The sequence below is a fragment of the Streptomyces actuosus genome (assembly GCF_016921115.1).
Classification (GTDB): domain Bacteria; phylum Actinomycetota; class Actinomycetes; order Streptomycetales; family Streptomycetaceae; genus Streptomyces; species Streptomyces actuosus_A.
This window is the reverse complement of record NZ_JAFFZS010000019.1, coordinates 57,672-114,449: the sequence shown is the minus strand read 5'-3', so window position 1 is coordinate 114,449 and position 56,778 is coordinate 57,672. Positions and strand designations below refer to the sequence as shown.

General features: G+C 73.9%; 51 protein-coding genes (1 of these 51 cut by a window edge). 26 read left to right on the top strand and 25 right to left on the bottom strand.

Annotation, left to right across the window (positions count from 1 at the left end; translation table 11 throughout):
- From glgX to JS756_RS22830, 3 genes are all read left to right on the top strand, one after another.
- Positions 1-955 carry the 3' end of a glycogen debranching protein GlgX gene (gene glgX, locus JS756_RS22840; protein ID WP_205385042.1) on the top strand. Its footprint begins 1,154 nt before the window's first position, so 955 of the gene's 2,109 nt are visible here — the last part of the coding sequence; its start codon lies off the left edge, out of view; the stop codon is at positions 953-955.
- A gap of 287 nt (positions 956-1,242) precedes the next feature.
- Positions 1,243-3,606, top strand: a complete 2,364-nt coding sequence (gene treY / locus JS756_RS22835; RefSeq protein ID WP_205385041.1) for a malto-oligosyltrehalose synthase — start codon at positions 1,243-1,245, stop codon at positions 3,604-3,606.
- A gap of 276 nt (positions 3,607-3,882) precedes the next feature.
- Complete coding sequence (locus JS756_RS22830; protein WP_205385040.1) at positions 3,883-5,133, top strand: M14 family zinc carboxypeptidase; 1,251 nt, start codon at positions 3,883-3,885, stop codon at positions 5,131-5,133.
- Between the two features lie 80 nt (positions 5,134-5,213).
- On the opposite strand, the gene JS756_RS22825 is transcribed toward JS756_RS22830, so the two are convergent.
- Together JS756_RS22825 and JS756_RS22820 are read right to left on the bottom strand one after the other, a co-directional pair.
- The gene (locus tag JS756_RS22825) at positions 5,214-6,536 is read right to left on the bottom strand and encodes a M14 family zinc carboxypeptidase (RefSeq protein ID WP_205385039.1); all 1,323 of its coding nucleotides are present in this window, start codon (positions 6,534-6,536) and stop codon (positions 5,214-5,216) included.
- A 147-nt stretch (positions 6,537-6,683) separates the two neighbouring features.
- Positions 6,684-7,235, bottom strand: a complete 552-nt coding sequence (locus JS756_RS22820) for an FHA domain-containing protein (RefSeq protein ID WP_205385038.1) — start codon at positions 7,233-7,235, stop codon at positions 6,684-6,686.
- A gap of 174 nt (positions 7,236-7,409) precedes the next feature.
- Here JS756_RS22820 and treZ point away from each other — a divergent pair, with 174 nt between their 5' ends.
- On the top strand, positions 7,410-9,155 hold the full coding sequence (treZ, locus tag JS756_RS22815) for a malto-oligosyltrehalose trehalohydrolase (RefSeq protein ID WP_205385037.1): 1,746 nt from the start codon (positions 7,410-7,412) through the stop codon (positions 9,153-9,155).
- Positions 9,156-9,349: 194 nt separating this feature from the next.
- On the opposite strand, the gene JS756_RS22810 is transcribed toward treZ, so the two are convergent.
- Entirely contained in the window at positions 9,350-10,306 is a 957-nt protein-coding gene (locus JS756_RS22810) for a phosphotransferase family protein (RefSeq protein ID WP_205385036.1), read from the bottom strand.
- Between the two features lie 49 nt (positions 10,307-10,355).
- On the bottom strand, positions 10,356-11,483 hold the full coding sequence (locus JS756_RS22805; RefSeq protein ID WP_205385035.1) for an aminopeptidase P family protein: 1,128 nt from the start codon (positions 11,481-11,483) through the stop codon (positions 10,356-10,358).
- A gap of 297 nt (positions 11,484-11,780) precedes the next feature.
- On the opposite strand from JS756_RS22805, the gene JS756_RS22800 reads away from it, so the two are divergent.
- Positions 11,781-12,536, top strand: a complete 756-nt coding sequence (locus JS756_RS22800; RefSeq protein WP_205385034.1) for a metallophosphoesterase — start codon at positions 11,781-11,783, stop codon at positions 12,534-12,536.
- Here the strand turns inward: JS756_RS22800 and JS756_RS22795 are convergent.
- Both JS756_RS22795 and JS756_RS22790 read right to left on the bottom strand, forming a co-directional pair.
- The gene (locus JS756_RS22795; protein ID WP_205385033.1) at positions 12,529-13,104 is read right to left on the bottom strand and encodes a PDZ domain-containing protein; all 576 of its coding nucleotides are present in this window, start codon (positions 13,102-13,104) and stop codon (positions 12,529-12,531) included. The two genes, JS756_RS22800 and JS756_RS22795, sit on opposite strands and share 8 nt — an antisense overlap.
- A 107-nt stretch (positions 13,105-13,211) precedes the next feature.
- Positions 13,212-14,078, bottom strand: coding sequence for a LysR family transcriptional regulator (locus tag JS756_RS22790; RefSeq protein WP_205385032.1), 867 nt, complete (start codon positions 14,076-14,078; stop codon positions 13,212-13,214).
- A gap of 92 nt (positions 14,079-14,170) precedes the next feature.
- On the opposite strand from JS756_RS22790, the gene JS756_RS22785 reads away from it, so the two are divergent.
- Positions 14,171-14,905 (top strand): CTP synthase C-terminal region-related (seleno)protein, encoded by a 735-nt coding sequence (locus JS756_RS22785; protein ID WP_205385031.1) that lies wholly within the window; start codon positions 14,171-14,173, stop codon positions 14,903-14,905.
- 43 nt (positions 14,906-14,948) lie between these two features.
- On the opposite strand, the gene cyc2 is transcribed toward JS756_RS22785, so the two are convergent.
- Complete coding sequence (gene cyc2, locus JS756_RS22780; RefSeq protein WP_205385030.1) at positions 14,949-17,111, bottom strand: germacradienol/geosmin synthase Cyc2; 2,163 nt, start codon at positions 17,109-17,111, stop codon at positions 14,949-14,951.
- 161 nt (positions 17,112-17,272) lie between these two features.
- On the opposite strand from cyc2, the gene JS756_RS22775 reads away from it, so the two are divergent.
- Positions 17,273-18,586 (top strand): cytochrome P450, encoded by a 1,314-nt coding sequence (locus JS756_RS22775; protein ID WP_205385029.1) that lies wholly within the window; start codon positions 17,273-17,275, stop codon positions 18,584-18,586.
- A gap of 11 nt (positions 18,587-18,597) precedes the next feature.
- Here JS756_RS22775 and JS756_RS22770 read toward each other — a convergent pair whose 3' ends face one another.
- The 3 genes from JS756_RS22770 to JS756_RS22760 form a co-directional block, all read right to left on the bottom strand.
- The gene (locus tag JS756_RS22770) at positions 18,598-19,788 is read right to left on the bottom strand and encodes a damage-control phosphatase ARMT1 family protein (RefSeq protein ID WP_205385028.1); all 1,191 of its coding nucleotides are present in this window, start codon (positions 19,786-19,788) and stop codon (positions 18,598-18,600) included.
- A gap of 41 nt (positions 19,789-19,829) precedes the next feature.
- Positions 19,830-20,480 (bottom strand): ScbR family autoregulator-binding transcription factor, encoded by a 651-nt coding sequence (locus JS756_RS22765; RefSeq protein ID WP_205385027.1) that lies wholly within the window; start codon positions 20,478-20,480, stop codon positions 19,830-19,832.
- Between the two features lie 75 nt (positions 20,481-20,555).
- On the bottom strand, positions 20,556-21,422 hold the full coding sequence (locus tag JS756_RS22760) for a ScbA/BarX family gamma-butyrolactone biosynthesis protein (RefSeq protein WP_240204191.1): 867 nt from the start codon (positions 21,420-21,422) through the stop codon (positions 20,556-20,558).
- Positions 21,423-21,635: 213 nt separating this feature from the next.
- Between JS756_RS22760 and JS756_RS22755 the strand changes: the two genes are divergently transcribed.
- Positions 21,636-22,322 carry a ScbR family autoregulator-binding transcription factor gene (locus JS756_RS22755; RefSeq protein WP_205385025.1) on the top strand — a complete coding sequence of 229 codons (687 nt, stop codon included), beginning with the start codon at positions 21,636-21,638 and terminating at the stop codon, positions 22,320-22,322.
- Between the two features lie 575 nt (positions 22,323-22,897).
- Here JS756_RS22755 and JS756_RS22750 read toward each other — a convergent pair.
- A complete protein-coding gene (locus JS756_RS22750; RefSeq protein ID WP_205385024.1) occupies positions 22,898-23,551 on the bottom strand; it encodes a Tat pathway signal sequence domain protein in 654 nt (217 codons plus the stop codon).
- A 446-nt stretch (positions 23,552-23,997) separates the two neighbouring features.
- Between JS756_RS22750 and JS756_RS22745 the strand changes: the two genes are divergently transcribed.
- Together JS756_RS22745 and JS756_RS22740 are read left to right on the top strand one after the other, a co-directional pair.
- Positions 23,998-24,639, top strand: a complete 642-nt coding sequence (locus JS756_RS22745) for a DUF6230 family protein (protein ID WP_205385023.1) — start codon at positions 23,998-24,000, stop codon at positions 24,637-24,639.
- 5 nt (positions 24,640-24,644) lie between these two features.
- Positions 24,645-25,088 carry a DUF6114 domain-containing protein gene (locus JS756_RS22740; RefSeq protein ID WP_205385022.1) on the top strand — a complete coding sequence of 148 codons (444 nt, stop codon included), beginning with the start codon at positions 24,645-24,647 and terminating at the stop codon, positions 25,086-25,088.
- Between the two features lie 382 nt (positions 25,089-25,470).
- Here JS756_RS22740 and JS756_RS22735 read toward each other — a convergent pair whose 3' ends face one another.
- The 5 genes from JS756_RS22735 to JS756_RS22715 form a co-directional block, all read right to left on the bottom strand.
- Positions 25,471-26,427 (bottom strand): ABC transporter substrate-binding protein, encoded by a 957-nt coding sequence (locus JS756_RS22735; RefSeq protein ID WP_205385021.1) that lies wholly within the window; start codon positions 26,425-26,427, stop codon positions 25,471-25,473.
- 303 nt (positions 26,428-26,730) lie between these two features.
- On the bottom strand, positions 26,731-27,399 hold the full coding sequence (locus JS756_RS22730) for an ABC transporter permease (RefSeq protein ID WP_205385020.1): 669 nt from the start codon (positions 27,397-27,399) through the stop codon (positions 26,731-26,733).
- Positions 27,396-28,103, bottom strand: coding sequence for an ABC transporter permease (locus tag JS756_RS22725; protein ID WP_205385019.1), 708 nt, complete (start codon positions 28,101-28,103; stop codon positions 27,396-27,398). Before JS756_RS22725 ends, JS756_RS22730 begins: the two co-directional genes overlap by 4 nt.
- On the bottom strand, positions 28,100-29,245 hold the full coding sequence (locus JS756_RS22720; protein ID WP_205385018.1) for an ABC transporter ATP-binding protein: 1,146 nt from the start codon (positions 29,243-29,245) through the stop codon (positions 28,100-28,102). Before JS756_RS22720 ends, JS756_RS22725 begins: the two co-directional genes overlap by 4 nt.
- A 505-nt stretch (positions 29,246-29,750) precedes the next feature.
- Positions 29,751-31,103: a PP2C family protein-serine/threonine phosphatase gene (locus JS756_RS22715; RefSeq protein WP_307790900.1), complete on the bottom strand. Its 1,353-nt coding sequence runs from the start codon at positions 31,101-31,103 to the stop codon at positions 29,751-29,753.
- A 176-nt stretch (positions 31,104-31,279) separates the two neighbouring features.
- Here JS756_RS22715 and JS756_RS22710 point away from each other — a divergent pair, with 176 nt between their 5' ends.
- Positions 31,280-32,284, top strand: a complete 1,005-nt coding sequence (locus tag JS756_RS22710) for a lysylphosphatidylglycerol synthase transmembrane domain-containing protein (RefSeq protein ID WP_205385017.1) — start codon at positions 31,280-31,282, stop codon at positions 32,282-32,284.
- Positions 32,285-32,792: 508 nt separating this feature from the next.
- On the opposite strand, the gene msrB is transcribed toward JS756_RS22710, so the two are convergent.
- The 4 genes from msrB to JS756_RS22690 form a co-directional block, all read right to left on the bottom strand.
- On the bottom strand, positions 32,793-33,200 hold the full coding sequence (msrB, locus tag JS756_RS22705; protein WP_205385016.1) for a peptide-methionine (R)-S-oxide reductase MsrB: 408 nt from the start codon (positions 33,198-33,200) through the stop codon (positions 32,793-32,795).
- Between the two features lie 13 nt (positions 33,201-33,213).
- Positions 33,214-34,599, bottom strand: coding sequence for a UDP-N-acetylmuramate--L-alanine ligase (gene murC, locus JS756_RS22700; protein WP_205385015.1), 1,386 nt, complete (start codon positions 34,597-34,599; stop codon positions 33,214-33,216).
- A gap of 201 nt (positions 34,600-34,800) precedes the next feature.
- Entirely contained in the window at positions 34,801-35,274 is a 474-nt protein-coding gene (locus JS756_RS22695; protein WP_205385014.1) for an indole-3-glycerol phosphate synthase, read from the bottom strand.
- A gap of 223 nt (positions 35,275-35,497) precedes the next feature.
- Positions 35,498-36,304 carry a pyrimidine reductase family protein gene (locus JS756_RS22690; RefSeq protein ID WP_205385013.1) on the bottom strand — a complete coding sequence of 269 codons (807 nt, stop codon included), beginning with the start codon at positions 36,302-36,304 and terminating at the stop codon, positions 35,498-35,500.
- Positions 36,305-36,475: 171 nt separating this feature from the next.
- Between JS756_RS22690 and zapE the strand changes: the two genes are divergently transcribed.
- From zapE to JS756_RS22645, 9 genes are all read left to right on the top strand, one after another.
- Positions 36,476-37,585 carry a cell division protein ZapE gene (zapE, locus tag JS756_RS22685; protein WP_205385012.1) on the top strand — a complete coding sequence of 370 codons (1,110 nt, stop codon included), beginning with the start codon at positions 36,476-36,478 and terminating at the stop codon, positions 37,583-37,585.
- 195 nt (positions 37,586-37,780) lie between these two features.
- Complete coding sequence (locus JS756_RS22680; protein WP_205385011.1) at positions 37,781-38,185, top strand: hypothetical protein; 405 nt, start codon at positions 37,781-37,783, stop codon at positions 38,183-38,185.
- Positions 38,186-38,314: 129 nt separating this feature from the next.
- Entirely contained in the window at positions 38,315-38,896 is a 582-nt protein-coding gene (locus JS756_RS22675; RefSeq protein ID WP_205385010.1) for a carbonic anhydrase, read from the top strand.
- An 8-nt stretch (positions 38,897-38,904) separates the two neighbouring features.
- Positions 38,905-40,359 carry a SulP family inorganic anion transporter gene (locus tag JS756_RS22670; RefSeq protein ID WP_205385009.1) on the top strand — a complete coding sequence of 485 codons (1,455 nt, stop codon included), beginning with the start codon at positions 38,905-38,907 and terminating at the stop codon, positions 40,357-40,359.
- Between the two features lie 306 nt (positions 40,360-40,665).
- Complete coding sequence (locus JS756_RS22665; RefSeq protein WP_205385008.1) at positions 40,666-41,727, top strand: slipin family protein; 1,062 nt, start codon at positions 40,666-40,668, stop codon at positions 41,725-41,727.
- A 206-nt stretch (positions 41,728-41,933) separates the two neighbouring features.
- Entirely contained in the window at positions 41,934-42,314 is a 381-nt protein-coding gene (locus JS756_RS22660; protein WP_205385007.1) for a VOC family protein, read from the top strand.
- Between the two features lie 241 nt (positions 42,315-42,555).
- Positions 42,556-43,416 carry a polysaccharide deacetylase family protein gene (locus tag JS756_RS22655; protein ID WP_205385006.1) on the top strand — a complete coding sequence of 287 codons (861 nt, stop codon included), beginning with the start codon at positions 42,556-42,558 and terminating at the stop codon, positions 43,414-43,416.
- Positions 43,417-43,618: 202 nt separating this feature from the next.
- Positions 43,619-43,798, top strand: coding sequence for a hypothetical protein (locus JS756_RS22650; RefSeq protein WP_205385005.1), 180 nt, complete (start codon positions 43,619-43,621; stop codon positions 43,796-43,798).
- A 104-nt stretch (positions 43,799-43,902) separates the two neighbouring features.
- The gene (locus tag JS756_RS22645; protein ID WP_205385004.1) at positions 43,903-44,625 is read left to right on the top strand and encodes an aminoacyl-tRNA hydrolase; all 723 of its coding nucleotides are present in this window, start codon (positions 43,903-43,905) and stop codon (positions 44,623-44,625) included.
- Between the two features lie 269 nt (positions 44,626-44,894).
- Here the strand turns inward: JS756_RS22645 and JS756_RS22640 are convergent, their stop codons facing one another.
- From JS756_RS22640 to JS756_RS22630, 3 genes are all read right to left on the bottom strand, one after another.
- Positions 44,895-45,245: a hypothetical protein gene (locus tag JS756_RS22640; protein ID WP_205385003.1), complete on the bottom strand. Its 351-nt coding sequence runs from the start codon at positions 45,243-45,245 to the stop codon at positions 44,895-44,897.
- Between the two features lie 12 nt (positions 45,246-45,257).
- Positions 45,258-46,778: a hypothetical protein gene (locus tag JS756_RS22635; RefSeq protein ID WP_205385002.1), complete on the bottom strand. Its 1,521-nt coding sequence runs from the start codon at positions 46,776-46,778 to the stop codon at positions 45,258-45,260.
- A gap of 311 nt (positions 46,779-47,089) precedes the next feature.
- Positions 47,090-47,227, bottom strand: coding sequence for a hypothetical protein (locus JS756_RS22630; protein WP_205385001.1), 138 nt, complete (start codon positions 47,225-47,227; stop codon positions 47,090-47,092).
- A gap of 64 nt (positions 47,228-47,291) precedes the next feature.
- Between JS756_RS22630 and JS756_RS22625 the strand changes: the two genes are divergently transcribed.
- The 5 genes from JS756_RS22625 to JS756_RS22605 all read left to right on the top strand — a co-directional run bounded on the left by JS756_RS22625 (position 47,292) and on the right by JS756_RS22605 (position 53,176).
- Entirely contained in the window at positions 47,292-48,083 is a 792-nt protein-coding gene (locus tag JS756_RS22625) for an SAM-dependent methyltransferase (RefSeq protein WP_205385000.1), read from the top strand.
- Between the two features lie 117 nt (positions 48,084-48,200).
- Positions 48,201-49,559, top strand: coding sequence for an MbnB/TglH/ChrH family RiPP precursor modification enzyme (locus JS756_RS22620; RefSeq protein WP_205384999.1), 1,359 nt, complete (start codon positions 48,201-48,203; stop codon positions 49,557-49,559).
- A 101-nt stretch (positions 49,560-49,660) separates the two neighbouring features.
- Entirely contained in the window at positions 49,661-50,533 is an 873-nt protein-coding gene (locus JS756_RS22615; RefSeq protein ID WP_205384998.1) for a DUF4142 domain-containing protein, read from the top strand.
- 95 nt (positions 50,534-50,628) lie between these two features.
- Positions 50,629-51,426, top strand: coding sequence for a TIGR04222 domain-containing membrane protein (locus tag JS756_RS22610; protein WP_205384997.1), 798 nt, complete (start codon positions 50,629-50,631; stop codon positions 51,424-51,426).
- A 118-nt stretch (positions 51,427-51,544) separates the two neighbouring features.
- Positions 51,545-53,176, top strand: a complete 1,632-nt coding sequence (locus JS756_RS22605; protein WP_205384996.1) for an alpha/beta hydrolase — start codon at positions 51,545-51,547, stop codon at positions 53,174-53,176.
- Here the strand turns inward: JS756_RS22605 and hemQ are convergent, their stop codons facing one another.
- Positions 53,177-53,908, bottom strand: coding sequence for a hydrogen peroxide-dependent heme synthase (gene hemQ, locus JS756_RS22600; RefSeq protein WP_205384995.1), 732 nt, complete (start codon positions 53,906-53,908; stop codon positions 53,177-53,179).
- A 5-nt stretch (positions 53,909-53,913) separates the two neighbouring features.
- Positions 53,914-55,371 (bottom strand): protoporphyrinogen oxidase, encoded by a 1,458-nt coding sequence (gene hemG, locus JS756_RS22595; RefSeq protein WP_205384994.1) that lies wholly within the window; start codon positions 55,369-55,371, stop codon positions 53,914-53,916.
- 224 nt (positions 55,372-55,595) lie between these two features.
- On the opposite strand from hemG, the gene JS756_RS22590 reads away from it, so the two are divergent.
- Positions 55,596-56,621: a DUF4349 domain-containing protein gene (locus JS756_RS22590; protein ID WP_205385062.1), complete on the top strand. Its 1,026-nt coding sequence runs from the start codon at positions 55,596-55,598 to the stop codon at positions 56,619-56,621.
- Positions 56,622-56,778 lie beyond the last annotated feature (157 nt).

Sequence of the window (56,778 nt, the reverse complement as noted above, 5' to 3'; positions counted from 1 at the left end):
CGGCTACCAGGTGGGCAACTTCCCGCCGCTGTGGACCGAGTGGAACGGCAAGTACCGCGACACCGTGCGCGACCTGTGGCGGGGCGAGCCGCGCACCCTGGCGGAGTTCGCCTCGCGGCTGACCGGATCGTCCGACCTGTACCAGGACGACGGGCGCCGGCCGCTGGCCTCCATCAACTTCGTCACCTGCCACGACGGCTTCACGCTGCACGACATGGTCTCCTACAACCACAAGCACAACGAGGCCAACGGCGAGGACAACCGGGACGGCGAGAGCCACAACCGGTCCTGGAACTGCGGCACCGAGGGCGAGACCGACGATCCGCAGGTGCTCGCGCTGCGGGCCCGGCAGATGCGGAACTTCGTCGCCACGCTGATGCTGTCCCAGGGCGTCCCCATGATCAGCCACGGCGACGAGTTCGCCCGGACGCAGCGGGGCAACAACAACGCCTACTGCCAGGACAGCGAGCTGGCGTGGGTGAGGTGGCCCGAGGAGGGGCACCCGCTGCTGGACTTCACGCGCGCGATGGTGTGGCTGCGCAAGGATCATCCGGTCTTCCGGCGGCGCCGCTTCTTCCACGGGCGACCGGTGGAAGGCACCCACGACGACCTGTCCGACATCGCCTGGTTCACACCGGAGGGCCGGGAGATGAAGCAGCGGGACTGGGAGTCGGCTCCCGCCTCGGCTCTGACGGTGTTCCTCAACGGAAACGCCATCTCCGAGCCCGGGGCGCGCGGGGAGCGCATCACCGACGACTCCTTCCTGCTGATGTTCAACGCCTCGCCCGAGCCCCTGGAATTCGTGGTGCCGGTGGACCACGGCCGGCAGTGGCAGGTCGTCGTGGACACCTCCCTCGACGAGGGCGTGCCGCCCGGTACGGGCGTGAAGGTGGAGGCCGGGGACCGGCTGACGCTGGTGGACCGGAGCATGACGGTGCTGATGCGCCCGGCCTGACCGCTCCCCTCGGCGCGACGGCGCCGCACCCACACGCAGCGGACCGCTGCCGTGGTGGCGGCGCCCCGCGCGGGCGCCACCGGAGGCGGGTGCCGAGGGTCGCGTGCCCGGGTCTCGATGCCGCGCGCGGCACCTCCGTACCGCCCGCCCGCCGCGTGCCGCTCGCGGCCGGCCTCCGATGCCGGGGCCCGCTCCGTGGTGCCCCGCATGTGAAGCAGGCCGCGCCCACGCGCACAGGTGGATGAGCCGATGACACGAAAGTCGGCCGGACGGGTACGTACGTTTCCATGACACCTGAGCGACTCGTTCCCGCGGTGCCCACGGCCACCTACCGGCTGCAGCTGCAGCCCGACTTCCCGTTCGCCGCCGCCTCGGCCGCCGTGCCGTACCTGGCCTCGCTCGGTGTGTCGCACCTGCATCTGTCCCCGGTCCTGGAGGCCGTCCCCGGCTCGCAGCACGGCTACGACGTCGTCGACCACGCGCGCGTGCGCGGCGAGCTGGGCGGCGAGGAGGGACTGGGGGCGCTGTCGAGGACCGCGCGGGAGCACGGTCTCGGGCTGGTCGTGGACATCGTGCCGAACCACATGGCGATGGCCCCGCGCCACAACCACGCGCTGTGGGAGGTACTGCGGGAGGGCCCGGACTCGCCGTACGCGCGGTGGTTCGACATCGACTGGGAGGCGCAGGGCGGTCAGGTGCTGCTGCCGGTGCTGGGCGGCCCGGTCGGCGAGGAGATCGACCGCCTGCGCGTCGAGGACGGCGTACTGCGCTACCACGACCACGTCTTCCCACTGCGCGAGGGCACCGGGGACCTGCCGCTGCCGGAGCTGCTGGACGCCCAGTGGTACCGCCCGGTGTGGTGGCGGCTCGCCCGCACGGAACTCAACTACCGGCGGTTCTTCAGCATCTCGGAACTGATCGGGGTGCGGGTGGAGGACCCGGAGGTCTTCGAGGCCACGCACGCCACCGTGCTGCGGCTGCTGCACGAGGGCCTGGTCGACGGGCTGCGCGTGGACCATCCGGACGGGCTCGCCGATCCCGGCGCCTATCTGCAGCGGCTGCACGAGGCGACCGGTGGCCGCTGGACCGTGGTGGAGAAGATCCTCGCGGACCACGAGCCCCTGCCGGCGTCCTGGCCGGTGGCGGGCACCACCGGCTACGACGCCCTGCGGCACATCGACGGCCTGTTCGCGGACCCGGCCGGGGCCGGGGAGCTGCTCGGGCAGTACCGCCGGTTCGCCGCCCCCCAGACGGACCGGGGCGGGGAGTGGGCGGCCACCGCGCGTCGGGCGGCGTACAAGGTGGTCACACACGAGCTGGTCACCGAGGTGGAGCGTCTGACCAGGGCGGCGCACCGGCTGTGCGACGGCTCGCCCGACCCCGCCCTGCGCGACCGCGCGCCGTGGGCGCTGCGCACCGCGCTCCAGGAGCTGCTGGTGCGGCTGGAGGTCTACCGGCCGTACACCGTCGGCGACGCGGCGTCGGTCGTGACGGAGAAGGCGGCGGCCGAGGCCCGGCTCGCGTTCGCGGTGCCGGACGAGGCCGGCGCGGTCGACGTCGTGCGCGGGCTCGTGCTCGGCCGGTACGGGGACGGCCCCGACCACGCGGAGTTCCGGATCCGGTTCGCGCAGACGGCGTCCGCGCTGCGGGCCAAGTCCGTGGAGGACACCGCGTTCTACCGCTACGTACCGCTGCTGTCGGCGAACGAGGTCGGAGGCGACCCCGGCAGCCCGGCGGTGTCCCCCGAGTACTTCCACGCCTACTGCGCGCGCCTGCAGCGGGACTGGCCCACCACCGGGGTCGTGGTGACGACCCACGACACCAAGCGCAGCGCCGACGTGCGGGCCGCGCTGGCGGTGCTCACCGAGTGCCCTCGGCAGTGGGCACGGGTCCTGGCCGAGACGACCCGCAGCGGTACCGGCGGTCCCGACGCGCAGCTGGCCTGGGCGGCCTGGCAGACGGTGTTCGGGCTGGGCCCGGCCGATCCCGCGCGCGTACAGGGCGCGCTGCTGAAGCATGTGCGCGAGGCAGGGCTGTTCACCAGTTGGACCGAGCAGGAGCCGCCGTACGAGGAGGCGGTGGCGGCGTTCGTCGCGGCGGGGCCGTGCGGTCCCCCTGGCGAGCAGGTCATGGCGTTCCGTGCCGCCCTGGAGCCGCATATCCGGGCGAACGTGCTGGGCACGGCCCTGCTGCACCTGACCGTGCCCGGGGTTCCGGACGTCTATCAGGGCACGGAGGCGGAGTTCCGGGCGCTGGTGGACCCCGACAACCGGCGGCCCGCGCGGTTCCCCGCGCCGGATCCCGGCGACAAGGGCGCCCTGACCGCGGCCGCACTGCGGCTGCGCGGGCGGCGGCCGGACGTCTTCGGCGACACCGCGACGTACGTCCCGCTGGCCGCGGAGGGCCCCGCGGCGGCCCACTGCCTGGCCTTCTCCCGTTCCGGGGAGGTCGTCACGGCCGTCACGCGGCTGTCGCTGCGGCTGGCGGACGCGGGCGGGTGGCGGGACACGGGGCTGGCGCTGCCGCCGGGACGGTGGGCCGACGTGCTGTCCCCGAAGCGGGTGTTCAGCGGGACCGCGCGCGTGGCGGAGCTCTTCACCCGGCTGCCGGTGGCACTGCTGGAGCGCGTCGGGGACGCGGCCGACGGCTGACCGGGCGGCTCACCGGCCCGGCCGTGGCGACGGCCGTCGCGCCCCGTGCGGCACAGCACGAAGGCTTCTCCAGGACCTTGACCCGGTGGGAGGGGGCGACCGGGTGACGTGCGGGAGCGCATTCCGGACACCGGCCGGCCGGGGCTCGCACCAGCGGTGATCGCCCCTCTCCACGGCGGCGCATCCGGGCGCCCCCGGGGCGCTCGTGCCGCCCGCTTGACAGCTCCCCCGCGCCGTGGGGTACTGCGGGTGCGAAGCCGGGCGGACAGGTCGGGGGTGAGTCTCCTGCCGGAGCTGCGCTACCCCAGTGTTCCCGAACTGGTCCATGCTGCGAGGGGGTTGGCCGCCCGGTGGCCGGGCCTGTGCTCACTGAGACAGGTGGGTGCCTCCCGGGCGGGCAGGCCTCTGCATCTGCTGTCCGTCGGCCGGGCAGCGCGGGCGGTGCTGGTCGTGGCGGGCGCGCACGCCAACGAGCCGGCCGGCGGCTCCACGCTGCTGGCGCTGGCCGAACGAGCCACGCTCGAACGGACGTTGCGGGACGGCGTCTCCTGGCACTTCCTGCTGTGCGCCGACCCCGACGGGGCGAGCCTGCACGTCACCCCGGCGCCGCGCGACCTTCTCGACTACCACCTCGGCTTCTACCGCCCGGCCGGCCCCGAGCAGCCGGAGTGGTCGCCGTCCGTCCTGCCCCCGGACCGCCTGCCGCCCGAGACCCGCGTCCTGACCGGGGTCATCGACGAGCTCCGCCCCTACCTCCAGGTCAGTCTGCACGGCACCGATCTGGGCGGCACCTGGGTGCAGCTGACCCGGGACGTCCCCGGGCTGGCCGAGCCGTTCGCGAAGTCCGCGGCCCGGCTGCACATCCCGGTGGAGGCGGGGGCCTCGGACGCGGCGGGCTGGACGGCGGCCGGGCCGGGCGTGCACGTGATGCCCGCTCCCGGCGCGGGCGCGGCCTACCCGAGCATGCCGGACGACGCCCGGCACAGCACCTGGTACCACGCGCACCGCTACGGCGGCCTGACCGCGATCGTGGAGGTGCCGATGTGGGCGAGCGACCTGGTCGGCGACCCGGCGCCGCACCCGGCGCCGGAGGCGGCGCTGTGCGGGCTGGCGGAACGGCTGCGGCGCGACGCCCTCCAGGTGGAGCGGGTGTTCGCCGAGGCCGCGCCCCGGCTGGACGGGGTGCAGGGGCCGTTGCTGCGGGCCGCGCGGTGGGCCCTGGACCTGATGCCGGGGCTCGCCGAGGACTGGGCCGGCACGCCGCCGGCCGACACCACGCGCGCGTACGTCGGCAGTGTGGAGGCGTTCGCCCGACGGCTGCCGCTGCGCGCGGCGGCCATGCTGCTGAGAGTGCTGCGCGAGACCGACGACCGGGCCGCCCCGCTGGTGCAGCACCTGGTGGCGGACTGGAGCAGCGCCTTCGCCGATCGCTTCCAGGCCCGCTGGGTGCCTCTGGCCCACCAGGTGGAGCACCAGTCCGACACGGTCGTCGCCGCGGCCCGGTACGCGCGTGAGGCCGGGATGTGACACGCGGCACGGGCCCCGGGGCCCGTGCGGGACGGGGGGTGGGAGGGCCCGCGCCCGCGGGCCGGACGCCGGCGCCCGCGTCACTCCTGGTGCATCGGCACGGCGGTGCCGCAGGACCAGCCCGGCCCTCCTGGGCGGGACGTCCCGCGCGCGCGCCTGCCCGCCAGTTCGAACGCGGCGAGCACCACCCTCGACTGGTACTCCACCTGCCGTGCGACCGGGATCCAGCGCGCCCCGCAGCCGTCGCGGTAGTCGGTGCACCAGGCGTCGATGAGCCGGTCCAGCTCGGGCAGCGCACCGACCGCCGCCGGACCGGCGCCCGAGACGAGCTGGTGCAGCAGACCGGCGGTGCGCAGAGCGAGGCGCCGCCCGGCGATCCGCAGGGCGGCCAGGTGGGCGGTGCGCAGGGGTGGCAGGGGACGGCTCGGGGCGGCGACGTCGGGGTCCCAGGCGTCGGCCAGGCCGGGGCAGACGAGTAAATAGTCGCCGATCGGGGCCAGCAGCCGACCGGCGTCCGGCGCCGCCGCGACCAGGGGCCGGATGCGCGCCAGGACCCGCTCCAGAGTGGCGGCGTCGTGGCGCAGGGTGTGGCTGATGGTGCGCAGTGCGGCGTCCCGGTCGGCGGGCGGTGCGCCGTCCTCCACGGCGGCCACGCCCCACATGGGCGCCTCGACGATCGCGGTCACCGTGCCGTGGCGGTGCGGGTGGTACCAGGTCGACTCGACGGCGGCCTCGGTGATGGCCGCGGCCAGGTCGCCGCGCTGCGGCGGGGGGATCAGGTGGACGGCGGGGCCGAGGCTCGGCCAGTACAGGGTGTCGTAGGGGCCCAGTTCGCGCGGGACGCCGAGGCGGGCGGCGATCCGGGCCATGCGGCCGGCGAGGCCGGGCAGGTCATGGGTGAGTTCGAGGAACCCGCCGCCGACGTCGACACCGTGCAGGGACGCCTGGAAGAAAGGTTTCAGTTCGTCCTGGAGGGCGAGCAGCGCACGCGTCTCGGGCAGCACGGCGGCGTCGGCCCCGTCGGGCAGCCACTCCGGCTGCTCCAGGAAACCGGGCCGGAAGAAGTGCCGGAAATAGTGGCCGAGGGTGTACGGGCCGGACAGCCAGCCCTCGTTGCGCCGCAGCCCGTCCGGGTCGAGGCACAGCAGCAGGTTCCAGGTGGCGTCGGCGCCCTCGGTGAGCCCGGGGTCGGCGAGGGCCCGTTCGGCGAGCCGGAGCACGGTGGCGCCGCCCACGGGCTCGTTGGCGTGGGGGCCGGCGACGACGAGGGCCTGACGGGTTCCGTGGCCGACGGACAGCAGCCACAGGGGGGCACCCCCGCGGGAGGTGCCGACGCGCCGCAGCCGGGCGTCCCGGGGGCGGCGGGCGACGAGCGCGGCGGCCTCGTCGGCCAGCTCGTCCACGGTCGGGTAGCGGAGGAGTGGCGGCAGGGCACACCTCCACGTGCGGGGCCGTCGGTTCACCTGGTGTCCGTGGTGTACGCACAGTCAGTCACGGCTCGGCAGGAACGTCAACACCGCCGCCGGGAGGGAAAATTGCCGCCGTGCGGTTCAGGTCGCGGAGAGCCGGAACGCCACGCTGCCGAACCCCACCTGGTCGCCCTCGCGGACGACGACGGCGCCGAGGACGCGCCGCCCGTTGACGGTGGTGCCGTTGGTGGAGCCGAGGTCCCGCAGCACCCACATGCCGCCCTGGCGGCTGAGTTCCGCATGCACGCGCGAGACCGTCTCGTGGCTCAGCCGCAGCCCGTTCAGCGGGTCGCGGCCGATCCGCAGCGGCCGGCCGGTGGCGGGGTGCGGCAGCAGCAGCTTGGGCAGCCGCTCGGCCCGCCAGGCGCTGCGCAGCCGTACGGTGAAGCCGGAGACGGCCTCGACGGCACCGAACACGGCGCGAGAGAGACGGTTCTCCCGGGGCAGGTCGGCGGTGAGGGCGGCGAGCTCGTCCGAGCGGCGGGCCGCCAGCGCCAGTTCCATCCGGCGGATGAAGGTGTCGTGCGAGAGCCGGCCCAGGGCGACACCCTCGCGCAGCACCTTCAGCGCTCGGTCGCGCTCCGCGTCGGACAACCGCGCGGGGCAGGCGGGGAACTCGAAGGACGACGTCACGCTGGTGATTGTCGGCCAGCGAACCCCGGGTGTCCAGAAAACGGGGAAACGGGGCCCCACGCGCGTACCCGGGACGACACCCGCCGCAAAGGGAATGATTCAAAAGCGGATTGATCTCGTTTGACGCACCATGGACGGGCTACATCACGGTGAGCAGACGAAGGGGAACCGTCCGTGCAGTTCGAGGTGTGGGCACCGCAGGCCGAACGCGTGTCGCTGGAGTGCGACGGCGCCACGCACGCGCTGGAGCGCGATCAGGAACGGGTGGGGTGGTGGACCGGGTGGGCCGAGGCGCGGGACGGCTCCCGGTACGGCTTCGCGGTGGACGACGGCCCGGTGCTGCCCGACCCCCGCTCGCGGCGCCAGCCGGACGGGCCGGACGGGCTGAGCGCCGTCGTCGACCACGGACGGTACGGGTGGCGCGCCGGGTGGGAGGGCCGTCCGCTGCCTGGGGCGGTGCTGTACGAGCTGCACGTGGGCACGTACACCCGCGAGGGCACGCTGGACGCCGCGGCGGAGCGGCTCGGGCATCTCGCGGAACTGGGCGTGACCCACGTCGAGTTGATGCCGCTGTGCCCCTTCCCGGGCCGGCACGGCTGGGGGTACGAGGGGGTGTCCCTGTGGGCGGTGCACGAACCGTACGGCGGGCCCGAGGCGCTGAAGCGGTTCGTCGACCGCGCGCACGGACTCGGTCTCGGCGTGGTCCTCGACGTGGTGCACAACCACCTGGGCCCTTCGGGCAACTACCTGCCCGTGTTCGGCCCGTACTTCACGGACACCCACCAGACACCCTGGGGGTCGGCGGTGAACCTGGACGCGTCGGGCTCGGACGAGGTGCGCGCGTTCCTCGTGGGCAGCGCTCTGGCGTGGCTGCGGGACTACCGGATCGACGGGCTCCGGCTGGACGCGGTGCACGCGCTGGCCGACACGCGCGCGTGTCACTTCCTGGAGGAGCTGTCCACGGCCGTGGACGGGCTGGCCGCCGAGACGGGCCGGCCCCTGTTCCTGATCGCCGAGTCCGATCTGAACGACCCGCGCCTGATCACCGTGCGCGAGGAGAACGGCCTCGGGTTGCAGGCCCAGTGGAACGACGACTTCCACCATGCGCTGCACACGGCGCTGACCGGCGAGGCGCAGGGGTACTACGCCGACTTCGCCCGCGCTCCCCTCGCGGCAGTGGCGAAGACCCTCACGGGCGGCTACTTCCACGACGGCACCTACTCCAGTTTCCGGGGCCGCCACCACGGGCGCCCGCTGGACCGCGCCCGCGTCGCCGGACACCGGCTGCTCGGCTACAGCCAGACCCACGACCAGGTCGGCAACCGGGCGCAGGGGGACCGGCTGTCGGCGACGCTCTCCCCCGGGCTGCTGGCCTGCGCGGCGGCGCTGACCCTGACGGCACCGTTCACGCCGATGCTGTTCATGGGCGAGGAGTGGGCGGCGAGCACGCCCTGGCAGTTCTTCACCGACCACACCGACCCGGAGCTGGCCGATGCCGTACGGCGGGGCCGGCGGCGGGAGTTCGCGGCGCACGGGTGGGCGGAGGACGAGGTTCCGGACCCGCAGGACCCGGCCACGCGGGACCGCTCCTGCCTGGACTGGCCGGAGCGGGAGCGGGAGCCGCACGCCCGCGTGCTGGACTGGTACCGCCGGCTGATCGCCCTGCGCCGCACCCAGCCCGACCTGACCGACCCGGATCTCGCCGACACCAAGGTGGCGTACGACGAGCAGGCCCGCTGGCTCGCCTTCCGGCGCGGGGACGTGCGGGTGGCCGTGAACCTGGGCGAGGAGCCGGCGTCGATCCCCCTGGGCACGCGCCCGGCACGGGTGCTGGCCGCGTGGGAGCCGGTGCGCGAGCCGGGGCCGGACGGGCTCCTGCACCTGCCCGGGGAGTCCTGCGTGGTGCTGGAACAGGAGTGAGGCGGGACCGGGGACACCCGGCCGGCGGCGGCTCCCGGGGCCGGCCGGCGGCGGCTCCCGGTTCCGCCGGGTGGGGACAGCCGGCTGCGGACTTCCCGGAACGCCTGCTGCGCGGAGGCCTCCCGGGGAACACGGGCCGGCGAAGCACGCAGGTGGACGCCTGTCCTGCGGGGCGCGTTCCGTGCGTCAGGCCCTCAGTGGTCGTCCTCCCGACCGCTCTCCCTGAGTTCCGTCACGCGTTCCAGCAGGATGGCCTCCCAGGCCCGCCGCAGCCGGATGCGCAGGAGCGGCAGGGGGGTCGCGGCGCGGCCGTCGAGATGTTCGGCCAGCCGCAGGACGGTGTCGCAGCGGGCGAGCCACAGGCCGCGCAGGCAGGGGCGGGCGCCGTAGCCGGCGAGGGTGGCGGCGCGGACGGCGGCGCCGGAGCCGACGGCGAGGGCGAGGCCGGCGATGTCCTCGGCGGGGTCGCCCAGGACCGCCTCGGTCCAGTCCAGGACGCCGCGGACGCGTCCGTCGGCGCTGACGACGAGGTGCTCGCCCCGCAGGGCGTGGTGGACGAGGACCGCGGTGCCGGGCTGGGCGGCCAGCTGTGCCGCGGCGGCAGGGGTGAGCTGGCTCAGCCGGGTGGCGTCGAACTCGTCGGCGTCGTCCAGGCGCCCCGCGACGGACACGGCCATCCGCCGCAGCGCCTCCAGAGAGCGAGCCGGGGCACGCGGGACGCCGAGCGTCTCGGCCTGGCGGGCGGGCACCTCCCGCAGGCCGGTGAGGAGCCCGGCCAGGTCTGCCTCGCCCACGGCGGAGACGTCGTGCTCCTCGGCCGTGACGCCGGGCACCTTGGTGTCGAGGGTGTAGGTCAGTCCGGGCGTCCATTCGCCGTGGGCGACGCTCGTCGGCACGGCGACCGGGACGTGCGCGCGGACGAGGTCGCGCAGGCGCAGCTCGCGGCGCCTGCGGAGGGCCGCCTCGCGGTCGGGGGCGAGGCGCAGCACGAGGCGGGCGCCGACCCACCAGGTGTGCTCGCCGCCCTCGGCGACAGGCCGCAGGGCAGGGCCGGCGGTGTCCGCGTCCTGCGCGCCGGCCGCGCTCTCCTTCAGCAGGGTACGGACCAGTCGGCGGACGGTGTCCGCGGTGGGTGTCGGTGCCTGGGTCATGGTCGCGCCGTTGTCAGTCGGTGTGGGTGCGGGGGGCCGGCCGGGGTGCTCAGTCCACGGTGACCAGCTCGCGGGTGGTGTTGTTCAGGCGGCGTCCGCCGTCCTCGGTCACCGTGACGATGTCCTCGATGCGGACGCCGAAACGGCCGGGCAGGTAGATGCCGGGTTCCACGGAGAAGCACATGCCGGGCACGAGGGGCTGTTCCTCGCCCTCGATCATGTAGGGCGGTTCGTGGGTGGTGACGCCGATGCCGTGGCCGGTGCGGTGGATGAAGTACTCGCCGTAGCCGGCGTCGGCGATGACGGTGCGGGCGGCACGGTCGACGTCCTGGCAGGCGGCGCCGGGCCGGACGGCGGCGCAGCCCGCTTCCTGGGCCGCGCGGACGATGTCGTGGACGCGGCGTTCCTCCTCGGTGGGTTCGCCGACGTGCACGGTGCGGGTGGTGTCGGATCCGTAGCCGTCCTTGAGGCCGCCGAAGTCGAGGACGACCATGTCGCCGCGCTCGATGACGCGGTCGCCGACCTCGTGGTGCGGGTCGGCGCCGTTGGGGCCGGAACCGACGATCGTGAAGTCGACCTGGGCGTGGCCGAAGCGGAGCAGCAGCTCGGCGAGGTCGGCGCCGACGTCGGATTCTCGGCGGCCCGCGAAGGGGAGCGTGCGGATCTCCTCGAAGACCCGGTCCGCCGCCGCGCCGGCCGCGGCCAGCAGGCGCAGTTCGGCGTCGTCCTTCACGGCGCGCAGCATCGGCAGGACGTCGGTGAGGGAGGCGTAGGTGCTGTCGGGCAGGGCGCGTTGCAGCGCCAGCAGGTGCAGGGCCCAGGTGTTGTCGCTGACGCCGAATCGGCCGCCGGCGTCGAGGAGGGCGGCGGTGGCCGCGTAGGGGTCCTTTCCGTCGGTCCAGTCGCGCAGGGTCAGCGCGGGTGCCCCGGGGGCCCGCGCGGCGTCCGGGGCCTCCAGGGCGGGGACGACCAGGACGGGGTCCCGGTCGGCGGTCAGGACCAGCAGAGTGAGGCGTTCCGTGACGGCGGTCGGCGCGTAGCCGGTGAGCCACACCAGATCGGGGCCAGGGGCGACCAGGAGCCCGGCGAGTCCTGCGTCGGCGGCGGCCCGTGCGGCGCGCTCCATGCGGGCGCGGTGGTCGGCGGCGGTGAACGGCGCGGGGGCCCTGCCGGTCATGCGGTCCTCCCTGGGCGGATGCGGGGACCGGCGGGTGTCCCTCCGCGTCGGTCCGTGGCCTGCCAGCATCCTGCCCGGCCCGCGCGGGCCACGCGAGCCGATCGGCGGGTTCTCGCGGGTCGTGGCGGATTCACGGGGCGGGCGCGCCCGGAAGGCCGCACACCCCACCTCAATGGTTGCACCTTGCTCAACCATTAGCGCTAATGCTTGGATGAGAAACAGCCATTACACCCGGCGATCGCCGCCGTGGCCCATCGGCGGACCCCCGTGGCACACCGACAAGGGGGGCGCATCACCGTGCTCGTACTCGCCCACATCAGCGACCTGCACCTGGACGGCGGCACGCGGGCCGCGGAGCGCGCCGGCCGTGTGCGCGACCATCTGTGGCGGCTGCCGGGCCCGGTGGACGCGCTGCTGGTCACCGGGGACATCGCGGACCACGCCGCCGAGGCGGAGTACGAGAAGGCCGCCCGCCTGTTCGGGCTGCACGACCGCAGCGCCCCGTTCCCGGTGCTCACCTGCCCGGGCAACCACGACGACCACGCCGCCTACCGCAAGGCCCTGCTCGGGCAGCCGGCGTCGCGGAGTCCGGTGAACAGCGTCCGGGTCTTCGACGAGGGCGCCGTGCTGATGTGCGACTCCAGCGTCCCGGGGCGGGACGAGGGGGCGCTGGACGAGGAGACGTACGCGTGGATCGAGGCGACGCTCGACGAACTGGACGGCTCCCGCCCCGTCGTCCTCGCGTTCCACCATCCGCCGGTGGCACTGCACCACCCCCTGCCCGACCGCTACGGGCTGGGCCGTCCGGAGGCCCTGGCCGAGCTGATGGCACGCCGACCGGAGATCGCCGGACTGATCACCGGGCACGCCCACACGCCCGCCACCGCCTCCTTCGCCGGGCGGCCCCTGGTCGTGGGGCCCGGGGTGACGTGGACGCTGCGGCTGCCCTGGGAGGGCGAGCAGGTCGCCGACCGGGACGCGCCGGTCGGCCTGGCCTTCCACGTGCTGACCGGTGACCGGCGGCTCACCAGCCACTTCCGCGTGGTCACGTGACGACGCCGGGAACGGCCGGCAACTGCTGGTAGCCGCCGCCGCGGTGCCGGACCGTCAACGTGACCTCGCGGCCGGGGCGGGCCCGGGCCACGGCCAGGGCGAGGTCCGCGGACGAGCCGATGCGGGTGCGGCCGACGGCGAGGACGACGTCGCCGCGGACGAGGCCGGCCGAGTGGCCGGGGCCGGGCACATGGACACCGACGACGAGCGCGCCCGTCTTCCGCGCGTCCATCACCTCCACACCGAGGCTCGCGCGGGTCGGCGACTGCGCGGGCGCCCCGCTCGCGGACGACGGGGCGGACGCGGCGCGGGCCGGGGTCCGCCCTGTGTGCTGGACGTGCCACTGGAAAGCGGCCAGGCGGTCCGCCCCGATCACCGTGGCCCCCGTCGCGCCGACACCGACACCGGCCAGCACCAGGACCGTCCCGACGAACAGGCCGAAGATCAGGGTCGACAGCCTCCGGCCGCGGCGCCGCACGGCGCGCGGACGGCGGACCGGGCCTGCCCCGGGGTCGCCGCCGGGTTCCCGGCCGGGCATCGGTTTGGGCCGCAACGCAGTCTGTTCCATCGATCGCCTCCGACTGGTGCTCTACCCGGCGCACCGGAGCGCGACGTGCCTCGAACGAGTGAGACTGACCCGGCATCAACCGTGGGAGGCGGACCGGCGACCGGCCGTCAGGCGACCGCGGTGAGCGCTGCGGCCAGCACGGCCGCCGCCCCGGCCGGCACGCCCGCGTGCACGAGCTCGACGCGGTGCACGACCCGGGGCTCGCTGACCGGCACGGCCACCGCGCCCGGCACCGACACGGCGGCCGAGGCCGGCAGCAGGGCCAGGCCGTGACCCGCCGCGGCCAGCGCGGTCAGGCTGCGCAGGTCGGTGCCCTCGCAGCGCACTGACGGGCGGAAGCCACGCCCCCCGTTCAGCGCGCGCAGCCGGTCCAGCGGCAGGCCGGCGTCGGGGGCGTCCAGCCAGCGCGCGTCGGCGAGGTCGCCCAGACGCAGCGCGAGGCGCCCGGCCAGCGGATGCGTGGCCGGCAGCAGCACACGGACCGGCTCCTCCGCTACGCCACGGGTGGTCAACGGTGCCACGTCGGGCAGCCGCAACGGGTCGCTGGGCGCGGCGAGGCCGTCGACCAGGCCCAGGTCCGCCCCGCCGGTCACGACGGCCGCCGGGACCGCGTCGCGGGGCAGCACGCGCAGGGTCGCTCCGGCGGCCGGCAGGGAGGCGAGGACGCCCGGTCCGAGCGCGGTGGGCGTCGTGGCGAGCGTCAGTCCCTGCTCGGGCGCGGCCGCCGTCCGGGCGATGTCCGCGCGGGCCGCGTCCAGCCGCAGCAGCAGCGGACCCGCGTGTTCCGACAGCCGCTCCCCGGCGGCCGTGGGCGCGACGGGCCGGCGGGTGAGCAGCGGCGTGCCGAGGTCCTGTTCCAGCGCGGCGATGTGCTGGGACACCGCGGACTGGGTGTAGCCGAGTTCCCGCGCGGCCGCGGAGAAGGAGGCCAGGCGGGCCACGGTGACGTAGGTGCGCAGCAGGTGCGGGTCCATGGCGGACAGGATCCCACCCCATCAGTGTTGCTTATCGAGCGTCCAGTCATCATCGTTGGACGTGAAGTCGGGCGGCGCCGAGGATGAGGCACATGGCCCACTCCTCCGTTCCCGCCGCCCGGATCGCCCTGGTCGGCGACCGCTCCCCGCACGTCGTCTCGCACACCCGCGTCCCGCTGCTGCTCGACGCCCTCGCCGACCGCGAGCGGCTCGTCCTCGACGCCTACTGGATCCCCAGTGAGGACGCCGCCGCCCCGGGCGCGGTGCGCGGTTTCGACGCCGTGTGGGTGCTGCCCGGCAGCCCCTACCGCAGCGAGGCGGGCGTCCTCGCCGCGATCCGCACCGCGCGTGAGGACGGCATCCCCTTCCTCGGCACGTGCGGCGGGTTCCAGCACGCGCTGCTGGAGTACGCCCGCCATGTGTGCGGCCTGACCCGGGTCGCACACGCCGAGAACGATCCGGGCGCCGACGACCTCCTGATCGAGCCGCTGGCCTGCTCGCTCGTGGGGCACGAGGCGGCCGTCGCCGTCGAACCGGGCACGCTCGCCCAGTCCGTGATCGGCGCGGAGCGGACCGTCGAGCGCTACTTCTGCGCGTACGGCCCCTCCCGCCACCTCGACACCCTGCACGCCGGCGGGCTCCGCTTCTCCGGCCACGACGAGGACGGCCAGGTCCGCATCGCCGAACTGCCCGGCCATCCCTTCTTCCTGGCCACGCTGTTCCAGCCGGAACTGTACGGGGACGGATCACGCCCCCACCCGGTGGTCCGGGCGCTGGCCCGGGCCGCCGTCGCGCACGCCTCGGGCGCCGTCGGCCAGGCGGTGTGACCGCTGCTGTCCGGGGCGCCTCGGACGCCCCGGACGGCAGCGGTCAGCCCACGGTGAGGACAGGCGCCGGCGGCCGGTCCGGCAGGAAGCCGTGGGCACGCCGAGCCAGGAAGTCGGGCTTGTAGCGGTCGACCTCCCGGTGCCAGTGCAGGATGCCGGACATCCAGTTCTGCAGGTCGGCCACGTAGTCCCGCATCGCCGCGCGCGCCTCCTGAGAGAGTGACAGATCGTCGTACAGCAGGGGCAGTTCGTGCCCGGCGACATGCTCGAACTGCCGCATCCGCTGGGTCATCAGGTCGTGGACGACGCCCAGGGCGGCCGGGTAGTCGCAGCCGAAGAAGTTCTGCACGACGAGCACGGCGTTGTGGATCTCACCCTCGTACTCGATCTCCTTCTGGTACGAGAAGACGTCGTTGAGCAGGCAGGCGTAGTCGACGGCGGCGTTCTCCAGCGAGCGCACCGGGCCGCTGCGGTACACCTCCGGCGGCACGGCCGGGCCGAGGCCCATCCGGCACAGGCTCAGGGTGAGGTCGGCGCCGAAGGTGGCGCGCCGCATCTCCAGGTAGTCCACCGGGTCGGGGATGCGGTTCTGGAGCTGGTTGGACAGCTCCCACACCCAGCTCTCGGTCATCACGTCGATCGCGGCCTTCAGGGTGCGCCGCTGCTCACGGGTCATCGCCGACGTGGTGCGCGCCCACAGGTCGGCCAGCCCCCGTTCCATGGCGTCGACCGGGACGACGGGCTCCTCGCCGTCGACCGGCATGCACCCGGACAGCCGGGACGTGGTGAGCCGGGCCGCGGCCAGGTCGCGGCGGTTGCCGAAGACGAGGGGGTAGTAGTCGTCGCCGTACGTTCCCCAGGCGAGCCACTGGGCGCTCAGGTCCAGGGCCTCCGGGGTGGCGTCGGGGTCGAGTCCGGCCGAGCACAGCGCGAGGTCGTAGGCGGCGAGCTTGTCCTCGTCCCAGACGCCCTCCAGGAGGATGCCCATGCGGTGCGACCACGCGACGAGGCGGCCTCGCGCGCCCTCCAGGTGGGGGCTGAGCTGCAGGGGGAACGGCATGGGGAAGTCGGGCAGCAGGGACGGCCCGACCCGCTGGAAAGGAGTGTGCCGGTAGGCGCGCGAGCGCTCCGCGGCGGCCGAGGCGAGCAGGGCACCCACGTCGGCGGCGGAGGTGCCGGGCCCGGTCGGGACCCGCCAGGGCGCGGAGGAACGGACAGCGCCCTCGTTCATGTAGCGGCTGGAACGCAGATGCCACTCGTGACCGCCGGACTGCCAGTCCTGCAGCCCCTTGGTGTACGCCGCGACGGCCGCGACCTCGGCCGCGGTCAGGCCCTGCTCCAGCGCGAGGGCGGGCACCTCGGTGAGCGCGGTGTGCTCGAACTGGTGCAGTCGCGAGGTGAGGACGTCGTTGACGGTGTCGGCGGCCTGCTGGGTGCCGCGGCCGAAGAAGGTCTCCAGCACAAGCACGCCGTTGCTGTTCTCCCCCTCGTCCTCCACCTCCCTCTGGTAGGAGAAGAGGTCGTTGCGCAGGTGCACGGCGTCGGAGAACGTCTCCATCAGGACCCTGAGCGGCCTCGCCCCCGCGACCGACGCGGGCACCTCCGCGGTGGCGTACTCCACCAGACCCGCCGACCAGGGCGCCCCCCCGACCTTGCGGCGCATCTCGATGTACTCGACCGGGTTGGCGATCCGGCCCTCGTCGATGTTGGACAGTTCCCACATCGACTCGTTCAGCAGGTGCTCGGTGGCGACGGCGAAGCGGCGGCGCCAGTCCACCGACATCGACGGCACGGTCCGCGCCCACAGGTCCGCGAGCCCCGCCTCCACCGGGTTCTCCGGCTCCGGCACTTCGGCCGCCGGGTCCAGTGGCATGAACAGCGGCAACCGGTCCAGGTGGGCCTTTCCGGCGGCACGGTCCTGGGTGCGCTTGAACATGTCGAGGAAGTGGTCGTCGAAGAAGAACACCCACACGTACCAGTCGGTGATCAGCGACAGGGCGGGGCCGTCGCAGTCGGGGTGGGTGTAGGCGCAGAGCAGGCCGTAGTCGTGCGCGTCGAGGTCGGTCTGCTCCCAGATCCCGGAGCCCTCCAGCATGCCCATGTCCCGCGCCCACTGCACGGAGTGGGCGCGGGCCTCCTCCAGGTGCGGGTTGAGCCGCGCGGGATACGGCATGTAGAAGTGCGGGAGTTCGAACGGCTGCGTCATGGCCGCCCTCTACCCAGGCCTTTCTGGCCCCATCCGAGGGTAGGGACATGATCACACCATCGCGTGAAGCCGCCCCGAACGCCTGCGCGTCCGGGGCGAATCGGCCTGTTCCCGCGCGGGCGCTCTTGCCCGACCCGGGCGGCCGGGCCACCGTGGCCCGCATGGGTTCCTTCGAGAGGGCAGGCACGAGACCGCGGACGCCGAACGGGAGGCCGCCGGCGGCGGACACCCCGCCGGTGCCGGACGTCTTCGATCCCCGGCAGTACGCCGAAGCGGTGCCGTACGCCGCGTACCGCGTCCTGCGCGACCACCACCCGGTGTCCTGGCAGGAGGAGCCCGAGGTGCTCGGCTGGCCGGCGGGGCCGGGGTTCTGGGCGGTGAGCCGCCATGCGGACGTCGTGCGCGTCCTGAAGGACTCCACGACGTACTCCTCCCACCTGGGTGCGACGCAGATCCGTGACCCCGACCCCGCCGACCTGCCGTTCATCCGCAGGATGATGCTCAATCAGGACCCGCCGGAGCACGGCCGCCTGCGCCGCCTCGTGAGCCGGGCGTTCACCCCGGGCCGGGTGGACCGCTTCGCGGAGGTGGTCCGGGAGCGGGCCCGCACCCTGCTCGCGGGCGCCGTGGCGCAGGCCCGGGACGGCGACGGCACCGTCGACGTCGTCACCGCGGTCACCGACGACTACGCGCTGCTCAACCTGGCGGACCTGCTGGGCGTCCCGGCGAGCGACCGCGGGCTGCTGCTGCGCTGGACGCAGCGGGTGATCGGCTACCAGGACCCGGACGAGGCCGGGCCCGTGGTGCGCGACGCGGCAGGACGTCCGGTCGACCCGCGCTCCCCCGCGATGCTGGGCGACATGTTCGCCTACGCCCGTCAGCTGGCCGCGTACAAGAGACGCCACCCCGGCGACGACGTACTGACGACCCTGGCGCACGACGCCGAACTCGCCGGCGCCGAACTGGAGATGTTCTTCTTCCTGCTCACGGTCGCGGGCAACGACACCGTGCGCTCCGCGGCCCCCGGCGGGCTGCTGGAGCTGGCCCGGCACCCCTCGGCCTACGCGCGGATGCGGGCGGGGACGGCCGATCCCGACCGCGCCGTGGAGGAGTTGCTGCGCAGGCATCCGCCGGTGCTCTCCTTCCGCCGTACCGCCGTGCGGGACACCGAACTGGCCGGGCGGCGCATCCGCGCCGGCGACAAGGTGGTCGTCCTGCACGCGTCCGCCAACCGCGACGAGCGTGCCTTCGCCGACCCGGACGGGCTGGACCCGGACCGGACCGTCAACCCGCACGTGTCCTTCGGCGACGGTCCGCACGTCTGCCTCGGCGCGCACTTCGCCCGGCTCCAACTGCGCGCCCTGCACCGGGAGGTGCAGCGGACCCTGCCGGAACTCCGGCTGGCGGGAGAGCCCGTGAGGCTGGTGTCGAACTTCGTCAACGGCATCAAGACACTGCCGCTGCACCTCGCCTGAGGTGGTCCCGGTCACCGCCGCACCTGGATCAGCGCGTGCGTCCCTCCGGTCCGCCACCGCTGCTGCTCGGCGGCGACCAGGGCGGCCTCGGTGGCGGCGTCCAGGCCGGTGATCACATCGGACTTCAGGGTGCGCAGCGCGGCGACCGGGCCGGGGAAGTGGGCGGTGACATCGGCGAAGGGGGTGGTCGGCGGCCACAGACGGTCGCCCACCAGGCGCCGGTAGTTGAGGTCGCCCTTGAGGATCGTCAGCGCGGCCCCGGCGAATTCGGCCCGCAGGTCGCCGGGCATCTCGGCGTACGGCAGGGGCCCGGCGGAGAAGGGGTGGGCCCGAACGGTCAGGGTGCCGTCCTCGAGCGCCGCCCACAGGCGCCGCCCGTGGTCCCGGGCCGCGCCCGGGGCGGCGGTCAGCCGGCGCAGCGCGTCGAGGAGGTCGGCGGTGGTGGCGTCGGAGACGTAGTAGGGATGCGGTTTGAGATGCAGGACCGCACGCGCGACGCGTCCCGCGGACAGCAGGTGCCCGACGAGGAGCAGGTCGGGAATGAGCTCCCGGCCCGCGTTGTCGGCGACCAGGCACAGGGTTCCGGTCCCCGCGGCGGGGAGCAGCGACCACAGGGCGGCGCTGTCGTCGGCGACGAGGGCGGGCGCGGGCGCGGCGTCGGCGGGGTCACCGGCCGAGAGGCGGAAGCTCAGGTCGGCGCGGTTGCCCCACAGGGAGCCGTGCAGCAGGGCCTGCGCCTGTTCGTCGGCGGGCAGCGTCAGCAGGCCGTCCAGCGCGGTCAGTTCCTCGTCCGTCTCCGCGGAGTCGAGTTCGGCGAGCTTGGTCGGGCGAAACGGATCGACGCCCTGCCAGGCGCCGGGTGCGAAGTAGCCGGTCGCCTCCAGGAGGCGACGGTGGAAGTAGCTCTCCGACCACAGCCACGGCACGTCGAACCAGGACCGGCCGATGTGGGAGCCCAGCCCCCACGACAGCCAGCGGTCCCGGTCGGGTGCGCCGGCGGGCAACGGCTCGATCACGCCGTCGGTGCAGCTCTCCAGCAGCGCGTCGAGGGCGCCGCGGATCCCGGGGCCGTAGGGGAACGCCTCGCGCACCTGCCGGATGATGGCGGGATGCCGTCGGGCGAGCACGCTGTGCGGGAACGAGCCGGGCTCGTTCCCGAGCAGCACGGGGGCGGCCGGGGCGGGTGCGGGGGTGTCGGGCATGCGGCTCACGGTACCTCCGCGTCCCGCCGTCCCGGCCGTTCTCACACGGGTGCCGTCGTCTCCCTCTCCAGCCGGGTGATCAGGGTCATGTAGCGCGGGCGGCGCGGCACCGGCACCAGACCGCGGACCAGGACATGCCACATCTCGGCCATTCTGCGGGGCAGTCGGGCGGCGGGTTCGAGGGAGCGGCCCACGACCCGGGTGCCGACGAAGAAGGAGACGAGGGAGTGGGCGACGGCATCGATGTCGACGTCCGGGTGGACGTCGGACTCGCGGACCGCGCCCAGCAGCCGCTGGGTGACGATCTCCAGCCACTCCGTGAACGGGTGCCGCAGGGGCGGCCGTACCGTCACCGTCCCCGTGGCGAGGCGGAGTCCGGCCCGCGCGACCGGCCCCTCGACGGACATCCGGGTCATGGCGAACATGATGCGCATCAGCGATTCGAGCGAGGGGTACCCGCGCACGTCCACGTCACCGGTCACCTGGCGGGAGGCCTGCGACTGCAACTCGATGATGGCGTGGGCGAGATCCTCCTTCGCCGCGAAGTGGAAGTACAGGGCTCCCTTGGTGACCTTGGCGTGCTCGACGATGTCGCTGAGGCTCGTCGCTTCGTAGCCGCGCCGGTCGAACAGGTCGGCGGCGGCTGTGATGATCGTCGCGCGGGTCTGCTCGGCGCGTAACTGCCTCGGCATCGAGGGACACTCCTACGACTACGACAGGAAAGAACGGGTCATGCCGTTTGTTTATGACTCCCTGTACACGATATCTCACCACTCAGCCGTTCCGACCCGGCAGTCGAAGAGAGACGTTCCGCCTTGGAGCCCGACGACCCGAATTCCCGTCAGATCCTGTTCCACGACCTGTATCCAGGCGGGTTCGTCCAGTTCAGCGTACTGATGGAAGCGGGCCTCGTACGACACCGGGGTGCGTCGTCCCACAGTGTGGACGGTGACCGCCTGACGGGCCGCCTCCAGCAGGAGCATGCCGGGAACGTGATCCAGAGGATGGTCGAAGAAAACGGGGTGTGCGGTATTTACTCGGAGGCGCCATCGCCCGTCGCGGTCGCTGGGAGCGAGGACGACATCGGCGGGCAGCGCCCGGCCGACGGCGGCCGGGGGCAGCCCGGTCGGCACCGGCAGGGCCAGGACGGTCTCCGAGGTGCGGCCGGCCCTCAGCCGCCGGTAGACGGCGTCACTCATGCAGGTGAAAGCGACGTGCGCGGTCGCGACGCGGTCACCGGAGCGCAGGACGTGGGCCGTGTAGCGGGCGGACGCGGGCCGCGGGCCGCGGTACTGCACGTCCGTGAAGGCGACCTCCACGTCGAGTTCGGCCGGCAGGGGCCCGACCGCGAGGTGCTTCCAAGAGGTCGTCACGTCGAAGGAGTCGAGTACGAACCGGTGCCCCATCGGCACGTCGTACTCGGCATGCGAGAGCAGTGTGCCGCTCTGCCGGACCGTCTCCACGACCAGCAGCGGGTCGTACGACGACCAGTCCGGCGAGACGTGCAGAGCGTGGGAGCGGGGCCACTGGGCCGACACCGTGAACCGGTTCTCCGCCAGGCGTCGCCAACCGGTGAGCAGCGTCTCCGCGACCGCCGCGCGGTGGACGAGCTGACGGGGAACGGTTGCCGTCATGGACAGGGTCTCGGCAAGCCGCCGCGGTTGAGGCATCTCTCTCCCTACGGTCCCCCGGAAGCCGGGCGGACGGCGGGGCGTCCACGCCGCTGAGCACTACGGTACGAGGTGACCGGTTTGTTTTCAACGAGATCAGTCCGTGACGCCCACTGATCGGGGCGTTCCGTAAGATCGTACGGGTCGTTCAACTGCGGCGCCCGCGGAGGGGCTTTCATGGCAAGACAGGAACGCGCCATCAGAACGCGCCGATTGATTCTGGAGGCGGCCGGCGCGGTCTTCGACGAGCACGGCTACGCGTCCACCACCATCGCGATGGTGCTGGAGCGAGCCGAAGTCACCAAGGGTGCTCTGTACTTCCACTTCCCTTCCAAGGAGTCGCTCGCCCGGGCCGTCCTCGCCGAGCAGGTCCTCTTCGGGACCGTCCCACCGCGCGGCTGCAAGGTGCAGGAGATCATCGACATGACCTACGCGGTCGGGCAGCGGCTGCGCACCAACGCGCTGCTGCGCGGCGGCGTACGACTGGCCGTGGATCAGGAGACACCGTCGGGGGTGGACCGCGGGGAGCCGTTCCGGCAGTGGGCAGAGCGGCTCACGACCCTGCTGGAGCAGGCCGCCGACCAGGGCGAACTGCTGCCCACGGTACGGCCGGGCGAAACGGTCGAGCTGCTGGTCGGATCGTTCACCGGCATCCAGCTGATGTCGCGGGCACTGACCGACCGCGCCGACCTCGGCGACCGGCTCGCGGTGCTGTGGGCGCATCTGCTGCCGAGCATCGCCGTGCCCGGCCTGCTGCCGGGCCTGGACAGTGCGGCGGACCGGGGCGCACGCGTACTGAAGGAGGTCCGCGAGGCGGAGGAGGCCCTGGTGGCCGTGGAACAGATGCCCGCCGGGGTGGAGTGACGCCGCGGAGAACGCGCGGCGGGACGACCGGTGCCCATCCACACCGGCCGTCCCGCCCGTACGAGGACCCTCCGCCGCGGGCGAGTCGGCCCGCGGCGGGCTTCGACGGGCACTGGCCCGTCCTGCGGCCCGGGTCGTGCGCGAGGTGCTGCGCCGCGCCCGGCCACCCCGGTACGGGGTGACGGTGGACGCGCGATGTTACCCGTGGGTCGGCCGTGGAGGAACGATAGGCATGGCGCGGGGCTCGGGGATACAGAGGAAACCCTCGATCCGACCCGGCGACCCACCCTCGGCACACCGGCCGGACATGCCGTACGGCCTGCCGTTCGGGGGCACGGGGAACGGCAGACCGTACTGCGGCGGACACACCGCGCACCGGAACGGAGCAGCGGGTGCCCGGCCCGGCCGTCGGCGCGGACGGCGCCGGGCACCGCGGCGGCACCGCACCGCGGCACCCGGCGCCGCACGGCATCGCGACCCCGCCTCCCTGCCGGGCGCCGCCGCGATGTGCGCGTTCACCGGGACCGTCCGGGTTCGATGGCCGTACCGGCCGCCGAACCGGTGTGATGCCGACGTCAGTTGACGTGGACCGGCGCGCCCGCGTCGGTGACCGGGGCGTAGGTGGCGGTGAAGTAGCCGTTGGCGAAGCACAGGGACGATCCGGACGCCTTGGTGAAGTGCTGGTCGGTGAAGGCGATCGAGTTGTCGGCGTTGCCGGCGACACCCGACAGACCGGCCGCCCGGTAGACGCAGGTGACCGTGCCGAGCAGGGTACGCAGCTTGACCGTGGTCTGGACGGCGCTGCCCGCCGAGGGCGTCACGGTGACCTCGCCGGCCGAGGTCACCGTGGTGGCGTAGGGCAGCTGGTCGACCGTGATGCCGGTGACACCGAGGACACCGAGGACATTGCTGGTGCAACTGGCCTGGTCGAAGGTGTGGGCGGTCAGGGACTCGGTCGCCGTGCCGGGTGCGGTGGGGTTGTCGGTGACGGTGGCGGTGAACTGCGAGGACGTGCAGGACACACCACTGGTGCCCCCGGCGCTGGAGTAGAACGTGGCGGTGGTGCCGCTCGCCAGGGAGGCGGTCAGGACGTCACCGGCGGCGACCGGCGTGCCGCCCGCGCCGCCGGTGGTCAGGACGGGGACGTCGGCGGCGGAGGCCGGGGCCACGGCGGGGAGCGCCAGGGCGACGACGGCTCCGGCCAGGGCCAGCAGATTGCGAGTGCGCATGCGGGTGCCTCTTCTCGGCGGAGTGGGGGTGATGGACGAGGGCGACGCGCAAGGGATGTGCGGCAGCCGGCCGAAGGGCGTGGGGCGCCTTCGGACAAGCGGGAAAGTGCTTGTTCCGGCGATGTGCGGCGACCTGCCGCGCAACAGAACGGGCGCGGCGGATCCGGCGCCACGGATCCGGGTCGAATGAGCAGAGTTGTAGACCTGATGAACCGTCAACGTCAAGGTCTGGAAGGCAAGTTGCTCGGCGCCAGGCACGACCGGCAACACCCTTGACCCTTCACTGTAACCATCGGTAACTTCCGATGGGTCGCTACCGTGCACCCGAGAAAGCCCTTGTTGCCGCACCATGGCGCGGGGCGTGTGCACGGCAGTCGCCGTCCGCGCCAGGACGACGCGCAGACGAATCCGACCACCCCGCATCGACCACGCCGACGGGAGCAGACATGGAAAGCGATTCCACGACGAACGCCCCGGAGGAGCCGGAGGGGAACGACAGACGCGGCAGGGTCCGGCTGCGCCGCGCCGCCGTGCTCGCGGTGCCGGCCACCCTTGCCGCCGCCGGTCTCGCGGTGCTCACCGCGCAGGGCGCGCTGGGCGTGCAGTTCGCGATCTCCGGGATGCCCTTCACCGTCACCGCCACCGACCTCGACGGAACGGGCTTCGAGCAGTTCGGGGCACTGGACAACATGGCGGAGGGCAGCCCCAACGCCGGTGACACCGGCGGCCAGGTCCTGGTCGTCACCTCCGCGATCAAGAACGCCACGCTCACGAAACTCTGCCAGAGCGTCGACCTGGGCGGCGTGAACCTGCTCATCACGGCGGGAGACGGCAAGGAGAAGGTGACCGCGACCGATCTGACCACCGACTCCACCGAGCTGACGGGCAACGCCGACTTCGACGGCATCGAGATCGGCAACGATGCCAGCACCCTGACCAAGGCCGGGGTGAAGGGGCCGATCGGCGTCTTCAGCCAGCAGGCGGACACCGTGCACATCGCCGACCTGCGGCAGACCAACTACGCCACCACCGCAGGGGTGTTCCGGCTGCCCGGCCTGAAGCTCCGCTTCAGCGGACAGGGTTGCTGAACCGCATGACGGAACGCACGCGGACGGGACCGCGGGCGGCCTTCCGCCGCTGGCGGTACCGGCGACCGTTCTGGGGCGGGCTGCTGCTCGCCCTGGGCGGCGGCGAGATCCTGCTCACGGAGCAGGCGTCATTGAAGGTCGTCCTGCACATCGGGATGCAGGGGCTGGCCGGCTACCTGCTGCCCACCCTGATGGTGCTGCTCGGCCTGCTGATCCTGTTCAATCCCGCGCAGCGTCTCTTCTACTCCCTCACCGGTGTCCTGCTCTCCCTGGGCACGTGGCTCACCTCCAACCTGGGAGGCTTCTTCCTCGGACTCCTCCTCGGCGCTACCGGCAGCTGCCTGGCCTTCGGCTGGCTGCCGGACCAGGAACCGCGCCGGCGCCGCCCCCGGAAGGCCGAGCTCCGTACGGCCGCCGCTCCGGCCGCCGGGGCCGGCGAGGCCACCTGAGCCGCGTCCGGCCTCCGGCCCGCCCGGCCCGTGTCCTGTGAGCCGGCGCGGATCATCGGGTCCGCCCTCGGGCCCGGCCGGTGCACCGGGACGGCAGCCGCGCGGACCGGCCGCGGCCACCGGACCGGCCGCGGCCACCGGGCCGGGCGAACCGCCGTGAGGCGCGAATCGTCGGGCTGGGGAAACCGCCGGACCCGGGGAGCCGAGTCCGTGCCACCCGCCGAGCAGCAGGGCGCCGGACGAGGACCGGCCCCGTCGCCGCCCGAGCGGGGGCGCGGGCGGCGACGGGGCCGGGTGAAGGTCGGGGGCACTGCGCGGAGGCGAACGGGAACCCGTGTGCCCTCGCGGCGGCCGGCGGCCGGGCGCCGCCGGGAGAAGGGCGTCAGGCCAGGCCGGCCGACTTCAGCCAGGCCCTGGCGACGTCCAGCGGGTCCTTGTCCTCCAACTGCACCTGGGCCCCGAGGTCCAGCAGCGCCTTGGTGTCGAGCTTGGCCGAGACGGCGTTCAGCGCGTCGGCGCCCTTCTGGGAGAGGCTGCCCTTGTGGACGAGCGGCTGCACGTTCTCGAACCCGAAGAGGTTCTGCGGGTCCTGCAGGACGACGTACTTCTCCTTGGCGATCGCCGGGTCGGTGGTGAAGACGTCCGCCACCTGCACGGCGTTCTGCTTCAGCGCCGCCTGGGTGAGCGGGCCGCCGGCGTCCAGGGCCTTGAAGGACTTGAACTCCAGGCCGTAGACGTCCTTGAGCCCGACCAGACCCTGCTGCCGCGTCTGGAACTCCGGCGAGCCGCCGATGACCAGGTCCTTGGCGACGCCCTTGAGGTCGCCGATGCTCGACTCCGAGGTCAGGTGGTACTTCGCCGCGGTCGCCGCGTTGACGGTGACGGAGTCCTTGTCCTGCGCCTGGGACGGCTCCAGCAGCATCAGCGCGTCGTCGAGCTTCGCGGTGATCGCGGAGGTCGTCTCCTCGGTGGTCTTCGGCGTGGCCTTCGGGTCGAGGTAGGCCAGCAGCGCCCCGTTGTACTCGGGCAGGACGGTGATCGAGCCGTTCTTGATCAGACCGTAGGTGGTCTCGCGGCTGCCGATGTTGGGCTTGTAGGTGACCTTGACGCCCTTGGCCTTCAGGGCCTCGCCGTAGATGTCGGCGAGCAGGATGCTCTCGGGGAAGTTGTTGGAGCCGACGACGACGGTCTTGCCGTCCGCCTTCGCACCGTCGAGCGGGTTGTCACCGGTGTCGTCGGACGAACAGCCCGTCAGCAGGGCCGCCGCCGCGACCAGCGCGGCCGCCGCCACGCCGGGGATTGTCCTGAAGGGCCTGTTGCGGTGGGCGGTAGGAGTCACGATTCCCGTTCCGGTTTCGAGGACGACATTCGAGGACGCACAGAGAACAACGAACTGCTTACGGCACTCTTCATCGATCCAATCCAGCCCGTTCTCGATCAGTCAAGCGAATTCGGCTCGGCGCGTGCCTTCGTTATGGGGCCGGAACCCCGGAAGACTCGTCGCAGTTGACGGCATGTCCGCCTGCCCGGGCCCGTCCTCCGTGCGTTCGGAAGGTGGGCCCGGGGCCCAGGCACGGGGCCACGGAGCCACGGGGAGCACGGCGGGAGGGTGCGGTCGGCGCGGGCGGGTTCGCGGGAGGCCCTAACCCCGCCTTCGCACCCCCGGTGACACGGTGAGGCGGCCCGCCGCCCAGAACAGCGCGAGCGTCACGAGGGCCAGGGCCGCCACCAGGGTGGCGCCGCCGACGACCTTCTCGTAGTCGTGCTGGTAGAGGCCGTCCATGATGTAGCGGCCCAGGCCGCCCAGGCTGACGTAGGCCGCGATGGTGGCGGTGGAGACGATCTGGACCGCCGCCGTCCGCAGACCGCCGAGGACGACCGGGAGGGCGACCGGGAGTTCGACCTGGAACAGGATGCGGGCCTCGCTCATGCCCATGCCGCGGGCCGCGTCCACGGGGGACGGGTCGACGGAGCGCATCGCCTCGTAGGTGGTGACCAGGATCGGTGGGACGGCGAGGACGACCAGCGGGATCATCACGGGCACCAGGCCGAAACCGAACAGGATGAACATCAGGACCAGCAGTCCGAAGCTGGGCAGGGCGCGGGCGGCGGTGGCGATGAACGCCAGTACGTTGCCGCCGCGTCCGGTGTGGCCGGTGAGCAGGCCCGCCGGAAGTCCGACGGCCGCGGCGACACCGAGCGCGATCAGCGAGTAGCGGAGGTGTTCGAGCAGACGCGTGGGGATGCCGTCGTAGCCGTGCCAGTGGGCGCTGTCGCCGAAGAACGCGCCGACGAAGTGGAGGACGTTCACCGGGCGGCGCCCTTCCCCGCGGTGACGGCCGGTTCGGGCCGGTTCCCGGCGGACGGGCGGCGGGCCCCGCGCGGCATCCACGGGGTCAGGATCCGGCGCAGCAGGACCAGCAGGGCGTCGACGACGGTGGCCAGGACGGCGGTACCGATCACGGAGAGCCACACCAGGCGCGGCCGGCCGTAGCTCATGCCGTCGTAGAGCAGGTTGCCGAGCGCGCCCTGGTTGCCGATGAGCATGCCGACGCTGACGAGCGAGATGCTGGACACGGTGGCGACCCGCAGGCCGGCGATGATCGCGGGCGCCGCGATCGGCAACTGGACCTGGAGATAGCGGCGTACGGGGCCCAGGCCCATCGCGGTGGCGGCGTCGAGTGTCTCCTGCGGCACCGAGCGGACGCCGTCGACGATGGCGGGCACGAACACCACGAGGCTGTAGACGGCCAGCGGGATCATCACGGTCGTCTCGGTCTGGCCGGTGTAGTCGATGAGGACGACGAAGAAGGCGAGGGAGGGGATGGCGTACAGGACGGTGGTCACCCCCAGCACCGGCGGGTACAGCCAGCGCAGCCGGACGCACAGCTGGGCGACGGGCAGCGCCAGCAGCAGGCCGGCCAGGACGGGGATCAGCGCCTCGCGCAGATGCAGACCGACCAGGCCGAGGTAGCTGTGCTGGAGGTCGCTCGGGAGGTCGAACAGGCCGTTCATCCGGCGACCTTCGCGGAGGCGCCGGTGTCGGCACCGTCGGAGCGGCCACCCGCGTGCGCGGCGCGGATGGCCTCGCCGATGGCCTGCTGGGAGACGACGCCTGCGACCCGGCCGCTGCCGTCGACGGCGACGGCCCAGCCGGTCGGGGACAGCACGGCGCAGTCGAGGGCGGCCCGCAGGGAGTCCTGGCCGGCCACGAAGGGCCGGCCGCAGGGCAGGAGGCGGCCGGGGTCGACGGGGCCGTCGGTCGGCAGGCCCGGCTCGGCCCAGCCGAGCGGCCTGCCGTCCGCGTCCGTGACGAGCAGGTAGGGCGCGTCGCCGGTGTCGCGGGCCGCGGTCCGCCCGGTGCCGGCGGCGGCGACCGGCCCTGTGAGCAGTTCCAGTTCCGCGGAGGGGAAGAAGGACAACCGGCGGATACCGCGGTCGGCGCCGAGGAAGTCCTCGACGAAGGCGTCGGCCGGGTCGGACAGCAACTCGGCGGGCGGCGCGTACTGGGCGAGCCGCCCACCGGTGCGCATCACGGCGACCATCGTGCCGAGCTTCACGGCCTCGTCGATGTCGTGGGTGACGAAGACGATGGTCTTGCCCAACTCGGCCTGGATGCGCAGCAGTTCGTCCTGGAGGCCTTTCCTGACCACCGGGTCGACGGCGGAGAACGGTTCGTCCATCAGCAGCACCGGCGGATCGGCGGCCAGCGCCCGCGCCACTCCGACGCGCTGCTGCTGACCTCCGGAGAGTTGATAGGGGTACCGCTTGGCGAGGGACCCGTCGAGCCCCACCCGCTCCATCAGCTCCCGCGCGCGGGAGCGCGCCTTCTCCTTGCTCCAGCCGAGCAGGCGCGGGACGGTGGCGATGTTGTCGACGATCGTGCGGTGCTGGAAGAGGCCGGCGTTCTGGATGACGTAACCCATCGACCGGCGCAGGGTGTTGACGGGCTGACGGCGGCTGTCCTCTCCGTCGATCAGGATGCGGCCCTCGCTCGGTTCGACCATCCGGTTGATCATCCGGAGCGTCGTCGTCTTCCCGCACCCCGAGGGTCCGACGAAGACGGTGATCGCACCGTCGGGGATGTCCAGGGAGAGCCGGTCGACTGCCACCGTGCCGTCCGGGTAGCGCTTGGTGACTCCGTCAATCCTTATCAAAACGCCGCATGTCCTTCGGGTTTGGCAGCTTTCGTCCGTTCGACCGACGATTTCGCTCCCACGGACGCCATTGGGGGAAGAGTCTAGACCGCCGCTGTTCGCACGGCTTCAGCGCCGATGCGGTGGGCGCGCCCCGCCCCAGGCAAGGACGGATCCGTGCCGTCACCGGCGCCCGCCGGGAGACGCAGGTGGGAGGCGCAGGCGGCGCCGACTGGCCGGCCGACTGCACGAACGGGCCACCGTGCCGCGCCGATGGGAGGGTGCGGCACACCGTCCGGTGCGGACGCCACGTCGATGCGGGTGCGGCACGACGCGGCGTGCGGGGCGGCACGGCGATGCGGTGCGCGCATCGCCGTCGGGCATGCGGCCTGCGCCTGGGCCGAACCCGCTTGATCCGGGGCGGCCTCGGCCCCTCCCGTCTCCTCCCCCGAGCCTCGGCCCGGTGCCTCGCGCACACCCCGATGCCCGCCTCCACCCGGCCGAACGCCGCCGCACCGCGCCGGTTTCAGTCGCGCGCGTCCGCCGGGCGGTTGTGCAGGCGGGCGGCGAGGACGGCCACGTCGTCCTCCGCGTGACGGGCATCCAGGCGGGCGAGGACCGTGTCGAGGATGTCCTCCAGACCCGTCGCGTCCGGGAAACGGATCCCGGCGAGCCGGGCCAGGCCGACGTCGATGTCCTCCCCGCGGCGCTCGACGAGACCGTCGGTGAACAGCAGCAGGGTCTGGTCCCGGCCGAGGTCGTAGGTGGCCGGCTCGTAGCCGCCGAGCCCGGTGCCCAGGGGTGGGCCGACCGGCAGCGGCAGCAGCGCCGTCCCGCCCTCCCGGCTGATCACCACCGGGGGCAGGTGGCCGGCGCCGGCGAGGGTGACCTGACGGCGCACCGGGTCCACGTGGGCGAGCAGGCAGGTCGCCGGCCGCCGGTCGGCCTCGGTGGCGGCCAGGTCGTCCAACTGGCGCAGCACGCGGTGCGGCGGCAGATCGGCCGCGGCGACGGAGCGCAGCGAGGTGCGGTAGGCCGTCATGTCGACGGCGGCCTCCACCCCGTGCCCCATGACGTCGCCCACGACCAGCAGGGTGCGCCCGAAGTGCAGTCGGACGGTCTCGCACCAGTCGCCACCGACCAGGGTGCTCCGGCCGGCGGGCAGGTAGCGGACGGCGACGTCGAGGTTGGGGTGCGGGCGCCCCGGCTCGGCGCGCAGGGCCCGTTGCAGATCGCCGACGACACGGCCGAGCCGCTCGTGCTCACGGGCGTGGCGGACGTGCGCGGCGGCTTCCTGCGCCAGCAGGGCGAGCAGCTCCGCCTCCGCCCGGGTGAACGGTCTGCCGGGGCGCGCGCAGACCAGCACACCGTAGGAGTGCCCGTGGACGGCCAGTGGCACGCAGAGCGCGGAGGGCCCGCGGGCGGGCGCGGGATCCCCCGCGGCGCCGTCCGCGGCACGCCGGTGCCGGTCGGGGCCCGCGGACGGGTCCGGGCGGCCGGAACGCGACAGGCGGAACAGTCGTCCGCCGGGGGTGCTGGTCCGGTCCGGTGCCGCGTGCACGGCCGGCTCCGCAGGGCGCCCGGCGGCGTGCGCCGCCGCCCAGCGGACGTCGGGCAGCAGCTCGGCGTCGCCGGCGATCGCCTCGTACCGGGAGCGGGTGCGGTCGGTGCGCCGCACCACCGCCGCGGTGCCGCCCGTGCGCGCGGCGGCCGTCCGGGTCAGCTCCGCGCAGGTCGTCCCCTCGTCCAGGGTCGTCCCGACATCCGCCACGATCGCCCGCAGCGCGCCGAGGGGCGCCGCAGGCGTTCCCCTGCCACGGGGGGCGCCGGCCGCGGCGGCCCTGGGCAGGGACCGGATCCACTGCACGCCACCGAACACCCTCAAAGGGTGACAAAAGCGGGAGCGACGCGCACGAGGCGGTCAACGACCCCCGTCGCGTCGGCTGCCGGACACCGGCGTGTCACGCCGGGCGGGCAGGGTCCCCCGTCCCCTGCCGACCCCCCATCCGTCGGGCCCGTGCGCGCCGGGCCCGACGGGGAAGGACCACGTGCGCCGTGTCCGTCCCCCTCGACGACCTGGCCGCCCCCGATCCCGCTCCCACCCCCGCTTCCCCCTGGTCGTTGTCCCCCGTCCGGGTCGCCCGTGGGGCGGCGGTCGTGCTGCCGCTGCTGGCGATCGGTGCCTGGGCGGCGGCCGACTGGCGTGCCGTCCACGCGGGCGCCGCGCGGCTGGCCTCCGCCGATCCCGCGTGGCTGCCGGCCGCGGGCGGTTTCACCTGCCTGGGCTGGGTGGCCGCCGCATGCGTCCGGCAGGGGGCCGTACCGGACCGGCTCCCCCCGGGCCTGCTGCTGGCCTCGCAGTTCGCCGCGGGCGCCGCCGACCACGTCCTGCCGGCGAGTGTCGGCGCCCATGCGGTCACCCTGCGCTTCCTGCGGCGCCAGGGCGTGCCGCTGCACCGGGCGACCGCCTCCCTCGCCCTGTACTCCCTGGTCAAGCCGCTGGCGAAGACGCCGGTACTGCTGGCCGTCCTGCTGGTCTTCCCGGACGTGCTGCGTCTGGGCGCCCTGCTCCCCGACCGGGGGACGCTGCTCCTGGTGGGCGGCTGCGTGGTGCTGTGCCCTGCCGTGGCGGCCCTCGCCGTGGCGCTGGTCCGCCCGCTCCGCGGCCCCGTCCGCTCCTTCCTGCGCACCGCGCTGACCGACGTGCGGCGACTTCACAGGTGCCCCGCCCGCGTCCTCGCGCTGTGGGGCGGCGCGGCCCTGGCACCGCTGCTCCAGGCCGGGGTGGTCGCCTCGGTCGGGGCAGCGCTCGGCCTGCCGCTGTCCTGGTCGCAGGTCACGTTCGCGTTCCTGGCGGCGGGCACCGCCGTGGGCGCGGTTCCCGCGCCGGGCGGCATCGGCCCGGTCGATGGGGCGCTGCTGTTCGGTCTCGTCGCCTACGGTGCGCCGACGGCCCTGGCGACGGCCACGGTGATCGGCTACCGGGTCCTGACGGTGTGGGTGCCGCTGCTGCCGGGGGCACTGGTGCTGTCGGTGCTGGTGCAGCGCAGGGCCCTGTGATCGGGCGCCACGGCCGCTCGCCCCGCGCCCCGGGGCAGCGACGGTGCCGTTCCGGTGCCGGTGCGCCGCCCGGGCTGGAGCGGCGCACCGGATCCGGCGGCCGGCGCGCAGCGGAGCAGGCGCCGACCACGTGCCGCTCCCGGGGACCCGGGGAAGCCCGTCGGGGGGGTGACCTTGCGGGCGCCCTGCGCCACGGCCCGGAACACCCGAAGCAGCAGAGCGGGCCGTGGGCACGGTGCACGGGCGCAGACGAGGCGAGGGCCGCAGACACGGCGCACGGGCGGGGTCCGCGGGCATGGTGCACGGGCGTGGACGGCACGGGGCGGAAAGACGGCGCGCGCACGGAGCGGCGGACCCGGCCGTGGGCGCTGCGCACGCGCGCGGGCCACGAGGGCGGCGCGGGGGGACCGAGCCGAGGGCGCGGGTGCGGCCCGGAGGACCGTGAGCGCGCGGAGCCGGGACGGCGCCGGGGGCGGGCCGCGGCGGCGACCCGCCCGGAGGCGTTGCCTCAGCCCTCGCGCGGCTCCAGCCGCAGCGAGACGGAGTTGATGCAGTACCGCTGGTCGGTCGGGGTCGGGTAGCCCTCGCCCTCGAAGACGTGCCCGAGATGGGAGCCGCAGCGGGCGCAGCGCACCTCGGTGCGCACCATGCCGTGCGACCGGTCCTGCAGGAGTTCGACCGCGTCGGAGTCCTTCGGGTCGAAGAAGGACGGCCAGCCGCAGTGCGACGCGAACTTGGTGTCCGAGGTGAACAGCTCGGCACCGCAGGCACGGCAGGAGTACACGCCCTCGGTCTTGGTGTCGGTGTACTCACCGGTGAAGGCGGGCTCCGTGCCCGCCTGGCGGAGCACGGCGTACTCGGCCGGGGTGAGTTCCGCGCGCCACTGCTCGTCCGGCTTCTCGACCTCGTACGTCATGAAGGTCAACCCCTTACTTCGCGAGACGGTCCAGGATGCGCGGCCCGAGGTCCGTGACGTCGCCCGCGCCCATGGTGAGAACGAGATCACCGGGCCCGGCCATTCCCGCGACGGTGTCCGGCACCTCGCCCTTGTCGTGCACGGGGGTCACGTCCGCGCCCGCGGCCCGGGCCGCGTCGATGATCAGCTCGCTGGTGACACCGGGGATCGGGTCCTCGCGGGCCGGGTAGATGTCGAGGACGACGGAGGCGTCGGCCAGCGCCAGCGCCTCGCCCATCTCCTTGCCCAGTTCCTGGGTGCGGGAGAACAGGTGCGGCTGGAACACGACCAGGATCCGGGCGTCGCCCGCGGCGCCGCGCATGGCCTCCAGGTCGGCGGTCATCTCCGTGGGATGGTGGGCGTAGGAGTCGATCACCTGGACGCCGCCGGCCTCGCCCTTGAGTTGCAGGCGCCGCTTGACCCCGGTGTAGGCAGCCAGGGCCGGCGCCATCCGCGCGGCCGGGATGCCGAGGGCGGCTGCGGCGGTGAGCGCTGCGACGGCGTTGAGGGCGTAGTGGCGGCCGGGCACGGAGACCGTGAAGGTGATCTCCCTGCCGTCCAGCAGGACCGTCACCTCGCTCCTGAGCCCCTGCGGGACGATGGACAGCACCCGCACGTCGGCGTCCTGTGCCTCGCCGTACGTCACCACGCGCACGTCCCGCACCCGCCGGGTCAGCTCCCGGGCACCGTCGTGGTCGGCGGAGACCACCAGGGTGCCGCCGGGCACGATGCGGCCGGCGAAGGTCTCGAAGGACTCGTAGATCTCGTCCATCGACGCGTAGTTGGCGTGGTGGTCCAGCTCGACGTTGAGGACGATCGCGACCTCGGGGGCGTACTTGTGGAAGCTGCGGTCCGACTCGTCCGCCTCGGCGACGAAGATCTCGCCGTCTCCGTGCAGGGCGTTGGAGCCGGGCGCGTCCAGGTCGCCGCCGATGGCGTACGACGGGTTCAGGCCCAGCTCGCCCAGCGACACCGCCAGCATCGACGTCGTGGTCGTCTTGCCGTGTGTGCCCGCGACCGCGATCGGGCGCAGGCCGTCCATCAACGCCGCGAGGGCGTCCGACCGGTGCACCACGGGGATGCCCGACTCGGCGGCACGGGCGAGCTCCGGGTTGTCGCCGCGGATCGCCGACGACACCACGACGCAGCTGGCGTCGCCGGCCAGGTGCTCCGCCGCGTGCCCGATGTGCACGGTCGCGCCCAGGGCCCGCAGCGCCTCGGCGGTCGCCGAGTCCTTCGCGTCGCTGCCGGCGACCTTCGCCCCGCGCTGCGCGAGGATCTTCGCGATCCCCGACATCCCGGCGCCGCCGATGCCGATGAAGTGCGGTCGCTCCATGGCGGGGGGAAGACCGGGTGCCATGCGTGTCTCCTGCGTACTGGGTGGGACGGACGTTCAGCGCCCCACCCTACTGGCCACGGCACACGGCACGGTTGCGCGGGGATCCGTGCCGTGGGCCGTTCCGCGGCCCGCTCTCCGGCCGGCCTCCCCGAAGACCCGCGCCCGCGGGGACGGCTGCCGTCCCCGCGGGCGGCGCGGCCCGCCCCGGTGCGGCGCCGGCCGTCAGGCCTTGCTGTGGGAGAACAGCTTCAGCACCGGCACCCCCACCTTGTGCCGCGCGCGCGACGCCCAGTCGCGGTGGAAGAACTCCTCCACGTAGTGGGGGTCGGTCAGGACGATCACCTCGTCCGCACCGATCTCGTCGACCAGGGACTTCAGCGCGTCCAGCGGGTGGTTCTCGATGAGCCGGCCCTCGGCCCGGCTGCCGGCGGCCCGCAGTGCGGTCAGCGACACGTCCAGCGCCTGCTCGCCCACGCTGCGCGCCTGCTCCCCCTCCGGCGTCTCGCTCTCGCGTGCCGCCTCGTCGAGCTCGCCGAGCGCGATGTCGTCGATGGCCCGCAGCAGGCGGTCGGCCTGGTCGCCGCGAGGCTGGAGCAGCACGTGGAAGGCGACCGACTCGTCCCCGTGCAAGGTGGTGACGAACTCCACGTCGGCGGACGTCAGCGCCTTCTCGATCATCAAAACGCTTGTGAACACCAGGCGCCCCTTCTCCTGTGAGGGCCCGACGGGCCCTTCGTCCTGCGTGGGCCGCGCCAGGCCCTGCGGAAACCATCCTGCCCCGTGATCGCACGGGTTCTGCCGGAATTAGTGTGCCCGGCCCCAGCAAAACGGAACGGAAGATTCCGTCGAAGTCGGGGCCACGGGGGACGTCGGCCGCCCGTGCGGTCGCGGGCAACCGCCGCCGATACCCTCGACATGCTCACGACCTGCGGTAACGGCTGAAGAGGAACCCGTCCTCCTCCAGTAGGGACATCAGTGCGAAGCGGTGCGGAACGGTGACCGAGGGACCGCCGGCGATGCGCTGGGCCCCGCCCGCGGTCAGCATCGGCGAGATCGTCAGGCACAGCTCGTCCAGTACTCCGGAGGCCACCAGCTGGCCCAGCAGCCGGGGACCGCCCTCCGTCAGCAGCCGGGTACAACCGCGCTCGGCGAGGGCACGGACGGCGCGGACCGGGTCCACGCCGACGCCGTCGCCCGCGACCAGTACCTGCGCACCCGCCTTCTCGGCCGCCGCCCGGCGCTCCGGGGAGGCCGCGGCGCCCGTCACGACCAGGGTCGGGACCAGGGGGGAGGTGAACAGCGGCAGCGACAGGTCCAGATCCAGGCTCGCGGTGACGACGGCGACCGCCGGCGCCGGCCCCTGTCCGGCCGCCTCGCGCCGCGCCGCGAACTCGGCACGCGCGCGCGCCGGCCGGTAGCCCTCCTGCCGTACCGTTTCCGCGCCGACGACCACCACGTCGGCCAGCGCCCGCAGCGTGCCGAAGACACGCATGTCGGTGGCGCTGGAGATGGGTTGCGAGCGGCCGTCGTGCTGCGCGGCCCCGTCGAGCGTGGACACCATGTTGGCCCGCAGCCACGGCCGGGGCTCCCCCGGCGGCTGCTCGGGGTAGGCGTAGGCGTCGGCCAGCTCGTCGAGGGTCCACTCCCGTCCGCCCTCGTCGGCCCGAGCCGCCCCGTCCGGGGGCCGGGCCGCCGTTTCGTCGCTCACAGGGAACAGGCGTCGCATGCCGTGCAGTCTGACATGACCCCGGCCGAAACGGAGGACGGGGCCGGGGCAGCGCGGGACCTCGGGAGGGCCGGAGGCCCCGGAGGACGGCGCCGCGCGGCGCGAGCGGCGGGTGCGGTCCACCGGCCCGCCGCATCGGGACCGCGCCGAGAGGCCCTAGCATGGGGAAACGTGTCGTCCTCCACCCCCGCCCCCGACCTCGCCTCGATATCCGGCGCGGCCCCCGTGTCCCTGTGCGCCCGTGAGCCGCACGTCCCCGCGGACCGGCTGGTCGCGGAGATGGTGCCGCCGCCCCGGTTCGACGCGGTCCGGTTCAGCACGTACATCCCGGACCCGAACCAGCCGAGCCAGACCGAGGCCGTGAGCGTCCTTACGACCTTCGCTGCCGGCCTCGGCGGCGCCCACGCCGTCGGCGGCGGCAAGCGCGGCTTCTTCGGCTTCGGCCGGGTGCCCAAGGCCCCGGCCGGCCCCCGCGGCGTGTACCTCGACGGCGGGTACGGCGTCGGCAAGACGCACCTGCTGGCCTCCCTCTGGCACGCCACCCCGGCCGCCCCCGAGCTCAAGGCGTTCGGCACCTTCGTGGAGCTGACCAATCTCGTCGGCGCCCTCGGCTTCCAGCAGACCGTGCGGACCCTGTCCGACCACCGGCTGCTGTGCATCGACGAGTTCGAACTGGACGATCCGGGCGACACCGTCCTCGTCTCCACGCTGCTGGGCAAGCTGGTCGACCACGGCGTCGCGCTCGCCGCCACGTCCAACACCCTGCCCGGGAAGCTCGGCGAGGGCCGGTTCGCCGCCGCCGACTTCCTGCGCGAGATCCAGGGCCTGTCGGCGCACTTCCGCGCCCAGCGCATCGACGGCGAGGACTACCGGCACCGCGGCCTGCCCGAGGCGCCGGCACCGTACACGGACGACCGGGTGACACAAGCGGCCCAGGGCACCCCGGGCGCCTCGCTGGACGCCTTCCCGGACCTGCTGGAGCACCTGGCCAGGGTCCACCCCAGCCGCTACGGCGCCCTCACCGACGGCGTCGCGGCGGTCTGCCTCACCGGCGTCCGGCCGGTGCCCGACCAGTCGACGGCCCTGCGGCTCGTCGTCCTGGCCGACCGGCTCTACGACCGCGAGGTGCCGATCCTGGCCTCCGGGCTGCCCTTCGACCGGCTCTTCAGCGAGGAGATGCTGAAGGGCGGCTACCGCAAGAAGTACTTCCGGGCGATCTCCCGGCTCACCGCCCTCGCCCGGGACGCCCAGCGGCTGGTCGAGGAGCCCGAGACCCGCTGACCCACCGCCACACCCAGGCCCACGAGCGGGTTCCGGCCAACCCACCCGCTCTTTTCGGGCTGTCTTGAGCCGGAGCGCCGTGGTTGACCCTGCAAAGGACCGTGCGGGGTTAACGTGTTTCTTGACCAGCCGTTGACCAGGCAATGGGGCGCATTTGGGGTGCACCTGGGGTGCGCCGAGCGTGGAGGGGGGCGCATGTTCCGAGGTAAGACGGCCAGGACCCTGCTCCCCGCCCTCGCCGCAGCCCTGCTCGTCCTTCAGGTCTTCGCGCCATCCGCATCCTTCGCGTCCGCGCACACGAGCCGTCACGCCGAGGCCACGACCCTGCCCGATATCGACCCCTGGACCACGACACAGGGTGACGAGTCGGACGCATACCGCGACTGCTGTCCGGCGGGCGGCCGGCCCGGCACCGGAGGCCCGGTGGCCGGACGCGACCGCCACCGGCACACGGACCCCACACCGCAGGCCCCCGACCGCCCCTCCCCCGACCCCACGGCGGCCATATCCCGGCCGACGGCCCCCGGCGCCTCGCACGCCCGGCCGTCGAGATCAGCCGCGGACCGCAGCACCGCCGCACTCCAGGCCTTCCGCTGCTGAGAGCGGGCGTCGCGCGCCCGCACCCGCCGAAGCGGAAGCCCATGCGCAGCACACAGAGCACTTCCCCCCACCTGTGTCCTTCGGAAGCCCGACGCGCCCGACACGGCGCGCCAGGAGGAGTCACCACACATGCAGCCCCTCATCGACAACGCCCGTGCCTTCGGACAGCGCCCTGAGGAGTTCGCCGGGCTGGCCCAGGGCCAGTCGCCGCAGGTCCTGTTCATCACCTGCTCCGATTCCCGGGTCGTCCCGGCCCTGATCACGGGCGCCCGCCCCGGCGAGCTCTTCGAGCTGCGCACCGCGGGCAACATCGTGCCGCCCTACGCCTCCGGCACGCCCAGCGGAGAGACCGCCACCATCGAGTACGCCGTGAACGTCCTCGGCGTCCGGGACGTCGTCGTCTGTGGCCACTCGCACTGCGGCGCCGTCGGCGCCCTGGTGCGCGGCGACGATCTGGCGGCGGTACCCGCCGTACGGGACTGGCTCGCGCACGCCGCGGAGGACCCCGGAGCCTCGGATCCGCAGGACCCGACCGTCGCCGACGCGGTGCAGAACCACGTCCTCACCCAGTTGCTGCGGCTGCGCTCCTACCCCTGCGTCGAGCAGCGCCTGACGTCCGGTCTGCTCCGGTTGCACGGCTGGTACTACGAGGTGCACACGGGCGCGGTGCGCGAACACCGCGCGGACACCGACTCCTTCGAGTCCCTGTGAGCGCCGGCATGACCAAGTTCCCCCACCTCAGGCAGGACTTCACCGCCTCCCTGGTGGTGTTCCTCGTCGCGCTGCCGCTGTGCGTCGGGGTCGCCGTCGCCTCCGGCGTACCGGCCGAACTCGGCCTGGTCACCGGCATCGTGGGCGGCATCGCCACAGGGCTGTTGCCGGGCAGCAGCCTGCAGGTGTCCGGCCCCGCGGCCGGACTGACCGTGCTGGTCCTGGAGGCCGTCCGCGGCTACGGGCTGCCCACGCTCGGCGTGATCGTGCTCGCCACCGGCCTCCTCCAACTCGGCATGGGCGCGCTGAAGCTGGGCCGCTGGTTCCGCGCGATATCGGTGTCCGTGGTCGAGGGCATGCTCGCCGGCATCGGCCTGGTGATCATCGCCGGTCAGCTGTACGCGGCGGCCGGCCTGAAGGCCCCCGCCTCCGGGACGGAGAAGCTGGCCGGGCTGCCGCGAGCGGCCGTCGACGCCCTCGGCAGCGCCGCCGCGCTCTCCTCCCTCGCCGTGGGCGCGGGAACGATCGCGGTGCTGGTGCTGTGGAAGCGGTTGCCGAAGCGGGCGCAGGCCGTGCCGGGCGCGCTGGCCGCGGTGGTCCTGGCCACGTCGGCCGCGCTGGTCCTCGACCTTCCGGTGGCGACGGTCGAGGTGAAGGGCCTGCTGGACTCCGTGCAACCGCCGAGTGCGGACGCCTTCGCCCGGCTCGGGCACATCGGCCTGCTCGGCACGATCCTCGCCTTCACGCTGATCGCCTCCGCGGAGAGCCTGTTCAGCGCCGCCGCCGTGGACCGGCTGCACAGCGGTCCGCGCACCGACTACGACAAGGAGTTGATGGCGCAGGGCGCGGGCAACGCCGTGTGCGGCCTGCTCGGAGCGCTGCCGATGACCGCGGTGATCGTGCGCAGCTCGGCCAACGTGCGGGCGGGCGCCCGGACGAAGGCGTCGCGGGTGCTGCACGGCGTGTGGCTGCTGCTGTTCGCGGCGCTGCTGCCCGCCGCGCTCGCACTCATACCCCTGCCTGCCCTCGCCGGCATCCTGGTCCACGCAGGCTGGAAGCTGATCCCGTTCCGCGGCATCGCCACCCTGTGGCGGGGGTACCGGGGCGAGGCGCTGATAGTCGTGGTCACCGCGGTGTCGATCGTCACGGTGAGCATGTTCGAGGGCGTGCTCATCGGCCTGGGCCTGTCGGTGGCCAAGGCCGCCTGGGAGGCCTCGCACGCGAAGCTGGAGATCGTCGACAAGGGCGCCGGCGCCGTCCGGGCGTACCTGTCGGGCAACGCCACCTTCCTCAGACTGCCGAAGATCCTCGACACACTGGAGTCCCTCCCCCAGGACCGCCCCGTCGAGCTGGATCTGCGGGGCCTGCACCACCTGGACCACGCCTGCCGCACGGCGCTGGAGACCTGGGCCGAACGCCACAGCGCCTCCGGGACGGAACCGGTCAAGCTGACGGCGGCCTAGCCCCGCGACAGGCGATGTCCGCCCCGTCGCGACGCCCGGTGCGCTCCCCTACCGCCCCGAGGGTGCGGGAGGTGCCCCCACCACCCGCCGCACCCACCGCACCTGCCGAGAGCCCGAGTACGCCCCGTACGAGGACGTGCGGCCGGCACTCCCCCAGGCTCGTCGAACACGGGGACCCCCGAGCACTCACCGGACGCCGCTCCTCGACGGGCGAACGCCGCCTGCCGCGGCACTGGCGACCTGCGCGGCATTTCGTTGCAGAATAGGCTGAACGGACCCCTGCCGGAGAAGACGGAGGAGGTCGTCATGGTCCAGGAGCTGGTGACGGCGGTCGTCGCGGCCGGTTCCGCGGGGATCATCTACCTCGCCGCGGCGGCACGGATCGTCAAGCAGTACGAGCGCGGGGTGGTGTTCCGGCTCGGCCGGCTGCGCGGCTCCGCACGGACACCGGGCCTCACCATGATCGTCCCCGGTGTCGACCGGCTGCGCCGGGTCAATCTGCAGATCGTGACGTTGCCGATCCCGGCGCAGGAGGGGATCACGCGGGACAACGTCACCGTGCGCGTGGACGCCGTCGTCTACTTCAAGGTCGTCGACCCGGCGGCGGCGATCGTCAACGTCGAGGACTACCGGTTCGCCGTCTCGCAGATGGCGCAGACCTCGCTGCGCTCGATCATCGGCAAGAGCGACCTGGACGACCTGCTGTCCAACCGGGAGAAGCTCAATCAGGGCCTGGAGCTGATGATCGACAGCCCGGCCATCGGGTGGGGCGTGCAGATCGACCGCGTGGAGATCAAGGACGTCTCCCTGCCGGAGAGCATGAAGCGCTCGATGGCCCGTCAGGCGGAGGCGGACCGGGAGCGCCGGGCCAGGATCATCAACGCCGACGCCGAGCTCCAGGCCTCCAAGAAGCTCGCCGAGGCGGCCCAGCAGATGGCCGAGACCCCCTCCGCCCTGCAACTGCGGCTGCTGCAGACCGTGGTGGCGGTCGCCGCCGAGAAGAACTCCACGCTGGTCCTGCCCTTCCCGGTGGAGTTGCTCCGCTTCCTGGAGAGGGCCCAGCAACCCGAACACCCCCACCACCCCGAGCATCGGCAGGCGGAGGAACGTCACCGCCCGCCGGATCCCGTGCCACCGGCAGAGCAGGCCCCACCCCTCGGACAGCCCCCTTCACCGGACCGGACCGCTCCCCTCGAACCGGCGCCTGCTCCGGACCGGGCCGCTTCCTCGCTCGAAGAGGGCCCGCCGCTCGAAGAGGGCCCGCCGCGGGAAGGTCCGGCCCGGCAGCCGGAGGGAGCCGAGGAGTCCGAGCCGACCCGGCCGCCGAAGCCGGTCCGGCGGACACCACCGGGCCGGATGGCCGGCTAGGCCGAGACCGTGACCTGACGACGGGTCAGCCTCTCTCCGCGCGGCCCGACGGCCTTGCGGGGCCGCCCGGGCAGAATCTGTCCTGAAATCGTTTCGCCCGCGCTCACCCCGTCCGGTACGGTCGCGAGGTCGTGATCATTGCCGGGAGGGCACGGTCCACGTGTGGCCTGCCCGGCAACTCCCCAGGTTGAGAGCAGGTTTCGTTCATGGCATGCCGGATCAGTGAGCTCGTCCTCGGTTGCCGCGACCCCCAGTTGCTGGCGCGGTTCTGGTGCGAGGTCCTGGACTTCGTCGTCCTCTCCCGCGAGGACGACGGCACCCTGGAGATCGGGCCGCGCGAAGGCTTCGGCGGCCCGCAGCCGACGATCATCCTCAGCCGCAGGGACGAGCCGGAGAAGGGGAAGTCCCGGCTGCACATCGACGTCAACGCCACCGACCGCGATCAGGACGCCGAGCTCGAACGCCTTCTGAAGCTCGGTGCGCGTCCGGCCGACATCGGCCAGACGGGCGAGGAGCAGTGGCACGTCCTGACCGACCCCGAAGGCAACGAGTTCTGCCTGCTCAAGGCCCGCCTCAACCCGCTCTGACGCTCGTCGGTCGCGGATGGGCAGAAGGCGCCGGGCTCATCGGCACCCGCGGACACGCGGGCCGGCCGCAGGGCCGCCGACGTGGCGGCGCGACCGGTCGCGGCGCAGGGCCGCCGCCCCCGGGGCGGACCGCGGCACGACCGCCGCAGGCCGCCGGGCGGCGCCCGCCGGGCGGGTGAATCGAACGGAGGGCGGGGCGCGGCGGTCCCGGTGGCACCCGGTGTGTTCATAGCTTCATACGGTGACCAGCCCCGTACGCCGTATCGCCGCCCTCTGCGCCCTGACCGCCGCCCTCGCCGGGCTCTCCGCCTGCGGCGCCGCTCCGGACCCCGCACCGCCCACGGCAGCCCGCCCGGCCCCCTCGGGCTCGGTGCCGTCCTCCCGGCCGCCCACCCTGGCCCCGGGCCCCGCGGGTCTGACCCCCGTCTTCGAACACGGGGCACGCAGCGGGCCGGGCAGGACCGTGGCCCTCACCTTCGACGCCGACATGACCGCCGACCAGGGGCCGCGGGCGGCGGCCGGAGAACGGTTCGACAACCCCGGACTCATCGAGGCCCTGCGGACGCTGAAGGTGCCGGCCACCGTGTTCATGACCGGACGGTGGGCCGAGCAGTACCCGTCGCAGGCCCGCTCCATCGGCCGGGACCCGCTGTTCGAGGTGGCCAACCACTCCTACAGCCACTACGCCTTCACCGGCGACTGCTACGGCCTGCCGACCGTCGCCGCCGACCGGATGCGCTCCGACGTGGAGCGGGCGTACGACGCCCTCCGGCGGGCGGGGGTGCCGGACGCGATGCCGTACTTCCGCTTCCCCGGCGGCTGCTACGACCGGGACGCGCTCAAGGCGCTGAGCGGCACGGGTGTGACGGCCGTGCAATGGGACGTGGTGAGCGGGGACGCGTTCGCGACCGACGCGGACGCCGTGATCCAGCAGGTCATGGACGGGGTGAAGCCGGGCTCGGTCGTCGTCCTGCACTGCACCCGCAGCGCCGCCCCGACCACGGAGCGGGTCGTCCGCGCGGTCGTGCCGCGGCTGCGGGCACAGGGGTACCGGTTCGTGCGGGTGTCCGAGCTGATCGGGACCGCGCGGGCCCGGCGCTGACCGGGAACCGGTGGGCCGCTGCCCGCCGCGACCCGGCCTCTGGCATCGCGCCCGGTGCCGCACCAGGCGACGTTCGCCCCGTCGCGGCGCCCGGCACTCACTCTCGCCGCACCGGACGAGAGCCCGAGTACATCCGAGAGCACGCACCGGACGCCGCTCCTTGACGGGCAGACGTCGCCTGCCGCGGCACTAGGCTGGAGGGGTGAGCGAGGACTACTGCACGATCGGTGAGGCGCAGCGACCGCCACGGGCGGACGGACCGCCGTACGCGGAGTGCGTGCTGTGCCGGGAGCCGACGGAGTACCCGGAGGCGTACAAGGGGATCACGCTGTGCCCTGTGTGCGAGTGGCAGGAGGCGCAGCGCACCGCGTGCTCGGGGTGACCGCGTCGCACCACGCGCCGTGACCGCCGGCACCGCGCGCCGGAGCCGGGCCCCGTTGCGTACGGCTGATCACCTCGCCGGACCGGCTTGGCAGACTGGGGGGCGTGAACAGCGAACCGACGCCCGCCCAGGACAGCCCCTTCCGCCCCGAGTCCCGTGCCCGCGACACCGCCCCGCAGTTCGTGCTGCCCCTCGTCGTGCGGGTCGAGCGCGCCGCGCCGCCCGCGCGCACCGACGCACTGGAGACGGCCGCGCGGGCCGTGCTGCTGATGCTGGCCGACGAGCGGTCGCTCGGCGACGGTCCGTGGGCGCAGGCGATGCGGGCCTGGCAGGACGCGCGCATCCGGAAGGTGGTGCGACGGGCGCGCGGCGCGGAGTGGCGGCGGGCCGAGGCGCTGCCCGGGATCACGGTGACCGGCAAGGCGGCGCAGGTGCGGGTCTTTCCGCCGGTGCCACTGGACGGCTGGCCCAAGGACCTCGCCAAGCTCCAGGTGTCGGGCACGGACCTCGACGACCCGGAACCGCCCGCCGAGCCGGACGGTGCCGCTCCGGTGCTGTGGATGAGCCCCGAGGTGGAGATGTCGGCGGGCAAGGCGATGGCCCAGGCCGGGCACGGCGCCCAGCTCGCCTGGTGGGAGCTGGACGAGGAGGAGCGCGCCGCCTGGCGGGACTCCGGATTCGCGCTCGCCGTGCGGACCGCCGGGGTGGAGCGGTGGCGCCGGCTCACCGGGGGCGGGCTGCCGGTGGTGCGGGACGCCGGCTTCACCGAGATCGCGCCGGGCAGTTGCACGGTGGTCGCCGACCATCCAGCACTGCAGCGGACCTGACCCGCGGCCCGGGGGCGCCCTCGGGATCGTCCCGGATCCCTCACTGACGTCTCGGCGGTCCTGACCGGATACGGGTGACGGCAGCGGTCGTCTGCCGGCGTCCGGCCCTCTGCTCGGGTTCACCCGGCGCGCGATGGTTTCGCCTGCTTCGAGTACCGGCGCATCCGCGCGGAGACGGGCGGGCCGCCTCGGTCGGCCCACGGGCGGTGGAGCCGATGTCGGCGGCGCTGGCCCTGTACGGCGGCTTGGTGCACATCACTTGATGCGCATCAACCGGTGCGTCCTGGGCGGTGCGGGCACGACCGGGGGGTGGGCCACTCGCCGGGGGAGATCTCCTCGAACCAGGCGCGCGAGGTCAGCCGGGTGGGGCTCAGCGAAGCCGGCAGGCCGACGGTCTGCTCGGCGAGCGCGTCGCGTGTCTGCCGGGCTTTGCTGCCGTAGGGCAGGTGGACGAGGCGGCCGCGGGGGCGGCGTGGCCGTGCGGGTGCGTGCGGCGCCGGGCCTCCCCGCAGCACCGGGGTGCCGGTGCGGGTGCAGGCCGGCGAGGGACCACCCGAGCGGCGGGCGGGTCGCGGTGTCGCGACCCGCCCGCCGCTGCAGTCTCCGTCCGCGGTGGCCACCTCGCCCAGGGCTCACCTCGGGGTGAAGACCAGCAGCCGGTCCAGGAGAAGGGACGAGAAGGCGGGGCGGGTGAGGGTCGCGGGCTGCATGTAGGCGCGGGCCACGGCGCGGATCGTGCTCATGTCGACTGGCCTGTCGGTGCCGTACTGGGCGCAGAAGTCGGTACCGGCGGAAGGCAGTTCGGTCACGTGCTGCCCGGTGGGTCCTGCGTCGCCGGCACGGCTGAAGGTCCAGGCGTAGAACTGGTCCGCGTCCTTGCGGTCGGAAATGAAGTCCCGCGCGCTGCCCCGCAACTCACGGTTGTCCTTCGCGGTCAGGGACACGGCGGCTCTGGGTCCCGCGTACATCGCGATGCTGGAGTAGCTGGCCTGCCGGGTGGCCACGTGGTTCGTGCCGTAGGCGACGACGAAGGAGCCGTCCGGCAGGCGGAAGTTCCGGCTGATCGGGTCGTCGGCGTCGTTGGACAGGGCGGCCACTCCCGTGAGGGGCGGATCGGTCAGCAGGTTCTCCTGCAAGCCCGGATTCGACTCCTCGAAGCCGCGCCTGACGACGAGGTCCTCCGCCTTGTAGGCCGGGTGGGCGTCGATGATCCGTCGCCGCAGCTGTTGCAGGGTGGGGTTGAGGTCGAGTTCGGTGGCACCGGTCCCGGAGACGCGCAGCCGGGGGACGGGCAGGGGATCGGGGCCGTAGACAGGCTTCGTCTGGTCCTCGGAGTCGCCTCGCGGCCGCACTCGGAAGGCCTCGATCGGGGGTGCCGCGCGGTAGTCGTCGAGCGCCTTCTCGAAACCGGGCTTGGCCGAGATCGTGCGAATCCCGATCAGGAACTCGTCGGAATGCTCGCCGAGGCCGAGCCGGTACATGGCCGGAGGGATCGTCATGTTGTTCGTCCCACGGCCCAGCCCGGAGGCTGCCAGCATCCGGTTGACCTCATCCCGGGTGCGCCGGTTGCCCGTGATCACCAGAGCGAACGGCCGGCCGTAGGGTTTCGCGCCGGTGGTGCGCACCGTCTTGTTGTTGACCGGGTCGACCACGGAGGTCCACACGACCGGTCCGGTGTGCAGGGAGCCCTTGAGCCTGGTGAGGTCGACGCCGAAGTACTCCTCCGGCGGCGGCGTCGTCCCGATCAGCACGACAGCCTCGTCCTGCCGGAGACGCCAGGTCCTGGGCGGGTTGGTGTTGGGCGCCTGCCCCGGTACCTCCGGCAGGCCGGTGAGGATGTACGGCGACTGGGGATTGGGCCACATGCCGCTGAAGACGGTCCCGTCGCAGTATCTGCCGTTCAGGTCGAACACGCCCTCGGTGCCCGATTGCGACACGTAGCCGGACCCGGCCAGCTGACGCTTGAACCGCGCCACCTGCCGGCCGGTGTCCGCCTGCGAGAAGCGGTGCCCACCGACCGGGGCGGGGGATTCCGACGAGGCGCCCGAAGAGGGCGTTGCGGGAGCCGCGGCGGCCATCGCAAGCGGCGCGGCCACGATCACGGAGACCAGACCGAGGACGCTGGAACGTCGACGAAGACGAGATCGGATCATGTTCACACCTCTATCCACGTCGCCGCGTCCGGCTGACTTCGCCGCGCCGCAGCCACGCGGAAATCGCTGGCACGGAGCACACCGCCGACCGGTCCGGCGGCGTCCCCGAGCCGGATCGGACCGTTCCTGGCGCTCTCCGGAGCGGCATGCCCGACGGACGGGCGTCGAGGTCGCACGTCCGTCGAAGCCCGTCCGACCGGTCCGGAGTGCGGGATTCGGAGGGTCTTCACGACGCCCGCGCGCAGCCTCTCATCGGCTTTGCTGATGAATCGGTGGGCTTCGGACCTCAGGCGGGTGGCGCCGACCGGAGATCAGGGCTGGAGGCCGACGCGCCCGGTCTCGCCGTCGAAACTCACAGCGGCGATGTGCTGTGCAAGGTCGCGCGCGGTGGCGGGCGGGCCATCAGCCGGTTCCACCGGGCCGTCCCACATGGTCGCCCCGGTGATCACGGGGCTACGGTGGGACCCGCAACGCATCGGCCGCACAAGGCTGTTGAAGATTCGGGGAGTCGAAATGTCGGTTGACCGTCCGCCGCTCAACACCACCGTCCCGCACTCCGCGCGCGTCTGGAACTACTGGCTGGGCGGCAAGGACTGCTACGAGATCGACCGGCAGGTCGGTGACCAGATCCGGGAGCTGAACCCGGAGATCGTCGACATCGCGCGCGCTCAGCGCGCCTTCCTCAAACGGGCGGTCACCCACCTGGCGACCGGGGCCGGCGTCCGGCAGTTCCTGGACGTCGGGACGGGGCTGCCGACGCACGACAACACGCACGAGGTCGCGCAGACGCTCGCGCCCGAGGCGCGGATCGTGTACGTCGACCACGACCCGGTCGTGCTCAACCACGCGCACGCCCTGCTCACCAGCACACCCGAAGGCGCCACCGACTACATCGACGCCGACCTGCGCGACCCGGAGGCGATCCTGCGTGCCGCCGGGCGCACCCTGGACTTCGCACAGCCGATGGCGCTGATGCTGCTGGGCATCGCCGCGCACGTCCCGGACGACACGGCCTACGAGGTGGTGGGCCGGCTCAAGGACGCGCTGCCGTCCGGCAGCCATCTGGTGTTCTGCGACAGCACCGAGAGGTTCCACCCCGCCGAGATGCGCACCATGGTCGAACGGTGGAACGAGGCGAGCGACAATCCGCGCGTGAACCGGTCGCCGGAGCAGCTGGCCCGCTTCTTCGACGGCTTCGACCTGCTGGAGCCCGGCCTGGTGCCGGTCGCCGAGTGGCGCCCCGACCCGGCGTCGGGCGACCGGCGGGACGTGGACAGCTTCGGCGGAGTGGCCGTCAAGCGCTGACGTGCCGGGCCGCGCCCGCCGGCACGGAACCTCAAATGTTGCTCTGAACTCCCCCGGCGCAGGGTTCGGCCCCGGCGGGCGGGGCCATACCCCCGTCACCGAGAGGGAGGGGAGATCATGCGGCAGCTGGGGACGGGCATCGGGTGGCGGCCTGAGATCGCGGACGCCGTGGAGCGGATGCCGGGCATCGACTGGGTCGAGGTCGTGGCGGAGAACGTCTGCCCCGGCCACCTCCCCGACTCGCTGCGCCGGCTGCGCGAGCGCGGGGTGACGGTGGTTCCGCACGGGGTCTCGCTGGGACTGGGCGGCGCCGACCGCCCCGACCCGGGGCGTCTGACGGCGCTCGCCGAGCGGGCGGAGGCGCTGGGCTCGCCCCTGGTCACCGAGCACATCGCGTTCGTCCGCGCGGGCGGCCCGATGACCGCGTCCCCGCGTCTGGAGGCGGGGCATCTGCTGCCCGTGCCGCGCACCCGGGACGCCCTCGACGTGCTGTGCGCGAACATCCGGGCCGCTCAGGACGCCCTGCCGGTGCCGCTCGCGGTGGAGAACATCGCCGCGTTGATCTCCTGGCCCGGGGAGGAGATGACCGAGGGCCAGTTCCTGTACGACCTCGCCGACCGCACCGGTGTCCGGCTCCTCGTCGACGTCGCCAACCTGCACACCAACCACGTCAACCGCGGTGAGGACCCGGCCGAGGCGCTCGCCGAAATCCCACTGGAGGTCATCGCCTACGTCCATGTCGCGGGCGGCTTCGCCCGCGACGGGGTCTGGCACGACAGCCACGCGCACCCCGTCCCGCAACCGGTGCTCGACGTCCTCACCGACCTGGCCTCCCGGGTCCGGCCCCCGGGCGTGCTGCTGGAGCGGGACGAGGACTTCCCCGAACCGGCGGAGCTGGAGCGGGAGCTGGGGACGATCCGGGCCGCGGTGGAACGGGGGGCGGGCGCGCCCGTCCCGCCGGAACCCGTGGAGCGGGCGGGGCACGCACGGCCGGCCGCGGGCGGTGCGGCGGCCGAGGACCCGGGCCCCGGAACCGAAGAGGTGGCGCCGGCCGTGCCGGAAGCGACCCGTCAGCGCCTGGCCCTGACCCAGACGGCGCTGTTGTCGGCGCTGGTCGCGGGCACCCCGGCGCCCGAGGGCTTCGACCGCGTCCGCCTCGGCGTCCAGTCCCGTGCACTGGCCGCCAAGCGGGCCGGGGTGGTGGCCAGGACGGCGCCGGAACTCCCCGGCATCCTGGGCGACGCCTACCGCCCGGCCTTCCTCGCCTACGCCCAGACCCACCCCATGACCGCGGGCTACCGCCACGACGCCCTCGGTTTCGCCGCGCATCTGCTGGGCGAGGGACTCGTGGACGACGCGGAGGCACGGCACGAGCTGCGGGTGTGGTGGCGGGACCGGTCGGGGCCGAGGCCGCGTTCCCGGCGGCCGGCGGTGCGACTGGCACGGGCGACCCGCCGGGTGCTGCTGCGGCGGTGACGCGGCCGGCCCCGGCCCGGGTCGCGCGCCCGTGCCCGGGACCGGCCGGCGGTCCTTCGAGGACGCCGCTGTAGCATGCGGGGCCGCAAGCAGGAGGCACCATGCGACCCCGTCCCCCCGCCCGCGGCCGGGCCGCGTTCATCGGCACCGCCGTCATCATCGCCGGCCTCGCGGCGACGCTCGCCGCGCTGGTGATCCCGCTCTGGTCGTACGCCGACCGGCCGGGCACCGAGACCGCCACCACCCTGGCCGACCCGTCCGTGCCGACGCCGTACGGCCCGCTGTCCGGGCCGGACCGGGACCTCGTCGCCGAGGTCCGCCTGGCGGGCCTGTGGGAGGTGCCCGCGGGTGAGCAGGCGCAGCTCAAGGGCACCACCGACGCGGTGCGGGCCGCGGGACGGCAGCTGGTCGCCGGGCACACGGTGCTGGACGAACAGGTCCGCGACACGGCCGCCGGGCTCCGCCTGGCGCTGCCCGACGCGCCCACCGCAGCGCAGCAGGACCTGCTGGACGAGCTCCGCACCGCCCGGGGCATCGGGTTCGACCGCGCGTTCGTGGAGTCCCTGCGTCCGGCGCAGGGCCGGCTGCTGGAGCTCAGCGCCCAGGTCAGGGCCGGCACCGGCAACTCGCTCGTCCGCGCCCTGGCCGACGCCACCGTCACCTCCGAACTGGACCACATCAAGATGCTGGAGGCCACGGGTTTCGTCGACTACGACGCCCTGGCCGGGGACCCGGCGAGCGCGAGCAGCGCGCCGTCCGCCGATCGCTCCGCCGTACCCGGCCCGCTGCCCGACCCGCCGCCGGCAGTACCGGTCACCCCCACGGCGGTTCCCGCGGAGAGCCCGGCACCGAGCTATCCGCTGCCGCCGGCCGTCACCGGCCCGCCACCGGACACCGGCCCGCCGCCCACCGCGAGCACGCCGCAGGCCACCGCTTCACCGACGGGCCCCGCGGGCGCCCCGGGCCCGGCCTGACCGCCGCGAACGCAACGTCACGCACCGGCAGCGGCGCGCGTCCGGATGGTGAAAAGGCCTGGCACGGTCCCGTCCCTCTGGCATAGAAACACGACATGATCTGGGTCCTCCTCCTGCTGCCGGCCTGGGCTGTCACCGGTGTGGCGTGCACCCGGCTCTGCCTGGCCGCCGTCCGCGCCGCGGCCCCGGGCCGGGAGGGCGCGGCCCCGGGCCGGGAGCAGGTTCTGACGCTGTACGAGGCGGCGTTCCTGTCCGGCGGTCCGTCCCGGGTCGCCGATCTGACGTTGGTGTCGATGGCCCGCCAGCGCCGGCTGCTGCTCGCGCACACCGGCTGGGCGACCGTCGTCGATCCGCGCGGCCGGGACGACATGGAACGTTCGGTGATCGGGGCGATCGGTCCGGAGGGCCAGTCGCGCATCGCGCCGGTGCGGGCGGCGGCTGCCGCCGCCGACGCGGTCCGCCATCTCGCGGACCGGCTGGTCGTCGCGGGCCTGGCGGTGCCGGACGGGTCGCGCACGACGGTCGCGGCGGGCGTGCGCCGGGTGCGGCTCGCCGCGGCGGCGGTGGTGGCGCTGGCCACGGCCGCGCTGCTGCTGCCCGGCTCCGCGGACCTGCCGCGCATCCTGATCGCCCTGTGGTTCGCGCTGCCCCTGGCCCTCACCCTGAGCTGCCTGGCGATCGCCCGGATCGAGGTGCGCCCGTACTCGCGCTGGGCCTCTCCGGCCGGACAGCGGCTGCTGGGCAACCTGGCGCAGCGGGCGGGCGGCGGGCCGGGGGGCGACGACCGCGCCTACCTGGCCTGCGTCGCCGTCCGGGGCGTCCGGGCGGTCGGCGAGCCGGAGCTGCGGGCCGCGTTCGCGCATCGCGACGACCACCGGGAGCACCGGGCCTGACCGGTGCGCCGGGGGCGCACAGGAGTCATTGGCGCCGACACCGGCGGACGGTGCTTGCCTTCCCCCGCGGGCGACCGAAACATCCCTTCTGTTGCTGCCGCGCACGAAGGGAACCGCCATGCGAGCTGCCCCCCTCTCCTCGGTCGCCGGGGCGTTGCTGCTGACCGCCCTGGCCGCCGTGCCGGCGGGCGGCACGCCCGGTGTGTCCGGTGTGCCCGGTCAGGCGGAGCTGCGCGGCACCGCGGTGGCCGCCGCGCGGGCCGAGGCGGCGGGCGTCGAGTTCGGGACGTGCTCCGACGCCCAGGACATGCCGGGCAGCCTCCAGTGCGGCACGGTGAAGGTGCCGCTCGACTACGCCCGCCCCGACGGCCGGCAGATCAGCCTCACCGTCAGCCGGGTCCGCGCCACCCGGCGTGACCCGCACGGCGGCGGGCACCGGGTGCGCCGGCAGGGCGCCCTGGTCTACAACCCGGGCGGGCCCGGCGCCGACGGCCTGTACTTCCCGCTCGTCGGCCTGCTGCCGGAGTGGAAGCGCATCGCCGCGGCCTACGACCTGGTCGGTTACTCCCCGCGCGGCGTGGGCCGTTCCGCTCCGCTGTCCTGCCAGGACCCCGCGCGCTTCTTCAAGGGGCCCGCGCAGGCGCCGACCCATCCCTCGGAGTCGTACAAGCGGGAGCGGATCGCGCAGGCGAAGGCGTACGCGCGCGGCTGCGCCCGGCGGGCCGGGGACGCGCTGCGGCACTACACGTCCCTCGACAACGCCCGCGACCTGGACGTACTGCGGGCCGCGCTCGGCGAGGACCGGCTGACGTTCATGGGCGCCTCCTACGGCACCTATTTCGGGGCGCTGTACGCGACGCTGTTCCCCTCGCACGTGCGCCGGATGGTGTTCGACTCGGCGGTGAACCCGGACCCGGCGCAGATCTGGTACCGCAACAACCTCGACCAGTCGGCCGCCTTCGAGAGCCGCTGGGCGGACTTCCGCGCGTGGGTCGCCCGGTACGACCGCGTCTACGGCCTCGGCGGCACGGCCGAGAAGGTGCAGCGCAGCTACGAGCGGGTGCGGGCGGCGCTGGCCCGGAAACCGGCCGGGGGGAAGGTCGGACCAGGGCAGTTGCAGGGCGCGTTCCTGCAGGCGGGCTACTACGACGACTACTGGCCGCACCGCGCGCAGGCGCTGTCGGCGTATCTGAAGGGTGATCCGCAGCCGCTGATCGACCAGGCGGGGCCGATCGCCGAGGCAGCGGCCGAGGCGGAGAACGCGAGTGCCGTCTACACGGCCGTGGAGTGCAACGACGCCCCGTGGCCGACGGACTTCCGCGTCTGGGACCGCGACAACACGCGGCTCGCGCGGGTGGCGCCGTTCGCGACGTGGGACAACGCGTGGACGAACCTGCCGTGCGCCTACTGGCCCGTGCCCCGCCGGCAGCCGCCGGACGTGCGGACCGGGCCGGGCGAGCTGCCGCACGTGCTGATCCTGGCCGCCGAGCGGGACGCGGCGACGCCCTACGCCGGTGCACTGGAGTTGCACCGGCGGCTGTCCGGCTCGGTGCTGGTGACCGAGCGGGACGCCGGCACGCACGGCATCGCCGGGGGTCCGAACGCCTGTGTCAACGGCTACCTGGACGCCTATCTCCTGGAAGGCAGGCTTCCGGTGCGGCACGCGGCCTGCGCGCCGCACCCGGAGCCGAAACCGCTGCCGGAACCGGACCCGTTGCCGGAGCCGCAGCGGGCGGCAACCGCACGCTGATCAGGCCAGGCCGGCGACCAGCTCGGAGACGTCCTTGCGGCGTCCGGTGAAGAACGGCACCTCCTCGCGGACGTGCATACGGGCCTCCGAGCCGCGCAGGTGGCGCATGAGGTCGACGATGCGGTACAGCTCGTCGGCCTCGAAGGCGAGGAGCCACTCGTAGTCGCCGAGCGAGAACGAGGCGACCGTGTTGGCGCGCACGTCCGGGTAACCGCGGGCCATCTTCCCGTGGTCGGCGAGCATGCGGCGCCGGTCCTCCTCGGGCAGGAGGTACCAGTCGTAGGAGCGCACGAACGGGTAGACGCTGACGTAGTTGCGGGGCGTCTCGTCGGCGAGGAACGCCGGGATGTGCGAGCGGTTGAACTCGGCGGGCCGGTGCAGCGCCATGTTCGACCACACCGGCGTCAGCGCACGGCCGAGGCGGGTGCGGCGGAAGAGGTTGTACGCCTCCTGGAGCTGGTCGCTGGTCTCGGCGTGCCACCAGATCATCACGTCGGCGTCGGCCCGCAGGCCGGACACGTCGTAGGTGCCGCGGATCGTCACGTCCTTCGCGGCGAGCTGGTCGAACAGCTCCTGGACCTCCTCGGCGTAGCCGGAGCGGTCCTCGGGCAGCACGTCCTTCAGCTTGAAGACGGACCACAGCGTGTAGCGGATGACCTCGTTGAGGTCCTTGGCCAGCTTGCCCTTGTTCGGGATGCGCTCAGGGGCAGTGGTGGGGGCGTCGTCACTCATGGTTCCTATTCTCCTGCTCCGCCGTGCAGACTCTGCACCGGGTGGGCGGTGAGCTCCTGCACACCTTCGAGGTCGCCGCCGAGCTGGTCCACCGCGGCGTACGCGCTCGCAATGCAGGCCGGGACGCCGACGCCGTCGTACTGCGCTCCGCACACGGCGAGACCGGGCAGGGCGGCGACGTGGGCCCGGATGCGGGCCACACGCGCGTGGTGGCCGACCGGGTACTGGGGAAGGCCGCCGTCCCAGCGGGTCACGCGGGTCTGGAGCGGCGCGGCGTCGAGGCCGACCGCCTCCTTCAGGTCCTGCCGGGACACCTCGACGAGTTCGTCGTCGCCGCGGCCGAGGATCTCCGTCTCGCCGTGCCGTCCGACGGAGGTGCGCAGGACGACGGTGTCCGGGTCCTGCTCGGCGATCCAGCCCCACTTGTTCGACGCGAAGGTGGAGGCCTTGATGGTGTGCCCGTCGATCGGCGGGACGAGGAAGCCGCTGCCGTCGGGCAGGCGGGTGTCGGCGCGGCGGTAGGCGAGGGTGACCAGGGCCATCGAGGCGTACTCGATCGTGTGCAGCTCGGCGGCGGCCTGCGGTGACTCGCCGGCCAGCAGGCGGGCGGCGGCGGGCGCGGGGACGGCGAGGACGACGCCGTCGGCGTGCAGCAGGCGGTCGCCGGCCGCGACGCGCCAGCCCCCGCCGGGCTCCCGGCGCAGCTCGGTCACCGGGGTGCCGGTGACGATCTCGCCTCCGCGGGACCGCACGGAATCGGCGACCGCGAGCGGCAGGGAGCCGACACCGCCCCGGACGCCCATGAACACCGGACCGCTCTGCTGGTTCGCCGCGGCCCGGGCCTGGATCTCGCGGACGGCCTGCGTCAGGGAGGTATGGGTCCGCGCCGCCTGGAAGAGCTGGGGGACCGCCATGCGCAGGGAGAGGTGGTAGGCGTCGCCGGCGTAGACCCCACCGAGGAGCGGCTCGACCAGGCGGTCGACGACCTCGCGGCCGAGCCGTGCGGCGACGTACTCCCCCACCGCCACGTCCTCGCCGACCTCCGTGCGCGGCAGGTCGGCGTCGTGCTCGATGCGGGCCAGTCCCTCGTCGGACAGCACGCCGGACAGCGCGGAGGCAGTGCCGGGGACCCCCATGACGTGGCCCTTGGGCATGGGCCGCAGAGCGCCGCGGGTCCACAGGGAGGCGGTCGCGGTGGCGGGCGGCTGGAGGCGGTCGGCGAGGCCCACCTCACGGGCGAGGGCCACGGCCTCCGGGCGCCGGGCGAGCAGCGACTCGGCGCCCAGGTCGACCCGCACGCCCGCGACGTCGCCGGGCAGCAGCTTGCCACCGACCCGGTCGGTGGCCTCGACCACGGTCACCCGCGCGCCCCGCTGCAGCAGCCGGTGCGCGGCGGCCAGCCCCGCGATCCCGGCGCCGATGACGACGACATGACCTGCCACACCCGTACCCGTTCCGCTCATGGCTCCACCCTCTCAGACGCCCCGTGCGGTCACGCCAGGGCCATGTGGCCCGGACAGGTGCCGACTCCCCGTCCCGGACCCGCGCCGGCGGGGTCCGCCTCCGTGGCCCGGACGAGTCCGGACCGTGACCGCTTCGGGACCGCGCCGCGCCAACGTTCCGCACCGCCCGGGCGTCGAAGAAGCGTCAGTCGTCACCGAACCCCGGGGGGAATCCCGTGAAGCCCGTGCAGGCCGCTCCTCACCCACGCACTCGACACTCCGTCCGGGCCCTGGCCGGGCTGCTGCTGGCCGCCGCGGTGGCGCTCACCGGGTGCTCCGGTACCGACGACGGGCAGGGCGCGAGCGCGGCCGACGACAAGGCGGCGGTCGCACCGGAAGGCGCGGCGAGGGACGGAGCGGCGAGGGACGGAGCGGCAGCGGAGGACGCGGTCGGGGGCGCGGCGGCCACCGGCGGGGCCCGCCGGGGCACCGCGGCGCCGAAACTCTCCACCACCCGCATCATCCGCACGGCCTCGCTGACGGTGGAGGTGAAGAACGTCTCCGAGGCCCTGGGCGAGGCACGGGCCACGGTGGAGGACGCGGGCGGCTATGTGAGCGAGGAGAACACCGCGCGCGACGACGAGGGCCGGGAGGAGACCCGGGTGGTGCTGCGCGTGCCCGCCGAACGGTACGACGCCGTGCTCACCGGTCTGCAGGGCGCGGGCAGGCTGGTGGACCGCAGTGCCAAGGCGCAGGACGTCACCGATCAGGTCGTCGACGTGGACAGCCGGGTGAAGTCCGCGCAGGCCAGCGTGGCCCGGGTACGGGAGCTGATGGACCGGGCGACCCGGCTGAGCGACGTGGTGGAACTGGAGGGCGAGTTGAGCCGCCGCCAGGCCGACCTGGAGTCGCTGCTCGCCCAGCAGGCCGCCCTCAAGGACCGCACCAGCCTGGCCACCATCACCCTGTCCCTGTCCGAGAAGCCCACCGACGGCTCGGGGAAGGCGGACGGCGGCCCCGGGTTCCTGGACGCGCTCGCGGGTGGCTGGCAGGCGTTCGTGACGGTGCTGCGCTGGCTGGTGGTCGTGCTCGGCGCCGTCCTGCCGTTCGCCGCGGCACTGGCCCTGCTCGTCCTGGCCTGGCAGCGGCTCGTCAGGCCGCGGCTGCCGCGGCCTGACGAGCCGGCGCCCGCGACGGCCGCGACGGCCGCGCCGAGCACACTGCCGTCGGCCCCGCCGGTACCGCGGGAGGGGGACGGGCAGCAGGACTGAGAGTGCGGAACGTGAGCTCTCGTCCGTTTCGTGGCCGAGGCCGAGGAAGGACCACTGGTCGTGGGTGGGGGGTGGCTCAGGCGCCGGGGCGGGCGAACAAGCCGGGGCCGGGTTCGACGAGGATGCCCCGGCCCACCGGGCGCTTCCGTTTCGAACG

Excerpts from the sequence above, each read along its gene's own strand:
- treY (WP_205385041.1), top strand. The coding sequence starts at position 1,243 with ATGACACCTGAGCGACTCGTTCCCGCGGTGCCCACGGCCACCTACCGG.
- JS756_RS22810 (WP_205385036.1), bottom strand. The coding sequence starts at position 10,306 with ATGACCCAGGCACCGACACCCACCGCGGACACCGTCCGCCGACTGGTC.
- JS756_RS22805 (WP_205385035.1), bottom strand. The coding sequence starts at position 11,483 with ATGACCGGCAGGGCCCCCGCGCCGTTCACCGCCGCCGACCACCGCGCC.
- JS756_RS22795 (WP_205385033.1), bottom strand. The coding sequence starts at position 13,104 with ATGGAACAGACTGCGTTGCGGCCCAAACCGATGCCCGGCCGGGAACCC.
- JS756_RS22790 (WP_205385032.1), bottom strand. The coding sequence starts at position 14,078 with ATGGACCCGCACCTGCTGCGCACCTACGTCACCGTGGCCCGCCTGGCC.
- JS756_RS22785 (WP_205385031.1), top strand. The coding sequence starts at position 14,171 with ATGGCCCACTCCTCCGTTCCCGCCGCCCGGATCGCCCTGGTCGGCGAC.
- cyc2 (WP_205385030.1), bottom strand. The coding sequence starts at position 17,111 with ATGACGCAGCCGTTCGAACTCCCGCACTTCTACATGCCGTATCCCGCG.
- JS756_RS22775 (WP_205385029.1), top strand. The coding sequence starts at position 17,273 with ATGGGTTCCTTCGAGAGGGCAGGCACGAGACCGCGGACGCCGAACGGG.
- JS756_RS22770 (WP_205385028.1), bottom strand. The coding sequence starts at position 19,788 with ATGCCCGACACCCCCGCACCCGCCCCGGCCGCCCCCGTGCTGCTCGGG.
- JS756_RS22765 (WP_205385027.1), bottom strand. The coding sequence starts at position 20,480 with ATGCCGAGGCAGTTACGCGCCGAGCAGACCCGCGCGACGATCATCACA.
- JS756_RS22760 (WP_240204191.1), bottom strand. The coding sequence starts at position 21,422 with ATGACGGCAACCGTTCCCCGTCAGCTCGTCCACCGCGCGGCGGTCGCG.
- JS756_RS22755 (WP_205385025.1), top strand. The coding sequence starts at position 21,636 with ATGGCAAGACAGGAACGCGCCATCAGAACGCGCCGATTGATTCTGGAG.
- JS756_RS22750 (WP_205385024.1), bottom strand. The coding sequence starts at position 23,551 with ATGCGCACTCGCAATCTGCTGGCCCTGGCCGGAGCCGTCGTCGCCCTG.
- JS756_RS22745 (WP_205385023.1), top strand. The coding sequence starts at position 23,998 with ATGGAAAGCGATTCCACGACGAACGCCCCGGAGGAGCCGGAGGGGAAC.
- JS756_RS22740 (WP_205385022.1), top strand. The coding sequence starts at position 24,645 with ATGACGGAACGCACGCGGACGGGACCGCGGGCGGCCTTCCGCCGCTGG.
- JS756_RS22725 (WP_205385019.1), bottom strand. The coding sequence starts at position 28,103 with ATGAACGGCCTGTTCGACCTCCCGAGCGACCTCCAGCACAGCTACCTC.
- msrB (WP_205385016.1), bottom strand. The coding sequence starts at position 33,200 with ATGACGTACGAGGTCGAGAAGCCGGACGAGCAGTGGCGCGCGGAACTC.
- murC (WP_205385015.1), bottom strand. The coding sequence starts at position 34,599 with ATGGCACCCGGTCTTCCCCCCGCCATGGAGCGACCGCACTTCATCGGC.
- JS756_RS22690 (WP_205385013.1), bottom strand. The coding sequence starts at position 36,304 with ATGCGACGCCTGTTCCCTGTGAGCGACGAAACGGCGGCCCGGCCCCCG.
- JS756_RS22680 (WP_205385011.1), top strand. The coding sequence starts at position 37,781 with ATGTTCCGAGGTAAGACGGCCAGGACCCTGCTCCCCGCCCTCGCCGCA.
- JS756_RS22675 (WP_205385010.1), top strand. The coding sequence starts at position 38,315 with ATGCAGCCCCTCATCGACAACGCCCGTGCCTTCGGACAGCGCCCTGAG.
- JS756_RS22670 (WP_205385009.1), top strand. The coding sequence starts at position 38,905 with ATGACCAAGTTCCCCCACCTCAGGCAGGACTTCACCGCCTCCCTGGTG.
- JS756_RS22665 (WP_205385008.1), top strand. The coding sequence starts at position 40,666 with ATGGTCCAGGAGCTGGTGACGGCGGTCGTCGCGGCCGGTTCCGCGGGG.
- JS756_RS22660 (WP_205385007.1), top strand. The coding sequence starts at position 41,934 with ATGGCATGCCGGATCAGTGAGCTCGTCCTCGGTTGCCGCGACCCCCAG.
- JS756_RS22635 (WP_205385002.1), bottom strand. The coding sequence starts at position 46,778 with ATGATCCGATCTCGTCTTCGTCGACGTTCCAGCGTCCTCGGTCTGGTC.
- JS756_RS22625 (WP_205385000.1), top strand. The coding sequence starts at position 47,292 with ATGTCGGTTGACCGTCCGCCGCTCAACACCACCGTCCCGCACTCCGCG.
- JS756_RS22620 (WP_205384999.1), top strand. The coding sequence starts at position 48,201 with ATGCGGCAGCTGGGGACGGGCATCGGGTGGCGGCCTGAGATCGCGGAC.
- JS756_RS22615 (WP_205384998.1), top strand. The coding sequence starts at position 49,661 with ATGCGACCCCGTCCCCCCGCCCGCGGCCGGGCCGCGTTCATCGGCACC.
- JS756_RS22610 (WP_205384997.1), top strand. The coding sequence starts at position 50,629 with ATGATCTGGGTCCTCCTCCTGCTGCCGGCCTGGGCTGTCACCGGTGTG.
- JS756_RS22605 (WP_205384996.1), top strand. The coding sequence starts at position 51,545 with ATGCGAGCTGCCCCCCTCTCCTCGGTCGCCGGGGCGTTGCTGCTGACC.
- hemQ (WP_205384995.1), bottom strand. The coding sequence starts at position 53,908 with ATGAGTGACGACGCCCCCACCACTGCCCCTGAGCGCATCCCGAACAAG.
- hemG (WP_205384994.1), bottom strand. The coding sequence starts at position 55,371 with ATGAGCGGAACGGGTACGGGTGTGGCAGGTCATGTCGTCGTCATCGGC.